Source organism: Amycolatopsis pigmentata (assembly GCF_042684065.1).
Taxonomy (GTDB): Bacteria; Actinomycetota; Actinomycetes; order Mycobacteriales; family Pseudonocardiaceae; genus Amycolatopsis_E; species Amycolatopsis_E pigmentata.
Window position 1 is genome coordinate 171,835 of record NZ_JBHUKR010000007.1, and the last position, 56,532, is coordinate 228,366.

56 protein-coding genes (2 of these 56 cut by a window edge) are annotated in these 56,532 nt (G+C 69.0%); 26 read left to right on the plus strand and 30 right to left on the minus strand.

Annotated features, from left to right (window positions below; all coding sequences use genetic code 11):
- The 3 genes from ACFSXZ_RS13725 to sepH all read left to right on the plus strand — a co-directional run.
- A protein-coding gene (locus ACFSXZ_RS13725) for a serine hydrolase domain-containing protein (RefSeq protein ID WP_378265101.1) crosses the window boundary here: on the plus strand, nt 1–1,280 show its 3' portion. 94 nt of this gene lie to the left of the window's left edge; only the last 1,280 of its 1,374 coding nucleotides appear in the window; the start codon falls outside the window, past its left edge; its stop codon occupies nt 1,278–1,280.
- Between the two features lie 53 nt (nt 1,281–1,333).
- Nucleotides 1,334–2,455: a phosphoserine transaminase gene (gene serC / locus ACFSXZ_RS13730; RefSeq protein WP_378265103.1), complete on the plus strand. Its 1,122-nt coding sequence runs from the start codon at nt 1,334–1,336 to the stop codon at nt 2,453–2,455.
- A 126-nt stretch (nt 2,456–2,581) separates the two neighbouring features.
- A complete protein-coding gene (gene sepH / locus ACFSXZ_RS13735; protein WP_378265105.1) occupies nt 2,582–3,400 on the plus strand; it encodes a septation protein SepH in 819 nt (272 codons plus the stop codon).
- A 188-nt stretch (nt 3,401–3,588) separates the two neighbouring features.
- On the opposite strand, the gene ACFSXZ_RS13740 is transcribed toward sepH, so the two are convergent.
- Nucleotides 3,589–4,206 carry a DUF2537 domain-containing protein gene (locus ACFSXZ_RS13740; RefSeq protein WP_378265107.1) on the minus strand — a complete coding sequence of 206 codons (618 nt, stop codon included), beginning with the start codon at nt 4,204–4,206 and terminating at the stop codon, nt 3,589–3,591.
- A 49-nt stretch (nt 4,207–4,255) separates the two neighbouring features.
- Nucleotides 4,256–5,047 carry a TrmH family RNA methyltransferase gene (locus tag ACFSXZ_RS13745; RefSeq protein ID WP_378265109.1) on the minus strand — a complete coding sequence of 264 codons (792 nt, stop codon included), beginning with the start codon at nt 5,045–5,047 and terminating at the stop codon, nt 4,256–4,258.
- Nucleotides 5,048–5,291: 244 nt separating this feature from the next.
- On the opposite strand from ACFSXZ_RS13745, the gene ACFSXZ_RS13750 reads away from it, so the two are divergent.
- From ACFSXZ_RS13750 to ACFSXZ_RS13760, 3 genes are all read left to right on the plus strand, one after another.
- Nucleotides 5,292–6,788 carry a glutamate--cysteine ligase gene (locus tag ACFSXZ_RS13750; RefSeq protein WP_378266445.1) on the plus strand — a complete coding sequence of 499 codons (1,497 nt, stop codon included), beginning with the start codon at nt 5,292–5,294 and terminating at the stop codon, nt 6,786–6,788.
- A 175-nt stretch (nt 6,789–6,963) separates the two neighbouring features.
- Nucleotides 6,964–7,584 (plus strand): superoxide dismutase, encoded by a 621-nt coding sequence (locus tag ACFSXZ_RS13755; protein ID WP_378265111.1) that lies wholly within the window; start codon nt 6,964–6,966, stop codon nt 7,582–7,584.
- A 223-nt stretch (nt 7,585–7,807) separates the two neighbouring features.
- On the plus strand, nt 7,808–8,785 hold the full coding sequence (locus ACFSXZ_RS13760) for a hypothetical protein (protein ID WP_378265113.1): 978 nt from the start codon (nt 7,808–7,810) through the stop codon (nt 8,783–8,785).
- On the opposite strand, the gene ACFSXZ_RS13765 is transcribed toward ACFSXZ_RS13760, so the two are convergent.
- From ACFSXZ_RS13765 to ACFSXZ_RS13775, 3 genes are all read right to left on the minus strand, one after another.
- Complete coding sequence (locus tag ACFSXZ_RS13765) at nt 8,739–10,082, minus strand: MFS transporter (RefSeq protein ID WP_378266446.1); 1,344 nt, start codon at nt 10,080–10,082, stop codon at nt 8,739–8,741. The genes ACFSXZ_RS13760 and ACFSXZ_RS13765 overlap by 47 nt on opposite strands.
- A 164-nt stretch (nt 10,083–10,246) precedes the next feature.
- Entirely contained in the window at nt 10,247–10,669 is a 423-nt protein-coding gene (locus ACFSXZ_RS13770; RefSeq protein ID WP_378265115.1) for a MarR family winged helix-turn-helix transcriptional regulator, read from the minus strand.
- Between the two features lie 73 nt (nt 10,670–10,742).
- Complete coding sequence (locus ACFSXZ_RS13775) at nt 10,743–12,188, minus strand: NCS2 family permease (protein ID WP_378265117.1); 1,446 nt, start codon at nt 12,186–12,188, stop codon at nt 10,743–10,745.
- Nucleotides 12,189–12,290: 102 nt separating this feature from the next.
- On the opposite strand from ACFSXZ_RS13775, the gene ACFSXZ_RS13780 reads away from it, so the two are divergent.
- Nucleotides 12,291–12,578 (plus strand): DUF2530 domain-containing protein, encoded by a 288-nt coding sequence (locus ACFSXZ_RS13780; protein ID WP_378265119.1) that lies wholly within the window; start codon nt 12,291–12,293, stop codon nt 12,576–12,578.
- An 83-nt stretch (nt 12,579–12,661) separates the two neighbouring features.
- Nucleotides 12,662–12,910: a type II toxin-antitoxin system RelE/ParE family toxin gene (locus ACFSXZ_RS13785; protein ID WP_378265121.1), complete on the plus strand. Its 249-nt coding sequence runs from the start codon at nt 12,662–12,664 to the stop codon at nt 12,908–12,910.
- Between the two features lie 39 nt (nt 12,911–12,949).
- Here the strand turns inward: ACFSXZ_RS13785 and ACFSXZ_RS13790 are convergent, their stop codons facing one another.
- Nucleotides 12,950–15,703, minus strand: a complete 2,754-nt coding sequence (locus ACFSXZ_RS13790; RefSeq protein WP_378265123.1) for a sacsin N-terminal ATP-binding-like domain-containing protein — start codon at nt 15,701–15,703, stop codon at nt 12,950–12,952.
- A 7-nt stretch (nt 15,704–15,710) separates the two neighbouring features.
- Complete coding sequence (locus ACFSXZ_RS13795; RefSeq protein WP_378265125.1) at nt 15,711–16,481, minus strand: DUF3027 domain-containing protein; 771 nt, start codon at nt 16,479–16,481, stop codon at nt 15,711–15,713.
- A 51-nt stretch (nt 16,482–16,532) separates the two neighbouring features.
- On the opposite strand from ACFSXZ_RS13795, the gene ACFSXZ_RS13800 reads away from it, so the two are divergent.
- From ACFSXZ_RS13800 to ACFSXZ_RS13810, 3 genes are all read left to right on the plus strand, one after another.
- Complete coding sequence (locus tag ACFSXZ_RS13800) at nt 16,533–17,318, plus strand: glutaminyl-peptide cyclotransferase (RefSeq protein ID WP_378265127.1); 786 nt, start codon at nt 16,533–16,535, stop codon at nt 17,316–17,318.
- Nucleotides 17,319–17,431: 113 nt separating this feature from the next.
- Nucleotides 17,432–19,132, plus strand: a complete 1,701-nt coding sequence (locus ACFSXZ_RS13805) for an MFS transporter (RefSeq protein ID WP_378265129.1) — start codon at nt 17,432–17,434, stop codon at nt 19,130–19,132.
- Nucleotides 19,133–19,141: 9 nt separating this feature from the next.
- On the plus strand, nt 19,142–19,636 hold the full coding sequence (locus ACFSXZ_RS13810; RefSeq protein WP_378265131.1) for a DUF2771 family protein: 495 nt from the start codon (nt 19,142–19,144) through the stop codon (nt 19,634–19,636).
- A gap of 18 nt (nt 19,637–19,654) precedes the next feature.
- Here ACFSXZ_RS13810 and ACFSXZ_RS13815 read toward each other — a convergent pair whose 3' ends face one another.
- The gene (locus tag ACFSXZ_RS13815; protein WP_378266447.1) at nt 19,655–20,041 is read right to left on the minus strand and encodes a cold-shock protein; all 387 of its coding nucleotides are present in this window, start codon (nt 20,039–20,041) and stop codon (nt 19,655–19,657) included.
- A 131-nt stretch (nt 20,042–20,172) separates the two neighbouring features.
- On the opposite strand from ACFSXZ_RS13815, the gene ACFSXZ_RS13820 reads away from it, so the two are divergent.
- The 8 genes from ACFSXZ_RS13820 (at nt 20,173) to ACFSXZ_RS13855 (ending at nt 26,639) form a co-directional block, all read left to right on the plus strand.
- Entirely contained in the window at nt 20,173–20,394 is a 222-nt protein-coding gene (locus ACFSXZ_RS13820) for a hypothetical protein (RefSeq protein WP_378265133.1), read from the plus strand.
- Nucleotides 20,395–20,679: 285 nt separating this feature from the next.
- Nucleotides 20,680–21,279, plus strand: coding sequence for a TetR/AcrR family transcriptional regulator (locus ACFSXZ_RS13825; RefSeq protein WP_378265135.1), 600 nt, complete (start codon nt 20,680–20,682; stop codon nt 21,277–21,279).
- A 2-nt stretch (nt 21,280–21,281) separates the two neighbouring features.
- Entirely contained in the window at nt 21,282–22,241 is a 960-nt protein-coding gene (locus ACFSXZ_RS13830; RefSeq protein WP_378265137.1) for a R2-like ligand-binding oxidase, read from the plus strand.
- A gap of 60 nt (nt 22,242–22,301) precedes the next feature.
- On the plus strand, nt 22,302–22,691 hold the full coding sequence (locus tag ACFSXZ_RS13835) for an isocitrate lyase/phosphoenolpyruvate mutase family protein (protein ID WP_378265139.1): 390 nt from the start codon (nt 22,302–22,304) through the stop codon (nt 22,689–22,691).
- Nucleotides 22,692–22,772: 81 nt separating this feature from the next.
- Nucleotides 22,773–24,431 carry an AMP-binding protein gene (locus ACFSXZ_RS13840; protein WP_378265141.1) on the plus strand — a complete coding sequence of 553 codons (1,659 nt, stop codon included), beginning with the start codon at nt 22,773–22,775 and terminating at the stop codon, nt 24,429–24,431.
- A gap of 41 nt (nt 24,432–24,472) precedes the next feature.
- The gene (locus ACFSXZ_RS13845) at nt 24,473–25,300 is read left to right on the plus strand and encodes an SDR family NAD(P)-dependent oxidoreductase (protein ID WP_378265143.1); all 828 of its coding nucleotides are present in this window, start codon (nt 24,473–24,475) and stop codon (nt 25,298–25,300) included.
- Between the two features lie 188 nt (nt 25,301–25,488).
- Nucleotides 25,489–26,265 (plus strand): PhzF family phenazine biosynthesis protein, encoded by a 777-nt coding sequence (locus ACFSXZ_RS13850; protein ID WP_378265145.1) that lies wholly within the window; start codon nt 25,489–25,491, stop codon nt 26,263–26,265.
- Entirely contained in the window at nt 26,265–26,639 is a 375-nt protein-coding gene (locus ACFSXZ_RS13855) for a YccF domain-containing protein (protein ID WP_378265146.1), read from the plus strand. The genes ACFSXZ_RS13850 and ACFSXZ_RS13855 overlap by 1 nt, the downstream gene beginning before the upstream one ends.
- On the opposite strand, the gene ACFSXZ_RS13860 is transcribed toward ACFSXZ_RS13855, so the two are convergent.
- From ACFSXZ_RS13860 to ACFSXZ_RS13895, 8 genes are all read right to left on the minus strand, one after another.
- Nucleotides 26,636–27,457 (minus strand): metallophosphoesterase, encoded by an 822-nt coding sequence (locus ACFSXZ_RS13860; protein ID WP_378265148.1) that lies wholly within the window; start codon nt 27,455–27,457, stop codon nt 26,636–26,638. The two genes, ACFSXZ_RS13855 and ACFSXZ_RS13860, sit on opposite strands and share 4 nt — an antisense overlap.
- Before the next feature lie 17 nt (nt 27,458–27,474).
- Nucleotides 27,475–28,260, minus strand: a complete 786-nt coding sequence (locus ACFSXZ_RS13865) for an HAD-IIA family hydrolase (protein WP_378265150.1) — start codon at nt 28,258–28,260, stop codon at nt 27,475–27,477.
- Nucleotides 28,261–28,318: 58 nt separating this feature from the next.
- The gene (locus ACFSXZ_RS13870; protein ID WP_378265152.1) at nt 28,319–29,416 is read right to left on the minus strand and encodes a S1 family peptidase; all 1,098 of its coding nucleotides are present in this window, start codon (nt 29,414–29,416) and stop codon (nt 28,319–28,321) included.
- Nucleotides 29,417–29,549: 133 nt separating this feature from the next.
- Nucleotides 29,550–30,653: a sulfate/molybdate ABC transporter ATP-binding protein gene (locus tag ACFSXZ_RS13875; RefSeq protein ID WP_378265154.1), complete on the minus strand. Its 1,104-nt coding sequence runs from the start codon at nt 30,651–30,653 to the stop codon at nt 29,550–29,552.
- Nucleotides 30,650–31,435, minus strand: coding sequence for an ABC transporter permease (locus ACFSXZ_RS13880; protein WP_378265156.1), 786 nt, complete (start codon nt 31,433–31,435; stop codon nt 30,650–30,652). Before ACFSXZ_RS13880 ends, ACFSXZ_RS13875 begins: the two co-directional genes overlap by 4 nt.
- 10 nt (nt 31,436–31,445) lie before the next feature.
- Nucleotides 31,446–32,216, minus strand: a complete 771-nt coding sequence (gene modA, locus ACFSXZ_RS13885; protein WP_378265158.1) for a molybdate ABC transporter substrate-binding protein — start codon at nt 32,214–32,216, stop codon at nt 31,446–31,448.
- Entirely contained in the window at nt 32,213–32,617 is a 405-nt protein-coding gene (locus ACFSXZ_RS13890) for a TOBE domain-containing protein (protein WP_378265160.1), read from the minus strand. The genes modA and ACFSXZ_RS13890 overlap by 4 nt, the downstream gene beginning before the upstream one ends.
- Nucleotides 32,618–32,650: 33 nt before the next feature.
- Nucleotides 32,651–33,130 (minus strand): MarR family winged helix-turn-helix transcriptional regulator, encoded by a 480-nt coding sequence (locus tag ACFSXZ_RS13895; RefSeq protein WP_378265162.1) that lies wholly within the window; start codon nt 33,128–33,130, stop codon nt 32,651–32,653.
- A gap of 178 nt (nt 33,131–33,308) precedes the next feature.
- Here ACFSXZ_RS13895 and moaA point away from each other — a divergent pair, with 178 nt between their 5' ends.
- From moaA to ACFSXZ_RS13910, 3 genes are all read left to right on the plus strand, one after another.
- On the plus strand, nt 33,309–34,373 hold the full coding sequence (gene moaA / locus ACFSXZ_RS13900) for a GTP 3',8-cyclase MoaA (RefSeq protein ID WP_378265164.1): 1,065 nt from the start codon (nt 33,309–33,311) through the stop codon (nt 34,371–34,373).
- Between the two features lie 61 nt (nt 34,374–34,434).
- The gene (locus ACFSXZ_RS13905; protein WP_378265166.1) at nt 34,435–34,692 is read left to right on the plus strand and encodes a MoaD/ThiS family protein; all 258 of its coding nucleotides are present in this window, start codon (nt 34,435–34,437) and stop codon (nt 34,690–34,692) included.
- Nucleotides 34,693–35,066: 374 nt separating this feature from the next.
- Nucleotides 35,067–35,711 (plus strand): transglycosylase family protein, encoded by a 645-nt coding sequence (locus ACFSXZ_RS13910; protein WP_378265168.1) that lies wholly within the window; start codon nt 35,067–35,069, stop codon nt 35,709–35,711.
- Nucleotides 35,712–35,795: 84 nt separating this feature from the next.
- On the opposite strand, the gene ACFSXZ_RS13915 is transcribed toward ACFSXZ_RS13910, so the two are convergent.
- Genes ACFSXZ_RS13915 through ACFSXZ_RS13930 form a run of 4 tightly spaced genes read right to left on the minus strand, consistent with a single transcriptional unit; the run spans nt 35,796 to nt 38,861 of the window.
- Nucleotides 35,796–36,746 carry a molybdenum cofactor biosynthesis protein MoaE gene (locus tag ACFSXZ_RS13915; RefSeq protein ID WP_378266448.1) on the minus strand — a complete coding sequence of 317 codons (951 nt, stop codon included), beginning with the start codon at nt 36,744–36,746 and terminating at the stop codon, nt 35,796–35,798.
- A 29-nt stretch (nt 36,747–36,775) separates the two neighbouring features.
- A complete protein-coding gene (gene moaC, locus ACFSXZ_RS13920) occupies nt 36,776–37,270 on the minus strand; it encodes a cyclic pyranopterin monophosphate synthase MoaC (protein WP_378265170.1) in 495 nt (164 codons plus the stop codon).
- Nucleotides 37,271–37,279: 9 nt separating this feature from the next.
- Nucleotides 37,280–38,662, minus strand: a complete 1,383-nt coding sequence (locus ACFSXZ_RS13925; protein ID WP_378265172.1) for an NAD-dependent malic enzyme — start codon at nt 38,660–38,662, stop codon at nt 37,280–37,282.
- Between the two features lie 10 nt (nt 38,663–38,672).
- Entirely contained in the window at nt 38,673–38,861 is a 189-nt protein-coding gene (locus ACFSXZ_RS13930) for a hypothetical protein (RefSeq protein WP_378265174.1), read from the minus strand.
- A 99-nt stretch (nt 38,862–38,960) separates the two neighbouring features.
- Here ACFSXZ_RS13930 and ACFSXZ_RS13935 point away from each other — a divergent pair, with 99 nt between their 5' ends.
- Nucleotides 38,961–41,189, plus strand: coding sequence for a helicase-associated domain-containing protein (locus ACFSXZ_RS13935; RefSeq protein WP_378265176.1), 2,229 nt, complete (start codon nt 38,961–38,963; stop codon nt 41,187–41,189).
- Nucleotides 41,190–41,266: 77 nt separating this feature from the next.
- Here ACFSXZ_RS13935 and ACFSXZ_RS13940 read toward each other — a convergent pair whose 3' ends face one another.
- From ACFSXZ_RS13940 to ACFSXZ_RS13965, 6 genes are all read right to left on the minus strand, one after another.
- Entirely contained in the window at nt 41,267–41,938 is a 672-nt protein-coding gene (locus tag ACFSXZ_RS13940; protein WP_378265178.1) for a DUF742 domain-containing protein, read from the minus strand.
- A 6-nt stretch (nt 41,939–41,944) separates the two neighbouring features.
- Nucleotides 41,945–42,367, minus strand: a complete 423-nt coding sequence (locus ACFSXZ_RS13945) for a roadblock/LC7 domain-containing protein (RefSeq protein ID WP_378265180.1) — start codon at nt 42,365–42,367, stop codon at nt 41,945–41,947.
- Between the two features lie 139 nt (nt 42,368–42,506).
- Nucleotides 42,507–43,115, minus strand: a complete 609-nt coding sequence (locus ACFSXZ_RS13950) for a GTP-binding protein (protein WP_378265182.1) — start codon at nt 43,113–43,115, stop codon at nt 42,507–42,509.
- Nucleotides 43,096–43,818 carry a DUF742 domain-containing protein gene (locus ACFSXZ_RS13955; RefSeq protein WP_378265184.1) on the minus strand — a complete coding sequence of 241 codons (723 nt, stop codon included), beginning with the start codon at nt 43,816–43,818 and terminating at the stop codon, nt 43,096–43,098. Before ACFSXZ_RS13955 ends, ACFSXZ_RS13950 begins: the two co-directional genes overlap by 20 nt.
- A 60-nt stretch (nt 43,819–43,878) precedes the next feature.
- The gene (locus ACFSXZ_RS13960; RefSeq protein WP_378265186.1) at nt 43,879–44,331 is read right to left on the minus strand and encodes a roadblock/LC7 domain-containing protein; all 453 of its coding nucleotides are present in this window, start codon (nt 44,329–44,331) and stop codon (nt 43,879–43,881) included.
- The gene (locus ACFSXZ_RS13965; RefSeq protein WP_378265188.1) at nt 44,328–47,216 is read right to left on the minus strand and encodes a sensor histidine kinase; all 2,889 of its coding nucleotides are present in this window, start codon (nt 47,214–47,216) and stop codon (nt 44,328–44,330) included. Before ACFSXZ_RS13965 ends, ACFSXZ_RS13960 begins: the two co-directional genes overlap by 4 nt.
- Nucleotides 47,217–47,526: 310 nt before the next feature.
- Here ACFSXZ_RS13965 and ACFSXZ_RS13970 point away from each other — a divergent pair, with 310 nt between their 5' ends.
- Both ACFSXZ_RS13970 and mdlC read left to right on the plus strand, forming a co-directional pair.
- Complete coding sequence (locus tag ACFSXZ_RS13970) at nt 47,527–48,327, plus strand: ABC transporter ATP-binding protein (protein WP_378266449.1); 801 nt, start codon at nt 47,527–47,529, stop codon at nt 48,325–48,327.
- Between the two features lie 127 nt (nt 48,328–48,454).
- Entirely contained in the window at nt 48,455–50,032 is a 1,578-nt protein-coding gene (gene mdlC, locus ACFSXZ_RS13975; RefSeq protein WP_378265190.1) for a benzoylformate decarboxylase, read from the plus strand.
- Between the two features lie 20 nt (nt 50,033–50,052).
- On the opposite strand, the gene ACFSXZ_RS13980 is transcribed toward mdlC, so the two are convergent.
- The 4 genes from ACFSXZ_RS13980 to ACFSXZ_RS13995 form a co-directional block, all read right to left on the minus strand.
- Complete coding sequence (locus tag ACFSXZ_RS13980) at nt 50,053–50,823, minus strand: ABC transporter permease (RefSeq protein WP_378265192.1); 771 nt, start codon at nt 50,821–50,823, stop codon at nt 50,053–50,055.
- Nucleotides 50,820–51,575, minus strand: coding sequence for an ABC transporter permease (locus ACFSXZ_RS13985; protein ID WP_378265194.1), 756 nt, complete (start codon nt 51,573–51,575; stop codon nt 50,820–50,822). Before ACFSXZ_RS13985 ends, ACFSXZ_RS13980 begins: the two co-directional genes overlap by 4 nt.
- A complete protein-coding gene (locus tag ACFSXZ_RS13990; protein ID WP_378265196.1) occupies nt 51,572–52,597 on the minus strand; it encodes an ABC transporter substrate-binding protein in 1,026 nt (341 codons plus the stop codon). Before ACFSXZ_RS13990 ends, ACFSXZ_RS13985 begins: the two co-directional genes overlap by 4 nt.
- Before the next feature lie 237 nt (nt 52,598–52,834).
- Nucleotides 52,835–55,297 (minus strand): sensor histidine kinase, encoded by a 2,463-nt coding sequence (locus tag ACFSXZ_RS13995; RefSeq protein WP_378266450.1) that lies wholly within the window; start codon nt 55,295–55,297, stop codon nt 52,835–52,837.
- A 299-nt stretch (nt 55,298–55,596) separates the two neighbouring features.
- Here ACFSXZ_RS13995 and ACFSXZ_RS14000 point away from each other — a divergent pair, with 299 nt between their 5' ends.
- Nucleotides 55,597–56,532, plus strand: partial view of an ABC transporter substrate-binding protein gene (locus tag ACFSXZ_RS14000; RefSeq protein ID WP_378265198.1) — the 5' portion only. It continues 30 nt past the right edge of the window; 936 of the gene's 966 nt are visible here — the first part of the coding sequence; its start codon is at nt 55,597–55,599; its stop codon lies off the right edge, out of view.

Below are 56,532 nucleotides of genomic sequence, written 5' to 3' on the forward strand. Positions count from 1 at the left end.
ACGGCGAGATCGTCTTCTCCGGTGCGCGCGGCCGGGTCGGCGACGACGCCCCGACCGTCGACACGCAGTACCGCATCGGTTCCATCACCAAGTCGCTCGTGGCCACGCTGGTCATGCGGTTGCGCGACGAGGGACGGCTGGACCTCGACGACCCGTTGGACAAGCACCTGCCGGGGACCCGGTTCGGCTCGATCACGATCGCGCAACTGCTCTCCCACACCGGTGGGGTGACCGCGGAGTCGCCCGGTTCGTGGTGGGAACGCACCGCGGGCGGCGACTGGCCGGCGCTGGAAGCGAGCCTCACCCCCGAGACGATCAAGCATCGCTCCGGCAGCAGGTTCCACTACTCCAACGTCGGCTACGGGGTGCTCGGCGAACTCGTCGCCCGGCACCGCGGCACCTCCTGGTTCGAAGCACTCCGGCGGGAAGTCCTGGGGCCTCTCGGAATGTCCCGGACCACCCCGCACCCCGAGCCGCCGCACGCTTCCGGCTGGGCCGTCCATCCCTACGCCGACCTGCTGCTGCCCGAACCGTCGCCGGACGCGGGAGCGATGGCGCCTGCCGGGCAGTTGTGGTCCACGGTCACCGACCTCGCCCGCTGGACCGCCTTCACGGGCGGGCAGACCGGTGAAGTGCTGCACGCGGGCACGCTGGCGGAAATGCGCGCGGTCGCGACGGTCGACGACGACGGCACGTGGACCTCCGGTTATGGCCTCGGTTTCCAGCTGTTCCGCCTCAACGGCAGGCGACTGGCCGGGCACAGCGGATCCATGCCGGGCTTCGTGGCGTGCACGCTCGTCGACGAGAACACCGGCACCGGCGCGCTCGCCTTCGCCAACAGCACGTCCGGGCCCTCGATCATCTCGCTGACCATCGACCTGATCGCCATCGCGGACGACCAGGAGCCGAAGCTGCCCGCCGAATGGCAGCCGTCCGACGTCGACCCGAACCTGCTGGAACTGACCGGCCTGTGGCACTGGGGCCCGAAGCCTCACCACATGTATCTGATTCCCGGACCGATGCTGAATCTCGTGCCCGTCGGTGGCGGCCGCGCCTCCCGGTTCCGTCCCTCCGGGGAGAAGGACGAATGGGTCGGCCTCGACGGTTACTACGCCGGCGAAACGCTGCGGGTCTCGCGTTCGTCCGACGGGACTCCCCGTTCCCTCGACCTGGTGACCTTCGTCTTCACCCGCACCCCGTACGACCCGGCCGCGCCCATCCCGGGTGGTGTCGACGAAGCCGGCTGGCAGGGTCGTCGTGACCAACCGTCCAGTAGCTGAGACGCAGGCCACCGGCGTGTAACGGCGGAAGCGAGCCTGCGACACTGGTGCACATGACCGAGCTGACGATCCCCGCTGAACTCAAGCCCTCGGATGGCCGCTTCGGCTGCGGGCCCTCGAAGGTCCGCGCGCAGCAGCTCGCCAACCTGGCCTCCGAAGGCGCGGCCTACCTGGGCACCTCCCACCGCCAGAAGCCGGTGAAATCCCTGGTCGGACGCGTACGGGCGGGCCTGACGGAGCTTTTCGGCCTGCCGGACGGCTACGAGGTCGTGCTCGGCAACGGCGGGACGACGGCCTTCTGGGACGCGGCCGCGTTCGGGCTGGTGCGGGAGCGGTCGCAGCACTTCACCTACGGCGAGTTCTCCTCGAAGTTCGCCTCGGTCACCAAGGGCGCGCCCTTCCTCGCCGACCCGGTCGTGGTCAAGGCCGAACCGGGCAGCGCCCCCGAAATCGCCTACGAGCCCGGCACGGACCTCGTCGGCTGGGCGCACAACGAGACCTCCACCGGCGTCGCGGTGCCGGTGCGGCGCCCGGCGGGCAGCGAAGGCGCGCTGGTCGCGATCGACGCGACCTCGGGCGCGGGCGGGCTCCCGGTCAAGGCGGAGGACTTCGACGTCTACTACTTCGCGCCGCAGAAGAGCTTCGCCTCCGACGGTGGTCTGTGGCTGGCCCTGATGTCCCCGGCCGCGATCGAGCGGGTCGGTGAGATCGGCGCGAGCGACCGCTGGGTTCCCGAGTTCCTGTCGCTGACCACGGCGCTCGACAACTCCCGCAAGGACCAGACGTACAACACCCCGGCCGTCGCGACGTTGTTCCTGCTCGCCGACCAGATCGAATGGATGCTCGGCAACGGCGGGCTGGACTGGACGGTGGAGCGCACGCGTGATTCCTCGACCCGGCTCTACGAATGGGCCGAGGAGACCAGCTACACGGTGCCTTTCGTCAAGGACCCCGCCCTGCGCTCACAGGTCGTCGGCACCGTCGACTTCGTCGACGAGGTGGACGCCTCGGCGGTGGCCAAGGTCCTGCGCGCGAACGAGATCGTGGACGTGGAGCCCTACCGCAAGCTGGGCCGCAACCAGCTCCGCGTCGGCATGTTCCCGGCCATCGAGCCGGGCGACATCACCGCGCTGATCAGCTGCATCGAATGGGTGGTCGAGCGGCTCTCCGACTAGGGGTCGATGGGCTCACCGGATCGAGGTCAAGACGAAACAACCGATCGTGTGTCGGCGCGCCTCCCGCGTCAAGCCGACGCGCCGCTCTACCGTTGGCACTCACCAGGTGAAGTCAGGAGGCGACGGATGCGAGCGCTGAGGGTGGTCGGTCTGCACGAGGACGGGAAGTCCATCGTGTGCGAGGACCCCGAGCGCGGCGAACGTTTCCTCCTTCCGGCGGACGAGAGGCTGCGGGCGGCCGCGAGGGGTGACGTCTCCCGGCTCGGCCAGATCGAGATCCAGATGGAGAGCCAGATGCGACCACGCGAGATCCAGGCCCGCATCCGGGCAGGTGAGTCCGTCGAGCAGGTGGCCTCCGTCGCCGGGATACCGATGCAGCGCGTCGAGCGCTTCGCCTACCCGGTCCTGCTGGAGCGGTCACGGACAGCGGAGCTGGCGCAGCAGGCGCACCCGGTGCGCGAAGACGGCCCCGACGTCCGGACGCTGACCGAGGTCGTCGCCTACGCGTTCGGCGTGCGCGGCCAGGACTACACGCACGCCGAGTGGGACTCCTGGCGCGGCGAGGACGGCAAGTGGGTCGTCGCGCTGCGCTGGCAGGCGGGCCGTTCGGAGAACAGCGCGCACTGGTCGTTCTCACCGGGCGCCCACGGTGGCACCGTGACCGCGCTCAACGAGCGTGCCGAGGAACTCCTCGACCCGCACCGCGCACCGCGCACGCTGAGGGCGGTCGAACCCGAGGCCGTCGAAAAGCCGGCCGCTCCGGCGCCGGCTCCACCCCCGCCCGCACCGGAGCCGGAACCGGAGCCGGTCCGCGAGCCCGCCGCGCCGGAGGTCAAGGTGCCGGAACCCGCGCGGGCCGAGCCCAAGCCCAAGTCGAAGAAGAACCACCCGGTAGTCCCGGCCTGGGAAGACGTCCTCCTCGGCGTCCGCTCCCAACGCGGCTGATCACAGCGCCGGTTTAGTGCTTTTTCTGGAGCAAGGGGCGTTTGCTCGGCCAGAGGCGGCAACGGCGGTCGCTCACGGCGTTGGTCGCCCGCCGGAGGCCGCTGCACGCGGCCGGACACGCTTTTCGTCCGGCCGCCGATTGGGCACGGATCATCCGTAGTAAATGCCCCTTGCTTCCAAAAACACGGTCACAGGGCGATGGCGAGCACGCCGAACCACGCGACGATCATGCCGGCGGCCGCGCCGAGGGCGATCCAGCGGACGATCGGCAGCCGGCGCGCCAGCCACAGTGAGGGCGTAAGACCCACGGTCACCACCGCGGCCGCGACGAGGACCAGCCATCCGCTGACTTCGGCCGCCATCGCGTCGGCGAGCGCGAGCATCGCGGTGATCACGACGGCCGCGATGAACCCGGCCACCAGCAGCCCGGTGCCCCACGGCGTCGGCTCCGCGCCCGGACGCGACACGCCGAACACGCGGTTGGCCAAGGTCGGCGCGTGCTCCGGACGGGGTGGGGGCGGAACCACGATGGTCTCGTCGCTGACCGGGTCGACGTAGAACACCGCGGTACCCATCACGGCCGCCACCCGGGTCGCGAGCTGGTGCCCACGCCGTCTGACGACCAAGGCCGCCTGCCCCGGTTCCCCGCCGTGCCGCGAACGGCGCACCGCGGCGGCGACCCGGGCCCACTCGTGCAGGGCGTCGGCGAGTTCGACGCCGAGCGCCAGGCTGTGCGGGTCGATTTCCCTGTGCGGGGCGCCTCGCCCGCTGAGTACCGCGCGCTCCCCGCGGACCCGCAGCTCCACTACACCCCTCCCCGGCAAGAGACCATCTTCCAACGGGGACATTACTGGCTCACCGCGCTGCCAGTTCGTAGAACGCGATGGCCGCCGCTGTCGCGACGTTCAACGAGTCGACCCCCGGCGCCATGGGGATGCGCGCGGCGAGTTCCGCGGCGGCCAGCGCGCCCGGAGTCAGGCCGTGCCCTTCGGAACCGACCAGCAGCGCGAACTTCCCCGTGCCGAGCGACCGCAGGTCGACGGCGTCCGCGCGCGGAGTCAGCGCCACGGTGCGGAACCCGTGCTCGGCCACCGAGTCCAGACCGGACGGCCACGGATGCAGCGCGGCGAACGGCACGCGCAGCACGTTTCCCATCGACACGCGAACACTGCGCCGGTACAAGGGATCGGCACAGCCCGCGCCGAGCAGCACCCCGCCGACCGACAGCGCTGCCGCGTTGCGGAACAGGGCACCGAGATTTTCGTGATCTCCCACGCCTTCCAGCACGGCGACCGTCCGCGAACGGGCCAGGATCTCACCGGCCGTGGGCATCGACGCGCGGTCGGCGACCGCCAGCACGCCCCGGTTCAGGTGGAATCCCACCACTTCGGCCATCACCTCGGCCGGGACGATGTAGGCGGGCACCTCCGGCAGTTCCGGTTCCAGTTCCCGGATCCGCCGTTCCACGCCGAGTACGGCGCGGACCGGGTAGGCCGAGGAGAACAGCCGCCGCACCACCACCGTGCCTTCGGCGACCACCAGACCACGGCCCCCGGGGCGATCGGGTCTGCGGTCCGCAGTGGACAGATCGCGGAAGTCGTCGAGGCGAGGATCCGCGGGATCTGTGGTGAAGATCAGAGTACCCACAGGTATGAAGTCTGGCCTCGGTGGCAATCCCCCGTTCGTCCCGGGTACCCCTAGCGCGAAGGGAGTCCGAAGGCTTGCCCCCAGCGGGGGTGTGGGGACCGTGCCCCCACCGGAAAAGATGAGTGTCACAAGAAGTCAACAGCAGGTAGCGGACAGCACCAGTTTGGCCGATGTGACGACATCGGCCACTGTGCGACTGTTGTCCGCCGGGCCAGAACCAGTAAAGCTGGAAGCAGGGATGGCAATGGGCAAGGACCTGACGGCGGACAGCTTCGACGCGGCAGAGCGCGCACGGTACCGGGGCAAGGTGGCGCGGTGCCTGGACGCTCTGGGCAGAATGCTCTCGGATGGGCATTTCTCCTTTCCCCGAAGACACATCGGGTTGGAAGTGGAGCTCAACCTGGTCGACACGAAGCTGCGTCCGGCCATGTCGAACGCGCTGGTGCTCGAGGCGCTGGACAACCCTTCGTTCACCACCGAACTTTCCCAGCACAACCTCGAACTCAACGTGCCGCCGCGACCGCTGGCCGGCGACAGCATGCCGGAGCTCGAGCGCGATCTGCGCGGTTATCTGGGCGAGGCCGACGAAAAGGCGAACGACTGCGAGGTCCGGCTGGCGATGATCGGCATCCTGCCGACCCTGTCGACCTCCGATTTCGACCAGAAATGGATTACCAACAACACGCGCTACACGTTGCTCAACGACCAGATTCTCGCCGCGCGCGGAGAACACCCGTCTCTCGCGCTCGACGGCGCGCCCTTGCCGGGGGGTGAACCCGAACAACTGCGCGTGGTCACCGAGTCGATCCTGCCGGAGGCGGCGTGCACGTCGGTGCAGTTACACCTCCAGGTGGCACCGGAGGAGTTCGCCGCGCACTGGAACGCCGCTCAGTGCCTGGCCGGGGTACAGGTGGCGGTCGGCGCGAACTCTCCGTTCCTGCTGGGCAAGGCGCTGTGGCACGAGACCCGCATCCCGCTGTTCCTCCAGGCCACCGACACACGCCCGGAGGAGCTGAAGAACCAGGGAGTGCGGCCACGGGTCTGGTTCGGCGAGCGCTGGATCACCTCGATCTTCGACCTGTTCGAGGAGAACGTCCGGTACTTCCCGGGACTGCTGCCGGAAACCGACGACGAGGATCCGCTGGAGACGCTCGAATCCGGCCGGGCGCCCGGCCTCGGCGAGCTGCGCCTGCACAACGGCACGGTGTGGCGGTGGAACCGCCCGGTCTATGACGTGGTGGACGGCGAACCTCACCTCCGCGTGGAGAATCGGGTGCTGCCCGCCGGGCCGACCGTGCTGGACATCGTGGCCAACGCCGCCCTGTTCTACGGCGCGCAACGGGCGCTCGCCGAGTCGGAACGTCCACTATGGACGAGGATGTCGTTCCACGCCGCGGAGGAGAATCTGTACGCCGGTGCCCGTGACGGTTTCGACGCGCGGCTCTACTGGCCGGGCATCGGGTGGATCGCCCCGGACGAGCTGGTGTTGCGCGTGCTGCTGCCGCTGGCCCGCGAAGGACTGCGCGCGGCCGAGGTCTCCGAGGACGCCATCGAGCGCTACCTCGGGGTGATCGAGGCGCGCTGCGCCACCCGCCGCAACGGTGCGTGGTGGCAGCGGAAGATGGTGTCACTCGCCGAGAGCCGTGGTGCCGACCGTGAGACGGCACTGTCCACGATGCTCACGCGCTACCTCGACCTCGCCCAGGTCGGGGACCCGGTACACACGTGGCCGGTGGAGTGATCAGACTCACCTTACTTGACCTCGACAAAGCTCGAAGTCGTACAACAAATAGAGGAGGTGAGCCCGGCGTGCCGTCGACGAGACGGCACGCCGGGCCCGCGCTCCCCGGTTAGCACCCGGAAACGGTTGCCACTAGTTTTGGAATCACAACGGACGTCGAAAAGAAGGAGGGCTGATGGCCCGCTACGAGCTCCCCGATCTCGATTACGACTACGGCGCGCTTGCCCCGCACATCTCGGGTCAGATCAACGAGCTGCACCACAGCAAGCACCACGCGACCTACGTCAAGGGCGCCAACGACACCCTGGACAAGCTCGCCGACGCGCGCGAAAAGGGTGACTTCGGCTCCATTGTCGGCTTGGAGACGACGCTGGCGTTCAACCTGGCCGGGCACGCCAACCACATCGTGTGGTGGAAGATCCTCTCCCCCGAAGGCGGTGACAAGCCGACCGGCGAGCTGGGTTCGGCCATCGACGAGGCCTTCGGTTCCTGGGACAAGTTCCAGGCCCAGTTCACCGCGGTGGCCACCACCATCCAGGGCAACGGCTGGGCCGCTCTGTCGTGGGACCCGGTGGGCAAGACGCTGATCACCCAGCAGCTGCGCGACCACCACAACAACCTCATCCTGCCGACGGTGCCGATCCTGCTGGTGGACGTGTGGGAGCACGCGTTCTACCTGGACTACAAGAACGTCAAGGCCGACTACGTCAAGGCGCTCTGGAATGTCTACAACTGGGCGGAGGTCAGCAAGCGTTTCGACAACGCTGTCTCCGGCGGTAACGGTCTCCTCCTCTGAGGAAACGACGGAAAAAGGGGTCCTTCCAGGGAGGAAGGGCCCCTTTTTTTCGAGGTGAAACAGTTGTGACGGGAAGGCTCCGGCGCGGACGGAATGTCCGGCGCCGGAGCCTGCCGTTCCCGCACTGACCGCCGCTCCCACCACGCAGCCGCCGTATTAGGCTAGCCTAACTTAATTGCTCGGCGCGGGCAGGCACCTCGTCACGGCCATGTAGCCTCCGGGCGTGAAGACGTCGACAGTGATCGCGATCCTTGTCTCGGTGCTGTTGTCCTTCGCCTCGGTCGCGGCCGCGACCGGCTATCTGTGGTCGAGAGGTGGCCCCGGTGACCGGTCCGCCACCCCGGCGCTGCCCACGGTCTGGCCCACCAAGGAGGGCGTGCCCCTCCGAAGCGTTCCCCTCCCCTCGGGTGAACTGGTGACCGCGCTACCGCCCGACTCCATCGGTCAGGTGCTGTGCCAGGCGCTCCCCCCGGAGCGCTGGAACCAGATCCTCGGTGGTGCCGCACTGCGGGAAGTCAGGGGCCAGAGCTGTCACGTCGTCACCGCCACGCTGGAAATCAGCCTGACCCTCGATCGCACCGTCGGAACACTGAACCCCACCCGCACGGCCGACATCGCGGGACACCCGGGTCAACTCGAATTCCTCGCGCCGAAGGCGAACGCGCGGCTGGGTGTCCGCCTCGTCGGTGCCGCGGCGAACGACGAGATCAGGCCGTACCTGCTCGCGAACCTCACCGCCACGGCGGCGGACCCGCGGAACCCACCGGACACGCTGATCACCACGGTCGCCCGCGAAGTGGTGGCCGCGACCATGGCCCCGGGCCCGCCGTTGCCGCCGGTGGGCCCGGGTGGCGCGATCCCGCCGAGAAAGGCCGACCCGGTTCACGGCCACGGAATCGTCGACTCGCCGTGGCCGATGATCTCGTGGCAGTTGTGCACGTCGCTGTCCCGGGAACTGGGCGGTACCCCGAAACCGGAGTTCGGCGGCCGGTGCACGGTGGGCGGCGTGCGCGCCGCCTACACGGACACGGTCTCACCGCGCGTCTATCCCGGCACGCTCGCCGGGCGGCCGGCGCTGATCACCGACGACCTTGTCGCGATCAAGCTGACCGACGACTCCGCCCAGGAACTCACCTTCTCCGGCGGCGGCTCGCTCAGGACGCTTGCCGAGAAGGTAGCGCCCGCTCTGGTTTCGGGCTGACCACGCGGCGACTGGCGTCACCGGCGCAGGTCGGGGTCGGCGACGGACGGCCGCGCAGGATCCGGAATCCGGTGAACGGACGCGCGCGCCAGGTCATCCCGCCCCTTCGGAGCAGGACGACGGCGCAGACGACCGCGGCGAGCGCGGAGATCACGCCGCCGATGTAGAACGGCGAGCGGCCACCGAAGGTTTCGGCCATCCAGCCGACCATCAGGCCACCGAGCGGGTTCCCGCCGAGCAGCATCAGTACGTAGAGACCCATCACGCGGCCCCGCATCTCCGGGCTGACCGCGGTCTGGACCATTGTGTTGGCCGTGTTCATGAACGTCATGGTCGCGAAACCCAGTGGTATCAACGCGATCCCGAAACTCAGGTACGTCGGCATGAACGCGGCGATGAACTCCAGCGCGCCCAGGCCGAACGTGGCCGTCAGGAGCACGCGCAGCCGGGGCCTGCCTTTCGTGTTGCGCCGGATCGCCATCACGGAACCGGCGAAGGTGCCCACGGCGAGCAAAGTGGACAACAGGCCGTACCCGTCGGCCTGGGTGCCGAACACGTTCCCGGCGACGACGGCGAGGGAAGCGAAGAAGGTGATGCCGAAGGTGCTGACGAAGAACACCACCGCCATCACGGTGACGAGATCCGGCCGCGCGCGCACGTAGGCCAGCCCTTCGCGCAGCGGAGAACCGCCCGCGGAAACCACCTTCGGCCCGCGGAAGAGCTTGTCCGGGTCCATCATCAGCAGCCCGGCGATGACCGCCAACGTGCTCGCCGCGTTCGCCAGGAACATCCAGCCGGTGCCCACCCAGGTGATCGCGAAGCCGGCCAGCGCGGGACCGACGATGCGGGCCATGTTGAACACCGCCCCGTTGAGCGCCACGGAGGGCCCGAGGTGCCTGCGCCCCACCATTTCCTCGACGAACGACTGGCGCGCGGGCACATCCAGCGCGCTCAACGTGCCGAGCACGGCGCACAGCACATAGACCTGCCAGATCGTGACCAGGCCGCTGACGGTCAGCAACCCGAGCACCAGAGCCTGCACCGCCATCCCGCTCTGGATGGCCGTCAGCAGCCGCCGCTTGTCCATCCGGTCGGCGAGCACGCCCGCCCAGAGCGACAGCAACGCCGTCGGCAGGAACTGCAGGGCGACCGCGATGCCGAGCGCGATCGGGCTGTTGCCGGAAAGCTCGAACACCAGCCAGTCCTGGGCGATGCGCTGCATCCAGGTGCCGATGGTGGACACGACCTGGCCGCTGAAGTAGAGCCGGTAGTTGCGCACTCGCAACGACGAGAACATGCCCAGCCGGCGCGCTTCGCCGTGCTCCGTCACCGAGTTGTCGTTGTCTTCCTTCGATCGCGCCGTCGTCACCGTGCGCTCACCGGCGCATTACCGCCGACGGCCCGCTGTTTCGTCTCGTCGTCTCTCATAACCATCTCGCTTTTCGTATGACGTTCACTGCGTTACTCGTTTCCCGCGATTCGTTCGATGATCTCGGCGGCCCGCGAGAGCACCTCCCGTTCGGGCTCGCTCAACTCCGCCAGTCGGTGGTCCAGCCAGGCCTCGCGTGCCGAGATCGTCTCGTCGATCAAAGCCAGCCCCGCCGGGGTGAGCGTCACGATCGACTGCCGCCCGTCACTCGGGTGCGGGCTGCGCTCGACGTACCCCAGTTCTTCGAGCGCCGCGATCACCCTGGTCATCGACGGCGGCTGAACGCCCTCCCGCGCGGCGAGCCGGCCCGGCGTGAGGGCCCCGCATTTGTACAGCGTGGACAACACCGCGAGTTGGGTCAGCGTGACGTCCTGGCCGGTCCGTTGCGCCCGGAGCTTGCGGTTGAGCCGCATGACGGCCAGTCGAAGCCGGCTCGCCAAGGCAGTTTCCCGCATCCCGGACACATACTTAGCATACCTTACGATTATGAGCCCGAGAGGGTGAAATCGCTTACCCCCGCGACCCGCTTCAGTGCCCGCCGATGGCCTGTTGAATCGGTCCCACCGCGAAGTAGGCGACGAACGCCAGCGAGATGGCCCACATCAGCGGGTGGATCCGGCGCGCCCTGCCGGTCGCCACCGCGATGACCGTGTAGCTGATGAACCCGGCGCCGATCCCGTTGGCGATCGAGTAGGTGAACGGCATGATCACGATGGTCAGGAAGGCCGGCAGCGCGATCGAGAAATCGGTGAAGTCGATGTCGCGGGCCTGTCCGATCAACAGCGCACCGACGATCACCAGCGCCGGCGCGGCGGCCTCCACCGGCACCGACTCGTACAGCGGCGTCAGGAACATCGCCGCGATGAACAGCACACCGGTGACGATGTTGGCCAGTCCCGTCCGCGCGCCTTCGGCGATACCGGACGCGGATTCCACGAACACCGTGTTGGAACTGGACGAAGCGAAGCCACCGGCCGCGCCCGCGAGCCCTTCCACGAACAGCGCCCTGCCCACGCGCGGGAGCTGCCCGTCCTCCCCGAGCTGGCCGGCTTCCTTGGCGAGTCCGGTCATCGTGCCCATCGCGTCGAAGAAGTCGGCCAGCACCAGCGTGAACACCAGCAGCACCACGGTGATGATCGGCAGACGTGTCCAGGCCCCGAACGACACCTGCCCGACCAGGGACAGGTCGGGCAGGCCGAAGACCTTGGCGGGCAACGCCGGATACCCGAGGTTCCAGCCCTTCGGGTTGGTGCCGTTGGACGGGCCGGCGTGCACGATCGACTCGACGATGATCGCCAGCACGGTCGTGCCGAGTACCCCGATCAGGATGGCGCCGCGCACCCGCTTGGCGACCAGAATGCCGGTGATCAGCAGCCCGGCCACGAACACCACGGTCGGCCAGGACGCGATCGACCCGCTGATCCCCAGTCCCACCGGCACGGTGGTGTTCGCCGCGTCCGGCAGCCGCCGCACGAAACCGGCGTCGACCAGGCCGATGAAGGCGATGAACAGCCCGATGCCCGCCGCGATCGCGGACTTCAGCGCGGCCGGGACGGCGTTGAACACGGCCGTCCGGAAACCGGTGAGCACGAGCGCCACGATGATCAGGCCCTCGATCAGCACCAGCCCCATCGCCTCGGGCCAGGTCATCTGGGGGGCGATGGTCACCGCGACCAGGCTGTTGATGCCCAGCCCGGTGGCGATCGCGAACGGATATCGCGCGACGAGTCCCATCAGGATGGTCATCACGCCGGCCACCAGCGCGGTGACCGCCGCGACCTCGGGCACCGGCAGGATGCCGCCCAGCACGTCCTTGTGCGCGCCCGGGTCCGTGGCCGAGAAACTGCCGATGATCAGGGGGTTCAGGACGACTATGTAGGCCATCGTGACGAAGGTGACCAGCCCGCCGCGAATCTCGCGACCGGTGCTGGACCCGCGTTCACTGATCTTGAAGATGCGGTCGACCGCCGACATTCCTTACCGCCTTCGCTGCCCGTGCCCGAGGGGATGCTCTTTCGGTGCTGGAAGCCCGGTACCCACACCAGGGCCCGGTGACTCGCGGGTAGCCTTCCTGACGTGGGCGATCGGATCAACACCTCTGGGACCGAGGCAACTCCCCGCCCGGTGCCGGAACTACCGCCCCGGCTCACGGGCCTGTTCCCGCTCGTCGTGGCCGGCACGATCCTCTGGCTGCTCGGATTCGCCGGGCTGGCGATCTATTCGACGGTCACCGGCACCCCGCCCGGCGTCTGGTTGTGGACGACCGTCGCCGGCGCGGGGCTGGGTTTCGTCGGCATGGGCATCATGACCTGGCAGCGATCCGCCGCCCGCCGAGGCTCACGCGGCGCCCAGACCGGCCTCTGAACCCGCCGCGGCAGGCCGCGTCCACCCCGAACACCGTTCAAAACCCTTGCCACGTTAGGCCAGGCTCGACCGGTGGTAGCGAGGTGAGGATCTTGTTCATCTTCGATCCGTGGCGCAATGTGGTGCTCCTCGTCGCGGGCGACAAATCCGGACAGTGGAACTCCTGGTATCGCCGCTCCATACCGGTAGCCGAAGAGAACTTACGCGCAGTACCTGAGCACGGCACGGACATCACCACTGCGACCCTCGCGCGTTACGCGAGCGCACTCGGAGGCCACCTCTACTTGGGCATCAGAGTCGGAGACGAAAGCCGCGAACTCGAGGTCGCATGAGTGGCTGAGCGGCCATAACCCGCCACGGCGGTCGGCACGCTAGGTGAGGGCGGTCTTCGGGTCGGGGTCTTCGAGCAGTGCGGTGATGAGGAAGCGGTCGGGCCACCGATCGCAGGCCCAGGCGAACGCGCGGGCGAGACCGAACGGCGTGTCTTCGGCGTGATGTTCCCCGTGAAACAGGCCACTTTCCACCCACCACGGCGTGGCGTGCTTGACACCGTCCACTTCGACCATCAACTCCTCGTGCACGACGACTCCACCGTCCGGCACCGGAAGGTCGAGAAGTTCGGCTGCGAGAGTGATGGCGGTCAGTTCCGACCACGGAACGTACTCACCGTCGTCCGGAACCCGGGCGGAGACGGCTTCGCTCAGCAACGGCACGTCGAGCAGTTCGGCGAGCCCCTCGGCCCGGCCCGGAAGCGTCGCGACCAGGCGCTCTGCCGGCCAGACGGCCGCCAGCCAGGGCTGATCGAGCACCGCGGCGCGGTCGGCCTCCACCACGGTGCCGTCCATCGCGCGGACGTACTCGGGCGGAGCCAACTCCGCGTGGTCGAGATCGGCGTCCGCGACGGCCGCGTAGGCGCGCGCGGTCAGGCCGGGCGCGACCGAGCGGTTCGCGTCGCCCAGTCGTTCCAGCAGGTCCGCCGCGTCGATCGGGTCGGCGACCCGAAGTCCGGTGCGGACACCGACGGCGGCCAGCACGTCCGGTCGCACCCCGATCTCGGGCACCGGGTCGTACAGACCGGCCAGCGCGCCGGCCTCGGGCAGCCGCCAGTCCTCCGGCGCCCGGCCCGCCAGCACCGCGTTGCGCGCGAGCCATTCCCCGGACGGGCCCGAGAGCGCCGCCCATGTTTCCCGGCGGGCGGCGAGCATTCGCAGCGCCTGAGGCCAGGCTTCGTCGTCCACCAGGTCGAGATCCCGGATCTCGTCACCGGAGCACCCGAACTCGGCCGTCACGCCCACCCGGACCAGCGCCTCGGCCGGCCACTGCTCGGCGAAGCCGGAGTCCAGCACGGAGAGCGGGGCGTCCTCGCCGAGCGCTTCGGGATCGAGGACATCCAGCAGTTCGGAGCCCGGGAGGACGAGTTCGTCCGCGCGGCGCCACCCGTCGGCGGAAGGCAGGGCGAGCGCGCCGAGCCCGCTCGCGCCGGCCTCGGAAGCCAGTCGCAGCACCGCTTCCGCCAGGGGAAGCATGTCCAAACCGGACTGTGCGTCTTCGGCACTGCGCTCCACCGCCTCGCGCAGGGCGGGCGCGTCGAGCAGGTCGGCAGGCTCCGCGGGCATCGCGCCGAGGCGCCTCAGCAACGGATGCGCGGCCTCGGGATGCACCAGCCGCAGGCCGGTGACCTCGGCGCGGGTGAGCAGGTCCAGCAGTTCGTTTCCGGAATCACCGAAGAGCAGGGCGCCCCGCGGCCCCGGCACCGTGCGGCCGTCGGCGAGCGGGACGGGAAGCGCCCCGAGATCGTCGACGGACACGGAATGCGCTTCCAGCAAGGTCTGCAGCACGTCGTAAAGCGAATGCCATACCTGGGGCGACCGTTCGACGCCGGTCAGGAGTTCGACGAGTTCCCCGGCGTCGAGCCGGTCGGCGCCCACGACGGCCAGCGCGGTCGCGGCTTCGGGGCCGCACGGCGTGACCAGGCCCGGCACGATGTCCGCCAGCAGTTCCACCAGCGCGGGCGAATCCACGCTCAGCACCCGCGCACCCGAGCCCGGAACCTCACCGCCCGAAGCGGCGGGCAGCCACGGCTGAGAGGAAAGCTCCCGCAGCACCAGTTCCCGCAGCTGACCGTCCACTTCGGACAACGGGAAGCCGGCCTTCGGCACGAGCCGGAGGCGGTGTTCCGGCCGGACGCGGCGAACGAACCCGGGGTAGCCCCGGGCAGCCTCTTCCAGTGCCTCGCCCGCGCCCGGCAGCAGGCGACGGCGTGTCGGTTCCAGTGCCACCGAGGCGATCAACCGGGCGGGCAACGACAACCGTTCGTCGGTGGGCGTCGGCGCGTGCAGGACGTCGTGTTCCAGCGGCGCCGGACCGTCGCCGACCGGAACCGCCCACACCCAGCCGTCGCCGTCGAAGGTGAGCCAGCGGCGTGTGGAGTCCGGCGCCGACAGCGTCACTTCACCGTCCACTTCGGACCGTGACCAGACGACGCCGTCGACTTCGATCACGGCCAGCCACGGCAGCGCCAGCAGCAGATCCTCGACCTCTCCGGCAAGCCGGTCCAGAAGGTCTTCCGAGTCGATCCCTTCCCGCAGGGGAAGCCGGACCTCGGTGTCGTACTGCTCCGGCGGTTCCTCGTCGACCGGCCAGGGCAGCCGCAGCACCGGAACCTCGCCCTCGCGCCCGCTCGCCTCGCGAGTGCGGCGCTCGGAGAAGGCGACACCGCCGCCGCGTGAGACCACCCGCGGTTCCGTGGTGACCGCGAGCACGGCGGCGAACCCCACCCCGAACCGGCCGACCGCTTCGTCGCCCTTCCGAGAGGCCCGCAAGGAAGAAAGCGCTTCCACGCCGGCGGCATCCAGGGGCGCGCCGGTGTTGGCGAACCGCAGTTCCCCGTCGACGACCGCTACCCGGACCCGCCCCGGCTCGCCCGCCGTCAACGCGGCGTCGGCGGCGTTCTGGGCCAGCTCCACGAAAAGGCGGTCCCGGTAGGCGCCGACCCTCAGGTCACGCTCGGCGTTGGTGTCCTCGGTGAACCGGGTCGGCGAATCGGCCCAGGCTCGCAGCACGGACTCCCGGAGCACAGCCGTGCCGAAGGGATCGTCCGGCGCCGTCACCGGCGAATCGGTCATGGTGCGGTCATTCACCGTCGCCGGCGGTCTCCATGTCCAGCACGGAGTCGTCGTAGACCAGCTCGGCGACGGGCACCGAGGAGGTCACTTCGACCTCCACCTCGGAATGCGCGCCACAGCCGTACTCCACGTTCACCACGTGCCCGTCGGCGGGCGCGATCTCGTTGCCGCAAACCCCGTAGGCGGCCCGCAGTGAACCGGCCAGCGGGAGGTAGAAGCCACAGGTGCCGCAGCTCGCGGGCGCGCTGCGCGCCATGTCGGAGCGTGGCCCGAACTCGCCACCACGCCAGCGGGCGGCCGCCTCCAGCCTGCCGAAGCGGGAGAGCACGTGCACCCGGCCGAGCCCGGCCTCCTGCGCGACCTCCTCCACCGCGGGGTCGTCCGAGTGCAGGTACGCGGGCACCAGCCGTGGGTCGTCACCGTCGGTCGGCAGGAGGTCCCCGACACCGAGGTCTCCCGCGCGGACCCGGCGCTCCCAGGGCACCCATTTCGGCGCCACCAATGCGTCGGGCCCTGGAGTGAGCACCACTTCGCTCACCGTCACCGGCATCGCGGGCCCGGCCGTCGCGATCGTGACCGACCAGTGCCAGCCCTGGTAGCCGGGCACCTTCGCCTCGAAGAGATGACTCGCCGACACCGCGTCCTCGTGCCGGATACCGGCGTGCTCACCGACCTGTTCGGCACCCGCCTCTTCGACCGCGGCCTCTCGGGCGAGTTCGACCGCGTCGACCAGGACCCGCTGAATCGAGCCGTCATCCAAGGTGAGCAGCAGCGTCATACCTCAATTGTGCAGCGCCGAGTTGACCCGGGTCATGTCAGGGTGGACGCCGTGCGCACCGTTGTCCTCTTCATGCCGTTGGTAGTCCTCGCCTGCCTGCTCACCGGCTGCTCGGCGGCTGCCCCCGACGACGTGCCACACCTGCGCGTCCAGGTGCTTTCGACCCTCCCCCACGACACGGCGGCCTTCACCGAAGGGCTCGAATTCTCCGGCGACACGCTGTACGAAGGCACCGGTCTGGAGGGACGTTCCTCGGTGCGTGCGGGGCAGCCCGGACGTCCGGCCCGCGCGGTGGTCCCGCTTCCGCCCGACCTCTTCGGCGAAGGCATCACCGTGCTCGGCCCCGTGTTGTGGCAGTTGACCTGGAAGAACGGGATCGCGATCGAACGGGACAGCACCACGCTGGCGGAACTCCGGCGGGTGCGGTACGAGGGCGAAGGCTGGGGGTTGTGCCACCAGGGGACCGCGCGGGGCACCAGGCTCGTCATGAGCGACGGCTCGGATCGGCTGACCTTCCGCGACCCGGTCACCTTCGCGGCGACGGGTCAGGTGACGGTGCACTCACGGACCCGGACCTACGATCAGCTCAACGAGTTGGAGTGTGTGGGAGATCTCGTCTACGCGAACGTGTGGCAGACCGACGAGATCCTCCGGATCGATCCGGCCGACGGCACCGTGAGCGGGATCGCCGACGCCTCCGGCCTGCTCACCGAGGAGCAGCGAAGTGGCGCCGACGTGCTCAACGGCATCGCGGCGGTGCCCGGGACCGACGACTTTCTCGTCACGGGAAAACTGTGGCCGGTCATGTTCCGGGTGAGGTTCGATCCGCTTGATTAGGGCTGTCGCGCGGAGCGCGCCCGGTGAAGGTGGCTGGGCGGTGGGCGGGCCAATTTCGGGAAAGCGGTCGGTTCAACGGTGCCGGCCACGATCGCAAGAGGCATGATTGAGCCGTGGGGCGCAAACGGAAATGGACACCGGAACCCGGTACCGGTCAACCTTGGCATCCGCACGCACCCGCGGGGCACGGTTCCCCACCTGCCGACGAGGCACCGGCCGGCACGGTCCCCCTCGGGAACCGGGGAGCACGGTCCTACCCGCCCCGGCAAGCGCCGCCCCGGCGGACTGAACCCCTCTACGAGCACTACAACACCGACGGCTATCCGCCCCGGGAGACACCGGGAACGCGCTTCGCCCGGCCCACGGAAGCGCCTGGAGGCCCCACGAGGTACGGGCCGCCGCCGCGCGAGGAAACCCACCGCACCTACAGCGAGGCCGCGGCCGGCACCCTTCCGCGAGTCCCGAAGAAGATCACCGTCACCCGGGTCGCCGCGCTCCGCAGCCGCGAACTCAGCGGGCGGGCGGTCGCCGCGTTCAGGCGGGCCACCCGGGCGGACGGCGCCGACAAGTCCGGGCTCACCTCGCTGACCTACGCGGTGATGCTGAACTACGCCAGCGACGCGGCGATGGCCGTGGCGTTGGCGAACACCCTCTTCTTCGCGGCGACCAGCGGCCAGGGCCGCGGCCGGGTCGCGCTCTACCTGCTCATCACCATCGCGCCGTTCGCCCTGGTCGCCCCGGTGATCGGGCCCGCGCTCGACCGGATCCAGCGTGGCCGCAGGCTCGCGATGTCCGTGTCCTCGCTCGGTCAGGGCCTGATGGCCGTGATCATGGCGATGCACTTCGACGACTGGGGTCTGTACCCGGCCGCGCTGGGCATGATGGTGCTGTCGAAGTCCTTCACCGTGCTCAAGTCCGCGATCACGCCGAGGGTGCTCCCGCGTGACATCACCCTGTCCAAGACGAACGCGCGGCTGACCGTGTTCGGGCTGATCGCGGGCGGCGTCTTCGGCGCGCTCGCCAGCGGGGTCAACTCGTTGGCCGGAGCGCCCGGCGCGCTCTGGTTCACCGCGCTGATCTGCGTCGGAGCGGCCTGGCAGTCGATGCGCATCCCGGCCTGGGTCGAGGTCACCGAAGGCGAGGTACCGACCTCGCTGAAGATGCGCACCGGACAGAAGAAGCAACGGCAGCCGCTGGGAAGCACCGTCGTGGTGGCGTTGTGGGGCAACGGAAGCATCCGCGTGCTCACCGGCTTTCTGATGATGTTCGCGGCGTTCGCGGTGAAGGCGCACGCCGAGCAGACCGGCGAAAGCCCCTTCGTGCAGTTGCTGCTGCTCGGCCTGGTCGGAGTCGCCGCCGGAGCCGGCGGATTCGTCGGCAACGCGCTCGGCTCACGACTGCAGTTCGGGCACCCCAACCAGGTGGTGCTGATCGCCGGTGCGGCGACGCTGGGCGCGACGGTGCTGGCCGCCGTCCTCGCCGGAATCGCCACCGCGGCGATCGTGGGCCTGGTCGGCGCCACCGCGAGCGCGCTGGCGAAGGTGAGCCTGGACGCGGTGATCCAGCAGGAACTGCCGGAGGAGTCGCGGGCGTCGGCGTTCGGTCGCTCGGAGACCGTGCTCCAGCTCGCCTGGTGCTTCGGCGGCGCGGTCGGCCTGCTGCTGCCGCCCGTCTACTGGATCGGGTTCCTGACCGTTTCGCTGCTGCTGGCCGTCGGCCTCACCCAGACCTACCTGCTGCGACGAGGCAGTTCACTGGTGCCGTGGCTCAGGGTGACACAGCCCCCGCGACCGGCGCCTGCCACCGACTCGTAGTGTTTCCTCATGCGGCCCAGGCTTCTTCTTCTCCTCGCTGGTGGCGCACTCGCGCTGACCGGATGCACGGCCGCGGGCCCGCCCGAGGTCACGTTCTATTCCGACGGGCACACGGTCACGGCCAAGCCGCTCGTCGACTGTGACGCGCTGATACGCAACTGCAGCAAGAATGCCGACGCCCAGGCCCACCTCACGGCGCGGCCGGGCATGCCCGTGCAGATCTCGGTGCCCTCGGAAATCGGCGACACGCCCTGGCTGGTCATCACGCAGTACTCCGACGGCGGCGGCGCCCTCAAGGCGAAGCAGCAGTACTTCTCCCGCAACTCCAAGCTCGCCTACACGGCGACTCCCGACACCCCCACCGGACAGGTGGTCGTGGTGGAGGTCCAGCAACTCGGCGCGGCCTTCGCCGCGGACCAGGCGGGTAACCCGGTCCTCGACGAAAACGGCAACCCCCAGCTCGTGGCCCGCGCCTACTGGTCGCTCCAGGTGCAACCCGGCTGACCAGGAACGTGTGGCTCGTTACGGGTCGAGGTCGCGCGCCACGGCCCGCATGACCTCGGCGATCCGCTTGATGTTGCGACGGTCGGGGTAGCGGCCGCGACGCAGGTCGGGCTGGACCTTCATCTCGAGCAGCTTGATCATGTCCTCGATCAGGCCGTGCAGTTCCTCGGCGGGACGGCGGCGGGCCTCCACCACGGACGGCGGAGCGTCGAGCAGCCGGACGGAAAGAGCCTGGGGACCACGCCTGCCGTCGGCGACGCCGAACTCGAGCCGCTGTCCGGCCTTGAGTGCCTCGACCCCCTGGGGTAGCGCGGTCTTCCGGATGTAGACGTCCTCGCCACCGTCCTGGGTGACGAAACCGAACCCCTTGTCCGCGTCGTACCACTTGACCTTGCCGGTCGGCACTGCCCTCACCCGATTCCTTCGCTCTGCTACACGACGAACGCGCCCTGGGCGTACCCAGGACGCGCGTACCGACCAGCTTATCGCTGTATGCGCCTTGGGGAGAAGTACGGACCGGGTTCTAACCTTTTCCCATGGAAACTTCGCCGAAGGCACACCCGCGCAAACCATGGCTCATGCGACTGGGCATAGGCGTGTTCGCCGTCGGCGTACTGGCCGTGATCACCGTGTTCGTCATGTTCGCGGCCGGGCTACGCGACCTGCCCGTCTGGCTGAGCGTGGCGGCCGGAGTCGCCACCCCGCTGGGCATCGCGCTCGGGTTCATCGCGCTGGTCCGGGAACACCGCGGGCACTGAACCCCGCGTTCCCCCGTTGCGTGGACAAATCTCTCGAAGAGATCAAGATCCTTGACATTTTGCGTGTTCGTGTCAAGCTGATCCGGTGACCGCCCTCACATCACGTCGCGGCCGCCAAGATGACCACAAAACGCGCCTGCTCTTTCCGCTGTTCCGCGGGGGGCACAGCCCCCAGGCTCCCTCCGCGGGGCGGCAGGGCGCCCGACCGCTCAGCGCGTCCCGCGTTGACAAGGAGCGCCCTGTCGACACGATCGCGGGCGCGCGCGAACTCGCGGAGAAAATGCAGTGATCGAGATCACCTTCACCGAGAGAACGAAGGCCTCGCTGCGGGAGAGCCTGCTCGACTCGGCGGCGAACCTGCTGGCGGAGCACGGCTTCGGCGGGCTGCGGATGGCCGATGTCGCGGCGGTGGCGGGCGTGAGCAGGCAGACGGTCTACAACGAGTTCGGCAACAAGGCCACGCTCGTCGAAGCCGTCACGCTGAGGACGACTTCGGAGTTCCTGGACGGCATCAACCAGCGACTCGAAGCCGCGGTGGACCTGCTCTCCGGCATCCACGCCGCAGTGGTCTACACCATCGAGCACGCACGGGAGAACCGGCTGGTCGCCTCGGCACTGGGCACCCAGACCGGGGAGGACCTGTTGCCCCTGCTCACCACCCGGGGGGAGCCCGTGCTATCCGCGGCGACCGAAATGGCCGCCATGCACTACCTCCGGCGGGCCCCCGGTCTCACCCCGCACACCGCCGCGCTGCTGGCCGAGACCGTGGTCCGCCTCGCACTGAGCCATCTGGTGCTGCGCACCCATTCCGCGGTGGAGGCGGCTGACATGATCTGTGCCGCGGTAGCACCCTTCCTTGCCCACCATTCGTCCACAATGGAGTAGATATGACCGGAACCCTCAGTGGTCAGCGCACCGGCTTCACCTCGTTACGCAAGGGCGGCCTCAACTGGGACTCCTTCCCGTTGCGGCTGTTCGTGAAGGGAAACCGGAAGTTCTGGAACCCCGCCGACATCGACTTCAGCGGTGACCCGGCCGGCTGGGCGACCCTCGACGACGAGGAAAAGCGCTCGGCGACCTACCTGTGCGCCCAGTTCATCGCCGGCGAGGAAGCCGTCACCCAGGACATCCAGCCGTTCATGAAGGCGATGGCGGCCGAAGGCCGGTTCGGCGACGAGATGTACCTGACGCAGTTCTGTTTCGAGGAGGCCAAGCACACCGAGGTCTTCCGGCGGTGGATGGACGCGGTCGGCCTGACCGAGGACCTGACCTCGTACGTGTCCGAGAACCCGCACTACCGCAAGCTTTTCTACGAAGAGCTGCCCGAGTCGCTCGGTCTGCTGGAACAGGACCCGAGCCCCCTGAACCAGATCCGCGCCAGCGTCACCTACAACCACGTGATCGAGGGCAGCCTCGCGCTGACCGGGTACTACTCCTGGCAGTTGCTCTGCACCGAACGCGACATCCTGCCGGGGATGCAGGAACTGGTGAAGCGGATCGGCGACGACGAGCGCCGTCACATGGCGTGGGGCACGTTCACCTGCCGTCGCCACATCGCCGCGGACGACTCCCTGTGGCCCGCCGTCGAGCAGCGGATGGGCGAACTGATGCCGCACGCGCTCGGCATGATCCAGTGGGTCAACGCCCAGTTCGAGGAGCCGCCGTTCGGCCGCGATCCCGATGAACTGCTGAACTACGCCGCGGACCGGGCACAGCGACGGCTCGGCGCGATCGCGTCGGCCCGAGGCGTCCCGGTGGCACAGATCGATCTCGACTACTCGCCCGAACAGCTTGAGGAAACCTTCGGCGAAGAGGACGCGAAGGCCTTCGCCGAAGCTTCGGGCTGACGGTCGTCCGTGTCGTATTTCCGCGTGCCGACGCGGCCGCGACAGTGGTGAACTTGCGGTATGACGATCCACGACAAGGCGGAGTCGTTCCGCTCGTTGCACACCAACGGCCCGTTGGTCCTGCCGAATGCCTGGGATGTGGCCACCGCACTGCTCGTCGCCGAGGCGGGCGCGTCCGCGGTGGCCACCACCAGCGCCGGGGTCGCCTGGAGCCTCGGTACCGCCGACGGTGGCCATCTCGACCGCGACCTGGCCGTGGACGCGATCGCCCGCATCGCCGCCGCGGTCGAGCAGCCGGTTACCGCTGACATCGAGCACGGTTACGCCGAAACGCCCGATGGTGTGGCGGCCACCGTCCGGCTCGTGCTGGAGGCCGGTGCCGTGGGCATCAACGTCGAGGACTCCGTGGGGCACCTACCACGCCATGGCCGAGTCGATCGACTTCGCTGAACTCAACTCGCTCTATGCCCCCAAGCGGACCGCTTCGCCATAAACTGACGACGTCAGCGTTGACGACCTCCGGGAGATCCCATGCCATCGCGACCCGCTGTTGGAAGCTACGCCTCCGGGACCTCCGGAGTTCCGTTGCTGGGGGACACGATCGGCGACAACTTCGATCGCACGGTGGCGGCCTTCGGCGACCGTGACGCACTGGTCGACCGGCCGAGCGGCCGGCGATGGAGCTACCGCGAACTCGGCGCGGAGGTCGACGCGCTCGCGTCGGGACTGCTCGAACTCGGCATCGGCAAAGGCGACCGGGTCGGGATCTGGGCGCCGAACGTCCCCGAGTGGACAGTCACGCAGTACGCCACCGCCAAGATCGGCGCGATCCTGGTCACCATCAATCCGGCCTACCGCTCCCACGAACTCGAATACGTGCTGGGCCAGGCCGGCATCCGCATGCTGGTGGCCGCGGAGAAGTTCAAGACCTCCGACTACGCCGCGATGATCGCCGACGCACGGCCGCGCTGCCCCGGTCTGGAACATGTGGTCCTGATCGGTGGCGAGGAGTGGAACTCCTTGCTGGCGAACGGAAAGACCGCCGACCCCGCACGACTCGCCGAAATCGCGGCCACGCTGAGCGCGGACGAGCCGATCAACATCCAGTACACCTCGGGCACCACCGGTTTCCCGAAGGGCGCGACCCTGTCGCACCACAACATTCTCAACAACGGCTTCTTCGTCGGCGAACTGTGCGACTACACCGAGCAGGACAGGATCTGCATTCCGGTGCCCTTCTACCATTGTTTCGGAATGGTGATGGGTAATCTGGCGGCCACCACGCACGGTGCGGCCATGGTGATTCCCGCTCCGTCGTTCGAACCGAAGGCGACCCTGGACGCCGTCCAGGCCGAGCGGTGCACGTCGTTGTACGGGGTCCCGACGATGTTCATCGCCGAACTGGCCGAACCGGGTTTCGCCTCCTACGACCTGTCCGCGCTGCGCACCGGGATCATGGCCGGGTCGCCCTGCCCGGTCGAGGTGATGAAGCAGGTCATCGAGCGCATGGGCATGACCGGCGTCTCGATCTGCTACGGCATGACCGAGACTTCCCCGGTGTCCACCCAGACCAGGGCGGACGACTCGATCGAGCGCCGCGTGTCCACCGTCGGCCGGGTCGGACCGCACCTGGAGGTCAAGGTGGTCGATCCGGACACCGGGCAGACCGTCCCGCGCGGAACGCCGGGCGAGCTGTGTACCCGCGGTTATTCGGTGATGCTCGGCTATTGGGAGCAACCGGAGAAGACCGCCGAAGTGATCGACGCCGCGCGATGGATGCACACCGGCGACCTGGCGGTGATGGACGACGCCGGCTACGTCAACATCACCGGCCGGATCAAGGACATGGTGATCCGCGGTGGCGAGAACGTCTATCCGCGGGAGATCGAGGAATTCCTCTACACCCATCCGGACATTCTCGACGCGCAGGTCATCGGCGTGCCCGATGTCAAATACGGGGAAGAGCTCATGGCGTGGGTCCGCATGCGGGACGGCGCCGCGCCGCTGACCGCGGAGAGCCTCCGCGAGTTCTGCTCCGGCCGGCTCGCGCACTACAAGATTCCGCGCTACGTCCACATAGTCGACGAGTTCCCGATGACCGTCACCGGCAAGGTCCGCAAGGTGGAAATGCGGGAACGGTCGATCTCGCTGCTCGGCCTCGAAGACGCCGCCGGAGTCCGTCACGCTTAGCGCCCCTTCGGCAGGGGAGAATCCGGCTACGATCGGCGACCATGGCGAAAACCATCGTGATCACGGGCTCCTCCGACGGAATCGGAGCGGCGGCAGCTCGCCAGCTCCATCGGAAAGGTCATCAAGTCGTCATCGTCGGCCGGTCCGCCGAGAAGACCAACGCCGTCGCGAGTGAACTCGGCCTCGACTGTTTCGTCGCCGACTTCGCTCGCCTGGACGACGTGCGGGGACTCGCGGCCGAGTTGAAGGCCGCGTACCCCCGCATAGATGTGCTCGCCAACAACGCCGGTGGCGTCTTCGGTGACCGGGCCAAGACCGTCGACGGCTTCGAGAAGACGTTCCAGGTCAACCATCTGGCACCGTTTCTGCTCACTCGGCTGCTCATGGACAGGCTTGTCGCCGCTGGAGCGTCGGTGATCCAGACGTCGAGCGGCACCGCCCGGTTCGGTGGCAAGGCGGTCCTCGACGACCTCGAACACGATCGCGACTTCACCCCACAGCTGGCCTACGGGACCACCAAGCTCTACAACATCCTGTTCACCAAGGAACTACACCGCCGCTATCACGACCAAGGCGTCTCGGCAGCCGCCTTCCACCCCGGTCTCGTCGCGACGAGTTTCGGTACCGGATCCCAGAGTTGGTGGCGACACCTGTACCGGCTGGGCAGCGGCCTCATGAGTGCTCCGGAAAAGGGCGCCGCACAGCTGGTCTGGCTGGCTCAAGGTCACCCGGGCCAGGACTGGCAGTCCGGTACCTATTACGAAAAAGGCAAGCCGGCCAAGAAGCACAACCCCCAAGCTCTCGACGCCGCCCTGGCCACCGAACTCTGGAATCGATCCGAGGCGTTGCTCGACCGCGAAGCGCACTGACCCACCCGTCTCCCACCACCACCCTCAACGGACACGCTCCGCGCGACAGCCACACCCAGCGTCTCCCACCACCACCCTCAACGGACACGCTCCGCGCGACAGCCACACCCAGCGTCTCCCACCACCACCCTCAACGGACACGCTCCGCGTGACAGTTGGCGGGCCGGGGATCGGCCTACAGTGGAGATATGCGGCTCTTCATCGTCGACGCCTTCACCGACACCGCGTTCGCGGGCAACCAGGCCGGCGTCGTGCTGCTGGACGCGCCTGGCGATCCGGTGTGGATGCAGTCGGTGGCAACCGAACTCGGGTACTCCGAGACGGCGTTCGTCGAGCGGGGCGATGGCCCGAAAAACCTGCGGTGGTTCACCCCCGCCATCGAGGTGGACCTGTGCGGGCACGCGACGCTCGCCACCGGCCACGTCCTCGGTGGCGCACAGGTGTTCCACACGCGCGGCGGTGAGCTGCGGACCTGGACCGAAGACGGCGGCTGGGTGCGGATGGACTTCCCGGCCGACCCGCCCGCTCCACCCGGTGAAGACGTCACGCCGGACGTGGTGGCCGCGGCCCTTCCCGGCGTGACCGTCGAAGCCGTCCTGCGCGGCCGGTACGACGTGCTGGTGGTGGCCGCCGACGCGGCGGAGGTGCGCGCGGTCCGGCCCGATCTCGACGCGGTCGCCGGGATCGACGCCAGGGCCTTGATCGTCTCGGCCGCGGGCGACAAGCCCGGCATCGACTTCGTCAGCCGTGTGTTCGCTCCCTCCGCGGGAATCGCGGAGGATCCGGTGACCGGCTCGGCGCACTGTCTGCTTTCGCCCTACTGGTCGGCTCGGTTCGGGTGCGAAGAGCTGGCCGGTGAACAGGCTTCGGCGCGGAGCGGTATCGTTCGCGTCCGGTTGAACGGCGATCGGGTCACCCTCGCCGGCCAAGCGGTGACCGTGGTCGAGGGGGAGTTGCTCGTCTGATGCGAATTCTGCTGAACATCATCTGGCTGGTGCTGTCCGGTTTGTGGATGGCGATCGCCTACTGCGTGGCGGGGCTGATCTGCTGCGTGCTGATCGTGACGATCCCGTTCGGCATCGCGTCGTTCCGGATCGCGAACTATGCCCTGTGGCCGTTCGGCCGCACGGTGGTGGACCGCCGCGACGCCGGGGCCGGCTCGGCGGTCGGCAACGTCATCTGGATCATCGTCGCCGGCTGGTGGCTCGCGCTCGGGCACGTGGTCACCGGGATCGCGCAGTGCGTGACGATCATCGGCATCCCGCTGGGCATCGCCAACTTCAAGCTGGTCCCGATCTCGCTGCTTCCGCTGGGCCGCGAGATCGTGGACGTGCCCTAGGAGTCCGACGGCTTCTTCGGCTCCCAGGGCAGCTCGACCACCAGGCACGGCCCGCCCACGAACAGCCCGGCGTCGATGCCCAGCACCATGCCGTCCGCGTAGAGCACCGGTTCCTCGACCTCACGCGGGTGGATGCCCAGCTGATCGGCGATCACGCTGTGCCCGTGCACGATCCGCTCGCCGCCGAGGCGGAGCAGCAGCTCGGCCGCCGCGCCCGGGCCTTCGGGCCCGCGGAAGGCGTAGCGGGTGGTCATCCTGCGCCACACGTCCCACCACTGGCCGAGATCGTCACCGGCCAGGATCTCCGCGACGACCTCGTTGATCTCCTCCGGATCGTCGCCCCACTCGAGGTATTCGAACGTGTCCGAGTGCAGGAGCAGATGGTCCGCGGCGTGTGAGACCAGCGGGCGGGTGCTCAGCCACTCGATGTGCTCGTCGGTCAGCTCGTCCTGGTCCTCCGGGCGGCCACCGTTGATCAGCCAGCTCCGGGCGAAACTGCGCGGCCCGAAGCCGTCGGTCTCGTCGGGGACCACGGTGTCGCCGAAGTGATGCATGCCGAGCAGCAGGATTTCGTGGTTGCCGAGCAGGGTGTCCACCGCGCCGCCTGCCTCGGCGGCCTGGCCCTGTAACCGCATCACCAGGTTGATCACACCGATGCCGTCCGGGCCACGGTCCACGAAGTCGCCGAGGAACCACAACCGCGCCTGGCCGCCGGACCAGTTGCCGTCCTCGTCGACGAGCTTGCTCACGCGCAGGGCGTCGGCCAGCTCTTCCCGATGCCCGTGCACGTCACCTACGACATACGTCGGGACATCCACCTCATGACCATAAGCCCTTACTCCCAGGCGAACGGGTCGTGGGTACGGCCTATCAGGTCGGCGATGGAATCGATTACCAGCGTGGGCCGGAACGGGTGGTGCTCCGCGGACTCCTTGGTCGAGATGCCGGTGAGCACCAGGATGCTCTTGAGCCCGGCCTCGATGCCCGCGTGCACGTCGGTGTCCATCCGGTCGCCGATCATGAGGGTCTGCTCGGAATGCGCGCCGAGCGCGTTGAGCGCCGACCGCATCATCAGCGGATTCGGCTTGCCGACGAAGTACGGCTTGCGCCCGGTCGCGCGCTCGATCAGGGCCGCGATCGAACCGGTCGCGGGCAGCAGGCCCTCCAGGCTCGGGCCGGTCGCGTCCGGGTTGGTGGCGATGAACTTGGCCCCGGCGGCGATCAACCGGATCGCCTTGGTGATCGCGGTGAAACTGTAGGTCCGGGTTTCCCCGAGGACCACGTAGTCGGGCTCGGTGTCGGTGAGCACGTAGCCGATCTCGTGCAGGGCGGTGGTCAGGCCCGCTTCGCCGATCACGAACGCCGAGCCGTTGGGCCGCTGGCTGTCCAGGAACCGCGCGGTGGCCAGTGCCGAGGTCCAGATCCGGTCCTCGGGCACGTCCAGGCCGGTCCGTAGCAGGCGGGCACGCAGGTCACGAGGGGTGTAGATGGAATTGTTGGTCAGCACCAGGAACTTCGTGTCGTGGGCGCGCAGTTCCGCCAGGAACTCGTCAGCTCCGGGCACCAGGTGCTCCTCGCGCACCAGCACCCCGTCCATATCGGTCAGATACGTCCACGTCATGTCCGCGAGCCTAAGGCGTCTCCCGTGCCCACCCCAACCCGATGATCCACGGGGATCGCTACGCCGGGTCCGTGTGCATCACCACGGTGCCGCCCGGCGAGGTCGCGGTGATCGAGCACAACAGCTTTTCGGCCGCCAGTTCGGCGGTCACCGGCAAGTCCGGGTTCGTGGCGCCGTCGATCGGGAAGAAGACCTGCGTGTCGTCCGACGAGGAGGTTTCGTGGTCCCACTGGTACCGCACCGAGTCCGGCGCCCCGGCGGCCCATCCGGGCGCCTGGCAGGTCGCCGTGGACCCGGCGGTGTGCGAACCGGTGATCCGTGGCTCACCGAGCGGCATCGGGGCGAGCACGGGGTCCGGCCGCGTGATCCAGTCATGGAACACCGCGGCGTCGGCGAAACCGTCCGCATAGCCGTCCTGGCCGCACTGCTTGCCGATGACCTCACCGGCGAAACTCACGATACCGGCCACTTCACGGCCCAGGGCGGTGTCATGGACGAGCGGGCCGCCGCTGTCCCCCGAGCAAACCGTCGCCTGTGCCTGGGCGCAGAGCACCGAAGGCCCGTCGAGGATCCCCCCGAGCCGGGTGTCACAGCTGTTGTCGTCGATCACTTCGAGGTCACCGCGCTGCAACACGTCACCGACGGCGGACAGCGGATCCGGTGTCGCGCGCGGTTTCGTCAAGCCGTGGCCGTAGACCGCGACCGGTTCGCCCGCCCTGGGCGCCTGGTGCGCGACCGGCAGGAACGGCGTGTCCCACTGCGGCTCGGCGAGTCGGACGATCGCCACGTCGTTGGCGGCCGCGGCGGACTGGAGATCGCCGGGATCGGTCGGCGAAGAGATGAGCCGGTAGTCCGGACGCACGGCGAAGCCCTTGATCGGGACGATCTTGCCGGGATGCGTGGACAACGTGGACGCCCCGAGATGGACCTCGAGGTGGTTCGGGTCGGCCCGGTCGAGACAGTGCCCCGCGGTGGCCACGCGATCCGGCGCCACGAGTACACCGCCGCACCGAGCCCGCTGGGTCAGCGGGGCAGGCCCGGTGGCGGCGAGGGTCACCATCCACGGCGCCTCCGCCGGATCGGGCACGGGCGTCCCGCCGGACACCGCCGCGGCGGGCACGGTCCCGGCCGCCACCACCGCCACTGCCGCGAGCACCGCAAAGCTCCTTCTCAGCATGGGTTTCCGCCCTTCCGGCACATGACTCCGGATTTGATCTCCGTCGCGCCGAGGCTATCCACGCCCAGGCCGCGCGGGCATCAGCCCGAGGGAGGACGCACCGTCCGGTCCCCTAAGGGTTCAGCCCGGATCCAATCGGGGCCGCGTGGGCGGGGTGGATGGTGACCGTGGTCGCCTTGATCGACAGACTCACCGTGGCGCCCGGTTCGAGCCGGAGGTCGGCGACCGCGGCCGGGGTCAGATCCGCCGACAGACCCGCCGCCCAGCCCTGTCCTGTCGTCCTCAGCCTGATCACCGCGCCTTGCGGCTCCAGGCCCGCGACCACCACCGTGGCGGTGTTGCGCGGACTTCCGGCATGGTCCTCCTCGGCCGGGTAGACCGAGACCGCGCTCGGTGCGAAGACGGCGACAGCGGGCTTGCCGGGTTCGGTGTCCGGCGCCGGGATCCCCGCCACGACGGTGCCGTCCTCGGTCCGCAGCCCGTCGGTGGTCGCGGTGCCTGCCACCAGGTTGAGCCCGGCGATGCGCGCGGTGAAGGCGGTGCGCGGCGCGGCCAGCACGGTACGGACCGGTCCCCGCTCCACGGCGCGGCCGTCGGCCAGTACGAGTACCTGGTCGGCCAGCGTGAGCGCGTCCAGGGGATCGTGCGTCACCAGGACCGTGGTCCTGGTCCCCGCCTGGTCGAGCATGCGTCGCAAGACGCCGCGGACGGCCGGTGTCGCGTCCACGTCGAGGGCCGCCAGCGGCTCGTCGAGCAGGAGCAGATCGGGATCGCCGGCCAGTGCCCGGGCAAGTCCGACCCGCTGTGCCTGCCCACCGGAAAGCTGGGCGGGCTTGCGCTCGGCGAATTCGGCCACGCCGACCTGTTCGAGCCAGTGTTCGGCGATCTCGCGCGCCCGGGCCCGCCCGGCGCCCTTCGATCTCGGCGAAAAGGCCACGTTGTCCAGCACGGACAGATGCGGGAACAACAGAGGATCCTGTGACAGCAGCCCGACCGCGCGAGCATGCGGCGGAAGCCCGTGCAGGGCGCGGCCGTCCAGCGTGATGGTGGCGAGGTCCGGGCTCAGCAGCCCGGACAGGCAACCGAGCAGGCTGGACTTGCCCGAGCCGTTGGGGCCGAGTACCGCCAGAACGGTCCCCGCTTCGACGTCGAACGCGACCCGGAGGTCGAAGGAGCCGCGCGAGAGTTCGATCTCCGCGTGCAGGCCCTCGCTCACCGGAGCCCCTCGGCCGTGACGTCGAGCGCCCGGGGCCTGGCCACCACGATCACCAGCACGGCGACCACGATCAGCAGCAGCGCCACCGCGACCGCACTGTCCACATCGGACTCCGCTTGCGTGTAGACCTCGAGCGGGAGGGTCCTGGTCACCCCCGCCAGGCTGCCCGCGAAGGTGATCGTGGCCCCGAACTCCCCCAGCGCGCGGGCGAAACTGAGCACCGCGCCCGAGCCGAGCGCGGGCAGCAGCAGCGGCACGGTGACCCGCCGGAACACCGTCCACGGCCGCGCGCCCAGCGTCGCAGCGACCCGCTCGTAGGCGTCACCGCCGCCGCGCAGGGCTCCCTCCAGGCTCACCACGAGGAACGGCATCGCGACGAACGTCTGCGCGATCACCACCGCCGTCGTCGTGAACGGCACCTGGACACCCGCCAGCGTCTCGATGAAATAACCCAGGAAACCCTTACGGCCCAACAGATACAGTAGTGCGAGCCCGCCCACGACCGGTGGCAGCACGAGTGGCAGCAGCACCACCGCGCGCAGGAACCTGATGCCCGGGATGGCCGCGCGGGCGAGCACTATCGCCAACGGCACCCCCAGCAGGACACAGGCGACTGTGGACAGCGCGGCGGTCTCCAACGAGAGCCGCAGGGCCCGCATCGCGGTCTCCGACACGATCAGCCCGGGCACCCGCCGCAGATCCGTCCGCGTCAGCAGGCCCACCACGGGCAGGACGACCAACGCCAGCGCCAGTGCCGAGGGCACCCACAGCACCCACGGCACCCGGCCACGGTCACGGCGCGCCAAAGCCTGCCTTCGCCAACTCCTGCCGACCCTGCTCGCTCAGCACGAACTGCTCGAACTGCCGGGCCAGATCGGCTTGCGGCGCCCCCTTGACCACCGCGATCGGGTAGTTGTTGACCGCCTGGGCCGCCTCCGGGAAGTCGACCTGGGCGACCTTGCCCCCGGCGCTCGCGGCGTCGGTGACGTAGACGAGACCGGCGTCGGCGTCCCCGGACTCGACCTTGGTGAGCACCTGCTTGACGTCCTGCTCCTCGCTCGCCGGTTTGACCGTGACGTGAGTGTTCTGCTCGACCTTCTGGGTGGCCGCTCCACACGGCACCTGCGGCGCGCAGACCACGACGGTCAGCCCGCCGCGGGCGAGGTCACCGAAGCCCTTGATGCCCTTGGGGTTGCCCGGAGCCACCGCGATGGTGAGCCGGTTGGTGGCGAACACCGAGGGACTGCCGTCGATGACGCCGGCCTTGACCGCCTTGTCCATGGTGGGCTGGTCCGCGGAGGCGAACACGTCGGCCTTGGCGCCGTTGCTCAACTGCTGCACGAGTGCCGAGGAGCCGGCGAAGTTGTAGGCCACGGTGACCCCGTGATGCTGGGCTTCGAACTCGCTCTTCAGCTTTCCGAACGACTCGGTGAGCGAGGCCGCGGCGAAGACGGTGAGCGTGGCCTGCCCGGACGATGCCGGCGCACCCTGCGACGAGCACCCCGTCGCGATGGTGGCGGTCACGGCCGCCATGGCGACGAATGCGGCGGACAACCGTTTCATTTGTCTCCTTCCGGAGTCTCGACGACCACCGTCGTCGCCTTCACCACCGCGACGGCGAGGACGCCGGGTCGCAGCCCGAGCTCGCGCACCGCCTCGGTACTCATCAGTGACACCACGCGATGCGCCCCGCACTGCAACTCCACCTGGGCCATCACCTTGTCCGTGGTCACCTCGGTGACCAGGCCGACGAACCGGTTCCGGGCCGACCTGCCGACCCCGGAGGGGTCTTCGGGCCCGGCGGCCTGGTCACGGGCGAAGGCGGCGAGTTCGGCGCCGTCGACGACCTTGCGGCCGGCGGCGTCGGTCCCGGCGGTGAGCTGTCCGGCACGCACCCAGCGGCGCACGGTGTCGTCACTGACGCCGAGCAGGCCGGCGGCCTCGGACAACCGAAATTGCGGCATGACCGCGACATTATCCCCGCAGGTACGGAAAATCTATGGGACTTCGCCGAGAAGATCCGCGCGCATGGCTTCGATCAGGTCTCGCTGGTATCGCTCGATCACCTCGCGCTGTTCCGGGGTGAACCGGCGCAGCACGTTTTCGGTGGCGTCCATCGCCGAGACGAACAGCGGGGCGTACCGCTCCTCGTCGAGGGGCAGGATTTCGATGAGCACCTTGCGACGGTCCTCGGTGTCGCGGACCCGGCGAACGAAGCCGGCCCGCTCGAGCCGGTCGATCACTCCCGTGACCGCCCCCGTCGACAGGCCGGTGAGCTGCGCGATCCTTCCCGCGGTCAGCGGACCTCCGGCCCGCGAAGCGAGGTCGAGTGCCTTGTGGTCGGTGCCGGACAGGCCCATCTGCTCGGCGATGCGGGCATGCCGCAGCACGGCGAGCGTGCTCATCTCGCGCCCGAGTTCACCGAAGCGCGCGAGCTCGTCGGGAGCGACCGGGTACGTCGGCTCCTCGTCCGGCATCCGGATTCCCTTCGCGGCCAAAAGATGGAGTGTCCAAAGTATTCTAGTGATCGTGCCGGCGCCGTGACGGGAGCTAGGCTGTACTTACAGGCGCCCGCTCGCTCCCCCGTGCGGAACACCTCGTGCGGCATACCTCGGTGGAACGACGGACTTCGCGAAACGGCCTAGGCTAGGACCAATGAGTGCGGTGAATCTCGGACTTCCCAGCGTGAAGCCTGCGCATGAACTTCCCAGCACCCCGAGGCCGGACAACCCCGCCCTCATCGACACCTTCGGGCGCGTGGCCACGGACCTGCGTGTGTCCCTGACGGACCGGTGCAATCTGCGCTGTACCTACTGCATGCCCGCCGAAGGCCTGCCCTGGCTGCCCGGCGAGGACGTGCTCACCAACGCCGAACTGCTCCGTCTCATGCGGATCGCCGTAGAACGCCTCGGCATCACCGACATCCGCCTCACCGGAGGCGAGCCGTTGCTGCGCCCCGGACTGGAGGACCTGGTCGGCGAGATCGCGGGGCTGCGACCACGGCCACGACTTTCCATGACCACCAACGGAATCGGTCTCGCCAAACGCGCCACCGCCTTGCGTGAGGCCGGTCTGGACCGAATCAACGTGTCGTTGGACACCATCGACCCCGAAACCTTCGTCCGGATCGCGCGCCGCGACCGGCTTTCGCACGTGCTGGCCGGGCTGGCCGCGGCGCGCGACGCCGGGCTGGAGCCGGTCAAGGTCAACGCGGTACTGATGCGGGGAATCAACGAGCACGAGGCGGCGAGCCTGCTGCGGTTCTGCCTGGACCACGGCTACCACCTTCGCTTCATCGAACAGATGCCGCTGGACGCCCAGCACGGCTGGAACCGCGCGGACATGGTGACCGCGGAGGAGATCCTTTCCCTGCTGCGCGCCGAGTTCACGCTCACCCCGAGCCGCCAGGCGCGCAGAGGCGCGCCCGCCGAGCGCTGGCTGGTCGACGGCGGACCGGGCGACGTGGGCGTGATCGCGTCGGTGACCAGGCCGTTCTGCTCCGCCTGCGAACGGACGCGGCTGACCGCGGACGGCGCGGTGCGGTCCTGCCTGTTCAGCAACGACGAGACCGATCTGCGCGGCCTGCTGCGTGGCGGGGCCGACGACGAGGAAGTGGCCCGGACCTGGCGGATGATCATGTGGGGCAAGCTGGCCGGGCACGAAATCAACGACGCCGGCTTCGCGCAGCCGATCCGGCCCATGAGCGCGATCGGGGGCTGAACCTCGGTGACCCTGCTCCCGGCCGCCAAGATGACCACTGTGATGTCGCGGAGGTAGCACCGTGAATACCACTGTCCTGGTGCGGTACTTCGCGTCCGCGCGTGCCGCTTCCGGCGTGGACCAGGAAGTGCTCCAGTTGCCCGCCGGGGTTTCCGTGCACGAGGCGCTGGCCCATCTGAAGGAGCGCCACCCCGACGGCCTCCCGCGCGTCCTGGAAGCGGCCAGTTTCCTGCTCGACGGGATCGCCGTCCGCGACCCTTCGCAGCCCGTCCCGGACGGCGCCGAACTGGATGTGCTGCCCCCGTTCGCGGGCGGTTGAGCGTGCCCGGGTCGGGTGTCGCACCAATGGACCATCCGGGACAAATTGACGTGATCCAGAACTCACGAAGCGTGAAATATCTCGGCTCGGATACGGACCGATAACGGCCATTTGACCTGCGGAAACATCGTGATCGGCAAAGGTTCTGCTACGTTACCGTGATGTAGGTCACACATCGAATAATTTCCGATCACGCTGTTCGTTACGTACCGTCGCTTCTCGGCTGGCCCCGACCAGTCACGGCAAGACCGGGATTCCGACGCGCCAAACCTGTCCAGCGGAGTCCCGCAACCGTCACCCCGAGCGAAAGACGGCTTCCGGACAGGACGATGGGGACCCGACCTCACGGCGGCGCAGGAGGCCGAGAAGTTGGAATGTCCTACCGAGGCAAGCACCGCAAGATGTCCCCCGCCGTTCGCAACATCGCCCGCGTCGCCGTCGCGGGGATCGCGGTCGGCGCTCCGCTGGCGATCGCTGCGACCCCCGCGCAGGCCTCCAGCGTGAACTGGGACGCCATCGCGCAGTGTGAGAGCGGTGGCAACTGGAGTGCGAACACCGGCAACAGCTTCTACGGTGGTCTGCAGTTCACGCAGCCGACGTGGAAGGCCTACGGCGGTACCGGCAGTCCACAGAACGCGTCCCGTGACCAGCAGATCCAGGTTGCCGAGCGCGTTCTCCAGGGTCAGGGCATCGGCGCCTGGCCGGTGTGCGGCGCACGCGGTGGCTCGACCCAGAGCTACAGCGGCACGCACACCCAGGGATCGACCCCGAAGAAGTCGGTCACCAGGTCGGCTCCGCAGCAGGCCACCGCGCCCGCTCCGAAGGCGACCAGTGTGCCGGACGCTGGGCCGATGTCGAACCCGAACGGTGACTACACCGTGGTCGCGGGCGACACACTGTCCAAGATCGCGGAGCAGACCGGCAACAAGGGCGGCTGGCAGCAGCTCCAGCAACTGAACGCCAAGTACATCCCGAACGCCGACCTCATCCTGGTCGGCCAGAAGATCGCAACCAAGTGACCTGCTGAAGGTCACCGGGGCGACCCCACCGCTATCCCCCGGGCGGTGGGGTCGCCTCACCCCAAGAACCACAACCGAAAACGACTAGGGCGAGTTGACCCATTCGTCGGTGCCATCGGCGAAGTGCTGGTGTTTCCAGACCGGCAGCCGGGCCTTCACCTCGTCGACCAGTTCGGCGCAGGCCGCGAACGCCTCGGCCCGGTGCTCGGCCGCCACCGCGCACGCCAGCGCCACGTCGCCGATCTGAAGTCCGCCGAGCCGGTGGCTGACCGCCACCGCCCGCACGCCTTCACGGCGGCCCGCGATCTCGGCGACCACCCGGGCCAGAACGTCCGAAGCGCTCGGGTGCCCTTCATAGACCAGGTGCAGCACGCCCTTGCCGCCGTCGTGATCTCGCACCACGCCGCCGAAGGTCACCACCGCGCCCGCCGCCGCGTCGGCGACGAGATCCGCGTGGGCCTGAACGGACAGCGGCTGCTCGGTCACCTGCGCCAGCGCTATCCGCACCCCGGTCACCTGATTCCCGCCGAGCGTGGGGCCGGGATCGGTCTCCGCGGGGCGAGGGTGATCGCCTCCGGCCAACTGATCCACCGCGTGCTCCAGCACGCCGTCCAGCACACCCAGGCCGTCGCGAACGCCGCCTCGGGACCCGGGCAGGTTGACGACGAGCGTCCGGCCCGCCACCCCGGCCAGCCCGCGTGAGAGCACCGCCGTGGGCACCTCGGGCAGACCGGCCGTGCGGATCGCCTCCGCGAGCCCCGGCAAGGGGTAGTCGAGCACGGCCGCGGTTTCGTCCGGCGTGCGGTCCGTGGGCGAGATGCCGGTCCCGCCGGTGGTGATGACCACGTCGACCTCGTCGTTCAGGCAGCCGCGCAGGGCCTGCCCGACCGGCTCGCCGTCCGGCACCACCAGCGGCTCGGGCACGTCGAAGCCTCGCTCCGCCAGCCATCCGACGATGATCGGGCCGGTGTGGTCGGCATAGACGCCGGCGGCCGCGCGATTGGACGCGACGACCACCCGCGCGGTGCGTTTCATGCCCACTGTCCTGTTCATGGCTCCCGGTCCTACTTCGTCGTGTCTGTCCTATCGGACGGCCGTACCCAGGTCCCGGTCTTTCCGCCGTCCTTGCGCTCCAAACGGACGTCGTCGAGGGTGGCGGCGGGATCGACGGCCTTGATCATGTCGTGCAGGGTGAGCCCCGCGACCGCGACCGCGGTCAGGGCTTCCATCTCCACCCCGGTGCGGTCGGTGGTGCGGGCCGTCGCCTGGATCCGTACCTCCGCCGCGCCCAACCCGAACTCCACCCGCACGCCGGACAGCGCGATCTGATGGCACAACGGAATCAGCTCGGGGACCCGCTTGGCGCCCATGATCCCGGCGATGCGGGCGGTGGCCAGCGCGTCGCCCTTGGGCAGCCCGCTCGACGAGATCAGCCCGACCACCTCGGCGGTGGTCCGCACGACACCGGTGGCGACCGCCGTCCTGGCGCTCGCCTGCTTGCCGGAAACGTCGACCATGCGGGCGGCACCCGAATCGTCGACGTGGCTCAAGTTGCTCACTCCGTGAGCCTAACCGCGCCGGGCCGCCGCCTTCACCGCCTCGGCCACGGCAGGCGCGACCGCCGAGTCGAACACGCTGGGCACGATGAACGACGCGTTGAGCCGGTCGTCGACCACGTCGGCGATGGCGTTCGCGGCGGCGATGAGCATCTTGTCGTCGATGTCGTGCGCCTGCGCGTCGAGCAGCCCGCGGAAGACACCGGGGAAAGCGAGCACGTTGTTGATCTGGTTCGGGTAGTCGCTGCGGCCGGTCGCCACCACCGCGGCGTGCTTCTGGGCCTCCAGCGGGTCGATCTCCGGGTCCGGGTTGGCCAGCGCGAAGACCACCGGGTCCTTGGCCATCGTGGCCACCTGCTCGGCCCCGAACAGGTTCGGCGCGGAGACCCCGATGAAGACGTCGGCACCGGCCAGTGCCTCGTGCAGGGTGCCGGACACGTTGTCCCGGTTGGTGTTCTCCGCCAGCCACCGCAGGTTGTCGTCGAGATCCGATCGTCCATTGTGGACGATTCCGTGGATGTCGGCGGCGATCACGTCCGCGGGTTTGCGGTGCAGCAGCAACCGGATGATCGCCGAGCCGGCCGCGCCCGCCCCGCTGACCACGATCTTGCAGTTCTCGATGTCCTTGCCGACCACGCGCAGCGCGTTGCGCAACGCGGCCAGCACCACGATCGCGGTGCCGTGCTGGTCGTCGTGGAAGACCGGGATGTCGAGCTGCTCACGCAACCGGGCCTCGATCTCGAAACACCGGGGCGCGGCGATGTCCTCGAGGTTGATCCCGGCATAGACCGGCGCGAGCGCCTTGACGATGCCGATGATCTCGTCGGTGTCCTGGGTGTCCAGGCAGACCGGCCAGGCGTCGACGTCGGCGAACTTCTTGAACAGCGCGGCCTTGCCCTCCATGACCGGGAGGGCGGCGGCGGGACCGATGTTCCCCAGCCCCAGCACCGCGGACCCGTCGGTGACCACGGCGACGGTGTTGCGCTTGATGGTCAGCCTGCGGGCGTCCGCGGGATTGGCGGCGATGGCGCGGCACACGCGGGCCACGCCGGGCGTGTAGGCGCGGGAGAGATCGTCACGGTTACGCAACTGGACCTTCGGCGCCACGGAGAGCTTGCCACCCAGATGCATGAGGAAGGTGCGGTCGGAGACCTTCCGCACCGTGACGCCGGGCATGGCGTCGAGTTCCTTGGTGACATCCTCGACGTGGTCCGCGTTGAGGACGTTGGCCGTGATGTCGACGACGATCGCGTCGGCATGCGACTCCACCACGTCGAACGCGGTCAGCACGCCGCCGACCCGGCCGACCGCGGTGGTGAGGTCCCCCGCCGCGCTGGCCGAGGGCGGCGCCTCGACGCGGACGGTGATCGAATAGCCAGGGCCGGGAACCGGCACTTCGAACTCCCTACTTGTTGATCTCGGTCTCGGGATGCACGTAGGGCACTGATTCGAGGGGGAAGACCACGTCCCCGAACGGCGAGAGCGCACCCTGCCGGTCGGCCGCGAGCTCGCTGACCGGATGCTCCCCCTCACCCACTCGGGGCCAGGTCGGGTCGATGCGCGCCTTCTTCTTGCCGTTGTCGCCCTTGGCCACAGCGTCCTCCTTGCCTCTCGCGAGCACTGCCTGACGTGGCTCTCAGTCTGCCGCAACGCCCTGAGAAGACGGTGTCCAGGGAGGTTATTCTCTGCTGTGATGCCCGCAACCTCTCTGGCCGAGTGGCTGCGGTCGGTCTCCGACGACGAACTGGCCGCGTTGCTGACTGCCCGGCGAGACCTGGCCACTCCGCCCCCCGCCGACAGCACCGTGCTCGCCACCCGCGCGGGAAGCGCCGGTTCGGTGGCCCGCGCTCTCGAAGACTTCGACACCTTCACGCTGGCCGTCCTGGACGCGCTGCTCCTCGCCGACGCGGACACCGAAGTGGTATCGCGCGAGATCATCACCCGGCTGCTGGGCGCCGATCCCGGCCCGGCACTGGACCGGCTCCGCGAACGCGTTGTCGCGTGGGGGACCGACGACGCGATCCGCGTCGTGCCGGCCGCGCGAGATGTCGTCGGTCCCTTCCCGGCCGGCCTGGGTGCCTCGGTACCCGAACTGGCCGACGCCGACCTGGACTCCATCGGCTCGGACGAGCACGCCGTACTCGCCGCCCTGGCGGCCGGGCCGCCGGTCGGGCGGACCCGGGATGCCGGCCGGGACGTGCCGCTGGACGAGGCGGCCACCCCGATCCAGCGACTGCTGGCGCGCGGGCTGTTACTGCGCCGTGACGACTCGACCGTCGAGTTGCCGCGGGAGATAGGGATCGCGCTGCGCGGCGGACGGTCCTGCTCGCCAGGAGCGCTGGCCGAGCCCGAACTGCCGGTCAACCCCCACAGCCAGGCCACGGTGGACGAGACCGCCGCGGGTGAGGCGCTGGAGTTCCTCCGCCTGACCGAATCACTGCTCGGACAGTGGTCGGCACAACCGCCACCGGTGCTGAAATCCGGCGGTCTCGGCGTGCGGGAGTTGCGCAAACTGGCCCGCGAACTGGAAGTCGACGACGCGCGCGCCACCCTGCTGGCCGAACTCGTCACGGGCGCCGGTCTCGTCGCGGACAGCCAGACCACGACACCCGAGTGGGTCCCGACCACGCTGACCGACTCCTGGCTGGCCTCTCCGCCCGCGCAACGATGGCTCACCCTGGCCCAGGCGTGGCTCGATCTGCCGCGCCTGCCTGGTCTCGCCGGGCAACGGGACGCGAAGGACAAGCCCCTGGTTCCCCTGACCGACGAGCTGCGACGGCCGGGAGCACCGGCGGCAAGGCGTCGCGCGCTGGAAGCGCTTGCCGGCCTCGCGCCCGGCGCGGGCGTGAAAGGTGCCGAGGACCTGGTGACGGTGCTGGCCTGGCGAGCGCCTCGCCGGGGCGGGCGGCTGCGCGACGAAACCGTCCGCTGGACGCTGGCGGAAGCGGCCGCCCTCGGAGTCACGGCGCTCGGCGCGGTCACCACGGCGACCAGGGCGTTGCTGGCAGGCGACCGCGCCGCCACGCTCACCGCGATGACGGACGCCATGCCGGAACCCATCGACCACGTGCTGGTCCAGGCGGACCTCACGGTGGTCGCACCAGGACCGCTGGAGCCCGAACTGGCGGGGCAGATCAAGACGGTGGCCGACGTGGAATCGTCCGGGCACGCCACGGTGTACCGGGTCACCGAGACGTCCGTCCGCCGAGCCCTCGACGCGGGCCGCACCGCGGACGAACTGCACGAACTGTTCCGCACCCGCTCGGCGACGCCGGTGCCGCAGTCGTTGAGCTACCTGATCGACGACGTCGCCCGGCGGCACGGCCGGCTGCGCGGCGGGGTGGCCGGCTCCTTTCTGCGCTGCGACGACGAAGTGCTGCTCGCCGAAGTCCTGGGCAATCCGGTAGCGGCCGACTGCGAGCTGCGCCGCATCGCGCCGACCGTGCTGATCAGCCCGCTTCCCCTGGCCGAGGTGCTGGACGTGCTGCGGACAGCCGGTTTCGCCCCCGCCGCCGAAGGGCCGGACGGGCGGGTGCTGGACCTGCGTCCCGCGGGCCGCCGGATCCCGCCGCGAACCGGCGGCAACCGCCGCCCACCGCCCGCGCCCACGGCCGGACCGGACCAGATAGCCGCCGTGATCACGCGCCTGCGGTCCGGGGACAGCGTGGCCACCCGTCGCAAGGGCACCGAGGTGCGGCTGCCCGGCGGCGGCGGTGGTTCGGACACCGCCGCGACGCTGGCTCTGCTCGCCCGGGCCAGCCGAGAGCAGCGCGAGGTGTGGATCGGGTTCGTCGACTCGCACGGCACGGCGAGCCAGCGCATCCTCACCCCGGCACGCGTCGGTGGCGGGATCCTGTTGAGCACCGACGACGAGAGCTACCCCCTCCACCGCATCACCTCCGCCGCTCTCGTCGAGGACTAGCGTTTTGAGGGAATGAATGTTTACTACGGACTATCCGTAGTAAACATTCATTGCTCCAAAACCGACGGAGCGCGGGATCAGATGGTGCGGAGGCCCTTGAGGACGCGGGCCATGAACTCGCGGGAGGAGCGGTCGCCGAAGGTGAGGCCGGGCTGGTGGATCATCACCAGGCCCAGGTTGTCCATGTCGCTGACCAGTACCTTCACCACGTTCAGCGGCAGCACCAGATACGCCGCGATCTCGGCGATCGACCGGGTCGCCACACAGCACAGGTCGCAGATCCGCCTGTGCTGCACGGAAATCGCACCCTCGTACCGCCTGCCCTGGTCACTGATCGAAACCAGCGCCTCCAGCGCGAGCTCGTAGTCCGGACGGGTACGGCCACGGGTCCGCGCGTAAGGCCGCATCAGCATGCGATGGCGACCGGTGCCCGTGTTCGCCGCGGCGGGAGGCGCCGCGTGCGCTCCGGCGGCCGGAGGCACCGCGTTCGCCGGAACGGCGGGAGGGGGACCGGGCCGGGCCTCCGGCGGAGGCGCCGGGCGCATCTGCGGTCGAGGCGGCGGTGGCGGTGGCATCCTCCCCGGACCGGGTCTGCCCATCCCGGGCACTCGCACCGGCAGCATCACCGCCGACTTGTTCACCACGAACTTCGACGGGGAATCGATGGTCTCCCGGTCCAGACCCTGATGCAGGGCCTCCCACGGGTCGAAGGCGTCTTCGTCGGAGGAGTTCGGGGGAAATTCGCGCATGGCCGGCTACCCGCGCACCCCGCCCTGGAGCTGGCCGCGCAGCTCGGGCGTCAACTGCTGGCCGAACCGCTCGACCAGCAAGGTCATCTCGTAAGCCACGATGCCGATGTCGGACGTGGGCGACGCGAGCACGGACAGGCAGGACCCGTCGCTGATCGACATCAGGAACAGGTAGCCGCGCTCCATCTCGACCACCGTCTGGTTGACCGCGCCCGCTTCGAAACAGCGGGCCGCGCCGAAGGTCAGGCTGAGCAGACCGGAAGCGACGGCGGAAAGCTGGTCGGCACGGTCCTTCGGCAGCCCCTCGGAACTGGCGAGCAACAACCCGTCGGCGGACACCACGATGGCATGTGCCGCGCCCGGTACCCTGCGGACGAAGTCGGTGAGCAGCCAGCCGAAGCTGCCCGACGGGTAAGCCGGCGGCGTCACTTTCCCCTCCTCACGGCGTCTCGTGGTCGCGGTCGCTGCCAGCGTATTCCCCACAGCGGACTTGTCGACCCGCTGTGAGAAGTGATCCGTTCCTTTCACCCCAACGGCCGTACGGTCTCCGTACAGCTTCCCGCCGCGATCAGCCAGGCTGCAGCGCGGTGTCCCGCGAGATGGCGTGCTCCACCACGGAAATCAGCACCTGCTTGGCCGATTCGCGCTCACGCGCGTCACACGCGATGATCGGCACCGCGTCCGAGATCGTCAGGGCGTCCCGGACATCGTCGATCTGGTGGTGCAGCAACCGGTCGAAGCAGTTGATCGCCACGATGTAGGGCAGGCCCCGGTTCTCGAAGAAGTCGATCGACGGGAAGGCATCGGACAGCCGTCGCGTGTCGACCAGCACCACGGCGCCGATCGCGCCGAGCGCGAGGTCGTCCCACATGAACCAGAACCGGTGCTGGCCCGGGGTACCGAAGACGTAGAGCACCAGGTCCGAGTCCAGCGAGATCCGGCCGAAGTCCATGGCCACCGTGGTGGTCACCTTGTTCGGGGTGGCGGAGATGTCGTCGACCGAGAGACTCGCCTCGGTCATCTGCGCCTCCGTGGTGAGCGGGTCGATTTCGGACACCGCACCAACAAGCGTCGTCTTTCCGGCGCCGAAGCCGCCGGCCACCACGATCTTGGCCGACTGGGTCGGCCCGTTGGCCGCCGACGTGTTCGCGTCGGAGTCAAATTCTCCGAAGCCCACTGAGCACCCTCTCCATGAATTCGATACTGGGTCGGTCACCGGCCGCGGGGGTCGCGGAGTGGATCAGCACGAGACCCAGACCGGCGACATCACCGATCAGCACCCGCACCACTCCCAGCGGTAACCGAAGATACGCGGCCACTTCGGCCACGGAACGGGTATCCAGGCACAGGCTGCAGATCGACCTGTGCTCGGCGACCCGGACCCGGCCCAAGGCACGACCACGCTCGCTGGTCGAAACCAGTGCCTCGATGGCGAGGTCCTGGCTGGGCCTGGTACGTCCACCCGTACGGAAATACGGACGGACCAGTCCTGACGTCTCCGCGGGTCCCGGCGGTGGCACAGGAGGCGGCACCGACGGCAGACTGGGATGACTCGGATAGCTCGGGTAGCTCCGCTCGCCGGCCGATTCGGACGAAACCCGGGGCACCGCCCGGAAAGCCGGATCGGTACCGCCCGCGGTGTCACCGAAAAGTTCGGCCGCCGGACCGGAAAACAGCCGTTCGCCGCCCAAACCGCTGGAGCCGGTGGAGCCGTACCCGGGTTCACCGGAACCCGGACGGTCCCTCGGCGAAGCCTGCTCGGCAGGGTTCCGCGCTCGGCGCGACCACCAACCCTGATCGCGCCCGCCGACGAAGGGCATCCGCTCCTCGTTGGCCAGCGCGCCACGGCGCCCGTCGTCGCCGGGGGGATTCACCCCCATCCGTTCTCCGCCCATGTTTCCCAGCCCCGTGTTCACTTCGGTGTCCCCGTGACCGGCGCGCTAGCCGCGCGCCGCCCCCTGCAACTGCGCCCGCAGCTCGGGTGTCATCGTCTGACCGACCCGGTCCACCAGCAGCGTCATTTCGTAGACGACGAGACCGATGTCGCTGTCCGGCGATCCGAGGACCGCCAGGCAGGAGCCATCGGAAACCGACATCAGGAACAGGAAGCCGTTGGCCATCTCGACGACGGTCTGCGCGACCGGGCCGCCCTCGAACACCTTCGCCGCGCCGCGCGCCAGGCTGGTCAGCCCGGAAGCCACCGCCGCGAGCTGATCGGCTCTGTCCTTGGGCAGCCCGCGCGAGGAGGCCAGGAGCAGCCCGTCCGCGGAGACCACCACGGCATGCGCGGCGCCGGGCACCCGGTGCACGAAGTCCGTGATCAGCCAAGCGAAACCGTTCTGCGCGGGAGTCGGCTTGCCGCCGCCCTGTTTCTGAGAACCCGCCCGTGTCACTCGTCACTCCTTACTGCTCTCCCGGACGAGGGGAAGTTCTGCCCACCGGCCGAGAAGCTGTTTTCCCCAGTGCCGTCACGTAAGGCGTGCCGGCCGGAGGTGTAACCACGCTGGAAACTCACCATACGGTCACGCGCTGCGGTCGCCGAACGCGCGATGGCGCTCTGTCCGGGCTTGCCGGCGGTCTTGTCGACGAACGAACCGGGCTCGGGCACCGAGACCGAGCCCGGCACGAGATAGGCGTTCGGGACTCGCTTGGGCAACCCCGCCGGCGTGACTTCCTCGCTCTTCTTGTCCAGCAACGCCCGCGCTGCCTGCCAGCCCTCGTCCGCGACGCTGTGCCAGGACAATTCCTCGGCTGCTTCGGTGACCGCCTCCTCCACGGCCGGCTCCGCTGGCTCCGCTTGCGGCTCCGCTTGTTCCGGTTCCTGTTCCGGCGTTTCCTCGGCAACGGGTTCGGACGACGGGCTGGGGGCCTGCCGCGACTCTCCCAGCAGGTCCGGCTCGCCTTCGGCGTTGAACCAGCGCGACACGACCGACTGGTAGATCGGCAGACGCTTGGTCGGGATGTCGTCCTCGTCGATCGGAAGAGACTCCGACGCCGGTCGCTCCAGGTTTTCCGGCGGCCGCACCGGGACGTACTCCGGTTCCCGCTTCGGCAGTTCCGGCGGGTTGAACTGCGCCGGCGGCTGCGCGAAGCCGTTGTCCCGGAAGGTTTCCTGGCGTTCCAGGCGCGGGGTCTGGCGCGGGGCAGTCCGGCCCTGGCTCAAGAACGCCGCGTTGGACGATCCGGCGACCAGGTCGTCCAGGCTGATCGGCCGGTCCAGCGGCTGCAGCCCGCCGGCGGCGGTCTGCTCGGCATCCGACGGAGGACGCGGGCGCTGGGCGGGCACCTCGGGCGGCGCCTCTTCCACGGGGGGCTCCGCGGACGGCCACGAGATTTCGTTGAGTGCCTGGGGCGCGGGCAGAGGGACGTCCGAGGCGACCGCGCCGAGCAGTTCGGCGGGCACCACGATCCGCGCGATCACACCGCCCTCGATGTCCTCGTTCTCCCGCAGCCGCACATCGATGCCGTGCCGCTGGGCCAGTCGCGCGACCACGTACAGACCCATTCGGCGGGTCACCGAAACGTCCAGGTCCGGCGGGTCGGCGAGGCGCTTGTTGGCCTCGGAGATCTGCTCCTCGGACATGCCGACGCCGCGGTCGGTGATCTGGATGGCCAGCGCCTTGCGTCTGGTGACCACCGCACGCACGCTCACCTTCGTCTCCGGCTCGGAGAAGTAGGTCGCGTTGTCCAGCAGTTCGGCCAGCAGGTGCACGAGGTCGTGCACGGTCAGCCCGCGCACCGCCACATCGGGGATGGCCCCGACGTCGACCCGCGCGTACTGCTCGATCTCGGACACGGCCGCGCCGATCACGTCGGCGGCGGAAACCGGCTTCGGCACCGACTTGGCCAGGCCCGCGCCGGAAAGCACGAGGAGACTTTCACCGTTGCGGCGCAGACGCGTCGCCAGGTGGTCCAGCTCGAACAGGCTCGCGAGATGGTCGGGATCCTGCTCGTCGGCCTCCAGGCGGTCGATGACCCCGAGCTGGCGCTCGACCAGCCGCTGCGACCGCCGGGACAGGTTGACGAAGATGCCGTTGACGTTCTCCCGCAGCAACGCCTGTTCGGCGGCCATCTTGATGGCCTGCTCGTGCACCGCGTCGAAGGACCGGGCCACCTCGCCGATCTCTTCGCGGGTGGTGACCGGCACCGGCGTGACCACGTTCTTCGACGCCGCGACCGGGTCCGGGTCCTCGAGGATCTTGTTCACGGCCTCCGGCAGGCGCGTGTAAGCGATTTCAAGCGCGCTGTTCTGGAGTGTCCGCAGCGGCTTGAGCATCAGGCGGGCGACGAAGACGCTGAGGATCATCGCGAGGAGCAGGGCCGCGAGCACGATCGCGGAGTCTCGCCAGGCGGCGCTGGTGGCCGCGTCGGCGAGCTCGACCGACCGGGCATGCAGATCGTTGATCAGCGCGGTCTCGACGGCGTGCAGCTTGTTGACGGTTTGACCGCTGGCCGCGGCCAAATCGAGCGCGTTGATGTCCGGCGCGTGGTTGTTCGCGGCGCGGGCGAGCGCGGTCGCGGCAAACCGGGCACGGCCGTCGACGTCGGGCCCGCTCACCGTGTCGGTGAACGCCTGGACCTGCGCCGGGGTCGCGTTGGCACGGAACAGGTCCAACGCCGCCTGCGCACTGAACTGGGCCGCCCGGATCTGGTCGAGCAGGATCGAGGTGAACCCGTTGCGCATCGCGGCGACCACCAGCGCGGTGTCCTCGCGAGAGGTGAATTCCTTGGACTCACTGACCGCCTGGAGCGTGGTGCCCTCCCGGACCACGTCCCGGTCGGACACCGCGGAGGTGACTTCGCGGCCGAGTTGAACCAGCGAGTCGATGACCGACGTATACGCGTTCAGCGCGTCGAACTCGGAGTACGGCGACGCCTTCACGGCCGCGCGCAACGGCGTCAGCGCCTCCAGCCGCTCCAAGCCCTGGTCGTACCGCTGCTTGCTGGCCGGGTCGGTGACATCGAGCTTCGCCTCGTTGTCGCGCAGCGCGGCGACGGCGTCGTCGACCGTCGCGATCTGCTCGTTGAGTGCGGTCTGGACCCTGCTCTCGTTCGGCACGATGATCTTGGTGACGGACAACGCCCGCTCACTCTGGAGCTGGTGCACGACCTCGTTCACCTTGCCGGCGAAGTCCACCTGCGCCGTGGTGCGATCGAAGGCCTTCGCCTCGCTCAGCTTGTCCTGGGCGCTCAATCCGCCCAAGACGAGCGCGGTCAGGGTGGGGATGGCGAGCACGACCGCGAGCTTGGAACGCAACCGCCAGTTGCGTAAATTCATCCTGGAGCCCGAGGAAGGAGTGCCCGCTACCCCTGGGGTTTGATCTTTGGGCACCGGAGTACCACCCTCGCTCCCGCCAGCATTCGGTTTACCTGGTTTGCAGGTGCAGAGGGTAGCGAACAGGCCGTGAAGATGTAACCCTTCCTGGGGATACGGGCAGATGACTACCACTGCCTGACATCCCAGCCGGTCTTAACGCTATCGCTGCGACCCGCCTTAAATACTCTCAGTACGCCCCACGGCCACCGAGATCAGGTTGGGTGACCTGCGTCACTTTTGTCGAGTCTACGAGGAGACGACCTTGCCGACCATGCTCGAAGTCCAGCATCTCGACCACCGCTTCGGCGGCCACCAAGCCGTCCGCGATGTGTCTTTCACCGTCGATGCCGGGCAGCTGGTGTGCATAGTCGGGCCGTCGGGTTGCGGAAAGTCGACCCTGCTGCGTTGTGTGGCCGGGCTGATCCGTCCCAGTTCGGGAACCGTGCAATTGCACGGCGACCCGGTGACCGGCGTGCCCGAAGACCTTGCCGTGGTGTTCCAGGACTACAGCCGGTCCTTGTTCCCCTGGCTCTCCGTAGCGAGCAACGTCGAGTTCCCGCTGCGGTCGCGGCTACGCCGTCGCGAACGGCGCGCGCGTGCCCTGGAAGCGCTCGAAGCGGTCGGACTGGGCGATGCCGCGCGTAAGTTTCCTTGGCAACTGTCCGGCGGAATGCAGCAACGGGTTTCCATCGCCAGGGCGCTGGCCCGCAGGCCCGCACTGCTCCTGATGGACGAGCCGTTCGCCTCGGTCGACGCGCAGACCCGGTTCGAGTTGGAGGATCTGCTGCGCCGGGTGCAACGGGAGCAGGGCAGCACTGTATTGCTGGTCACGCACGACATCGATGAAAGCGTTTACTTGTCCGACCGGGTGCTCGTCCTGTCCTCGTCGCCGGCGTCCATCGTCGCCGACCTGCCGGTGGACCTTCCGGCCGAACGCGACCAGATCACCACTCGCGAGTCGGCCCGATTCGTCGCGCTGCGCGGCAACGTCGCGCGTCTGCTGCGGAGCCCGGCACCCGAGGCAGCCGCCGATGTCGCGGAGTGGGAGCTGGCCGAGCGCTCCGCAACATGATCGATACCGAGCATCCCGCAATATCCGCTTGTCCAGCGACGATATAAGCGGCAAGCACTTCAGCAGTTCGGTAGTAATCGTTCATTCCTTCCGTTCAGGAACCCGTGAGAGGCGGAGACGGCACGCGGTGACGAAGGAGACGACGGTCCGGGACGCGGTACGGACCCTGATGCGTGAGTGGAAACTCACCACGGTGTTCGGCAACCCCGGCAGCACCGAGGTGGGCTTCCTGACGAACTGGCCGGACGACTTCCGGTACGTACTCGGGCTGCAGGAGTCGGTAGTGGTGGCGATGGCCGATGCCTTCGCCCAGGGCACCGGGAACGCGACCGTGGTGAACCTGCATTCGGCCGGTGGTACCGGGCACGGGATGGGCAGTCTGGTCACCGCGTACCACAACCGCGCGCCCCTGATCGTGATCGCGGGCCAGCAGTCGCGGTCGCTGCTGGCCGAAGACCCGTTCCTCGGCGCACTCGATCCGGCGGCGTTCCCGCGTCCCTACGTCAAGTGGAGCAGCCAGCCCGCGCGGGCGGAGAACGTGCCCGCGGCGTTCGCGCGTGCCTACCATCTGGCCACGCAGCCGCCCCGCGGCCCGGTGTTCCTGTCCATTCCCGCCGACGACTGGAACCGCCCCGCGCCGGTTCCTCAGGCCGGGCCGCCGATCGCCCCGTACGCACCCGACCCGGAGGCCCTGGCGACGGTCGCGGCGACGCTGGATGCCAGCGAGAACCCCGCCTTCGTGGTCGGTGCCGCCGTCGACGCCGACCACGCGGTGCCCGCCGTCGTCGAACTCGCCAAGAAGACCCGCGCTTCGGTCTGGACCGCGCCGTTCGCGGCACGTGGCACCTTCCCCGAGACCGATCCGCTGTTCGCCGGTTTCCTGCCGCCGAACCGCGCCGGGGTCGCGGAGGCGCTGGCCGACCACGACTTCGTCCTGGTGCTGGGTGCTCCGGCGTTCACCTACCACGTCGTTTCCGGAGAGGACGTGCCCGCGCTGCCCGCGCTCTCGGTGATCAGCGACGACCCGCAGGTGCTCGCCAGGGCGCCCTACGCGACGGCAGTCCTGGCCACGCCAGGGAAGGCCGCCGAGGGGCTGGCCACCCTCGTCCACAACACCGAGCGCGCCGTCCCGGCACCACGACGACCCACGCCACCGGCCGCGGAACCCGTGCCCGGCCGGCTGATGTCCGCCGCGTTCGTCTACCGGACGCTCGGTGAATTCCTGCCGGAAAACGCTCTCCTCGTCGAGGAGGCGCCCACCCACCGGCGTGACCTGCAGGCACAGTTGCCGATCAGCCCGCCACGCGGCTTTCTCACGATGTCCAGCGGTGTGCTCGGATACGGGCTGCCTGCCGCAGTCGGCGCGGCGCTCGCCGAGCCCGCGCGGCCGGTCGTCGCGGTGGTCGGAGACGGGGCGAGCATGTACAGCATCCAGGCGCTGTGGACCGCCGCGCGTGAGCAGACCGCGATCGTGTTCATCGTCCTGGACAACGGCGGGTACGCGGCCGTGCGCAACCACGTCGCCCGCGCCGGAGCCGACAAGGTACCCGGCATCGAACTGGGTGGCCTGGACTTCACCGCGCTGGCGCATGGCATGGGCTGCCACGGGCACCGGGTGGAAACTCCGGACGAGCTGAGGAGCAACCTGGTTTCGGCCCTCACCTCACCGGTGCCGACCGTGCTGCACGTTCTGGTCGCGGCCTGAACGAGTGGTGGAGACCGGCGTTACTCACCAAGGCCTGCCCGGAAACCGGGATGCCAGTCCAGCGCTCGCCGTTCGGCCTGGGCGAGTACGAAGTTCAGCAGGTAACCGAGCACGCTCACCAGCACGATCCAAGCCCACATCTCGGGCAGCAGGAACGAACCCTGCGCGTTGATCAGCCGGAATCCGATGCCGCTGGTGCTGCCCACCAGCTCCGCAAAGACCATCAGGATGATCGAGACCGACAACGCCAACCGCATCCCGGCGAACACCTTCGGCGCAGCCGTGGGCAGGATGACGCCGAGAACCCAGCGCCTGCCACGGATCCCGAACGCTTGCGAGGTCTCGACCTTCACGTCGTCGATCGACCGTGCGCCATCGATGGTGTTGAGCAGGATTGGCCAAAGGGCGCCCCACAGCACCATGACGACTTCCATGCGCGACCCGAGCCCGAACACCACCAGGAAAATCGGCGTGAGCAGTGTCGCGGGAACGGATCGGAAGAAAAACAACATCGGGGAGAAGTAGGCGGTGACGACCGGCGAGCGGCCCAGCGCCAGTCCGGCAGGCACTCCCGCGAGCACCGCGATCGCCCAGCCGAGAAGCAACCGTCCGAGGCTCGGCAGCACATCGGAGGTGAACGCGCCGTCGCCGAACCACGCATGCCCCGCGGTGCCCAGAATCTTTAGCGGAGAAGGAAAGTACGGGTCGTCGGCGATCGTCGTGGCCAGTTGCCAGAGCAACACGAACACGACGAGCACCAGCCAGCGACGGGCGAAAGACCGCCAGTTCATATCGCACCTCCCGTCGCCGCCCAGCCCATCCATCGCCGTTGTGCGGCCAGCAATCCCGTGTTCACCAGATAGCCGGCCAAGCCGACGAAGACGACGCTGGCGAGCACGAGGTCCATGCGCAGCGAAGTCGTCCCCCAGTGAGAAACGAAGTGACCGATGCCGACGCTCGATGTGTAGTACTCGGTGCTCACCAGCACGATCAGGGCCACCGCCGCGGACAGCCGGATGCCGGTCAGCGCGAACGGTGCCACCGCGGGCAATATCACCCCGGACGCCAGCCTCATCGGTCCGACCCGGAACGCCCGGGCGGTCTCCAGCAGTTGCCGGTCGATCTCCCCGACCGCGTACATGGTGTTGAACAGGATCGGCCACACCGAGGCGAACACCGCCAGCGCGATCTTGGTCTGCGCACCGCCACCGAGAACCAGGGTCACCAACGGAATCAGCGCCACGGTGGGCAACGGCCGGAGGAATTCGACGACCGGGCCGATACTCAGCCGCAGTGGTCTAAACCTCCCGAGCACCATGCCGAGCGGGATGGCGATCGCCGAAGCCAGCGCGAGTGCGATGGGCCACGACACGATGGTCGAAGCCGCCTCGGTGATGAACTCCCGATCGGTGAACAGAGCCATGAACCGCACCAGTACCACCGACGCGGGCGGCAGCACGCCGGCCTTCACCACGCCGGATCGGCCGGCCACTTCCCATAGCGCGAGGAAGCCGGCCAACCCGGCGACACTCCTGCCGATCATACCTTCGGCGTAGGAACGATGTACTTCGTGGCGTCGAGGGGCACGGATAAGCCCCCGTAATTCTGCATCAACGTGATGATCCGCTGCATCTGCGTGGGGTTGAGCGAAGTGGGGAAGGTGTCGAGGTTGAGCAGCGCCGCGGTGGCCTTGTCGACACCGGCCATCTCAGGCAATACGTCCGAGAGCTTGGCTCGGTCCGCACTGTCGGCCTGGGCGGGAATCATCGCCCGCTGGAACGCGGCCACCGTCTTCGGGTGCTCGTCGATGAACTTGGACATCGCGATGTAACCAGTAATCGGCATGTTCGCGGTGGACCCGCTGACGATCTTCAGAACCGGCTGGAGACCCTGCTTCTGCTCACCGAGCGTGAGATAGGGCTCGACCTCGGTCCCGGCGTCGATCTGGCCGCTGGCGATGGCGGCCGGCATGTTCGGGAACGTCACCGGCACGTAGTGCACGCTGTTCGGGTCGACGTCGTTGTCCTTCAACGTCGCCCGGAGCATCAACTCGACGGTCGAGCCCGCCTGGTGGATGGCGACCCTCTTGCCGACGAGGTCACGCGGGGTGAGAATCCCGGCCTCCGGCTTGGCCATCAGCGCCTCGGAGGTCTCGTTGGCGGTGTTGGAGTCGACGACGATCTTGGCGTCGAGCGTCTTCTGGGCCACGCCCTGGAAGAAAGACACGTAGTTGGTGACGGCGAAGTCGATTTCACCGCTCTGTAACAAGGTGACCGGCTGCTGGCTGGCGGCATACGACTTGAGCGTGACCTCCAGTCCCTGCTTGGCGAAATAGCCTGCCTTCTCCGCGAGCCGGGCCGGCGTGCTGCCGATGCTCTGCAGGACGCCGATTGTGATCTTGCTCTTTTCCAGCCCTGCGGCCGAAGTGCCTCCGGAGGAGGTACTCCCGCTCGAACCGTTCAGCACGCTGCATCCGGCCGAGGCGGCAAGCGGGCCGGCCACCGCCGTCCCCAGTGCCAGCCGGACGAAGGCACGGCGTGTGGTGGCCGTGACGTTCATGCTCATAGAAAACGCTCTCCTAGCGGCGTTCCAACAATCCTCGCTGGAGGTTGACTACCGTAGGTAGTAACCGTCAACCGTCCCCGAGTGGATGGGTGAAAGACTCACCATGATCGGACGGGCGAAACATATCAGCGCTGAGACGAAAAACAAGGTCCGAATGCACTACTTTCCGCGCACCGGGAAGCAGGTCGGGAGACGCGTTTCACACCCGCTTGACCAGGCGAGACGCCGGGCGCCTACCTACTTTCCCGTACGTGCGTCGCGCGCCCGGGAAACGCCGTCCTGCAAACGGCTCATGCGCCCACGCACCGCATCCGGCTCCAACCGCAATGTGGGCGGATCGACCGCGGCGTGTTTGGGTCCGCGCGTTCCGTTAGGCCCTTCGGCGGATTCGGCGTCCTCCTGCGGCCACTCGGGCTCGACCGCGTCCTCCGCTTGCGGTTCGTCTCCCGCCTGCGACTGCGCCCCGGGGTGGAACCACTGGGTCAGCACTTCCTGGTAGGCCGGCAGGCGTTCGGTCGGCTCGTCGTCCTCCAACGGATGCCGCCGTACGTCGTCGTCGGTGTCCGGCCATTCCGGCGTCGGTGCCTCGTGTTCGACCACCGGCGCCCGCCGCGTCGACTCCGGGATCGCCGGCAACGCGAGGGTTTCCTCGGGTCTTGGCTCGGGCTCGGGAAGTTCGGGCTCCGGGGCGGGTTCGGCGGGCGGCGGCGGGGCCGGCGCCTCGGGCAGCGGGACGAGCAGATCGGCGGGCACCACGACGGTCGCCTCCAGCCCGCCGGTCGGCGCCGCGCTCAGGGTGACCTCTATATCGTTACGCCGCGCCAAAGTGGCCACCACGAACAACCCCATTCGCCGGGACGCCTCCACGTCCACCGCGGGCGGGTCCGCCAGCCGGGCGTTGGCACGCGTGATCTCCGGGTCGGGCATACCGGCGCCGGAGTCGGTGATGTGCACTTCCCACGCGCCGTCCGCCGCGATCGAACTGACCACCGTCACCGTGGTCGACGGCGGCGAATACAGGGTCGCGTTCTCCAGCAGTTCGGAGATCACATGCACCAGGTCACCGCAGGCTTCACCGCGTACCGCCAGTTCCGGCGCCGGGGAAAGCTCGATGCGCTGGTAGTGCTCGACCTCCGACAGCGCCGCGCCGATGATCTCCTCCGCGGCCGCCGGGTCGGCGGGCGCCTGTGCCGGTTCCTGTCCGGCCAGCACCAACAGGTTCTCGCTGTTGCGCCGCATCCGGGTGGCCAGGTGGTCGAGTTCGAATAGTCCGCCGAGCGTTTCCGGGTCCTGCTCGCCGGCCTCCATCCGGTCCAGCACCGCGAGCTGCCGCTCGACGAGGTCCTGGCTGCGGCGGGACAGGTTGACGAACATCGCGTGGACGTTCTCCCGCAACAGGGCCTGATCGCCGGCGAGTCGCACGGCTTCGCTGTGCACGACGTCGAACGCGCGCGCGACCTGCCCGAGTTCCTCGCGCGTGAACACCGGGACCGGGGCGACCGGCCGTCGCGCCGCGGCCTCCGGATTCGGGTCGGCGAGGATGCCTTCGACCGCGGCGGGCAGACGATGCTCGGCGACCTCCAGGGCGCTCCGGCGCAGCAGCCGCATGGGCCGCAGCAGCGACCGCGCGATGATCACCGCCAGCACCGCGCACAGCAGCAGCACCCCGAACACGATCCCGGTGTCGGTGATCGCCGCGCGGCGGGCGTCCGTGGCCAGCGCGTCGCATCGCTGCTGGGACTCCGCCTGCAGTGCCTGCTGGACGCGGAAGGCGAGGTTGATGGTGTAGGTGGCGGCGGTGTCCCACTGCTGGGCGTCGAGACCACTCAGGCTCTGCCCGTTCTGCGCCCGGGTGATCGCCGACTCGAAGATCGTGTTGCCCTGGTCGACGAGCAGCCCGATCACGGTGTCGTCGTACATGCGCTGCTCGGCGGGCCCGGCGAACTTCCGGTAGTCGCCGCGGGCCGCGGTCAGCTCGGCGTCGGCACCGAGCAGCGAGCGCAGCACGTCGCCGCCGAGCTGATGCTGTTCGAGCGCCTGCGCGAGCAGGGCGCGCTTGATCGACATCTGGTCCTTGACCCGAGCCAGCGCGTTCGCCGCGAGCCGGAGGCGGGCCAGTTCGGTGTCGGGGATTTCCGCGACGGCCTGGTCGGAGAGATCGAGCACGCCGGAGATCAGCTCGCTGTAGGAACGGAGCACGGCGCCCGCGGGCAGGTTCGAATGCTCGCCCGAGTACCGAAGACCGGTGAGGACGTTCATCCTGGCCATCGTGTCCTGCAGGCCGGCCGCGCCGCCCGGGGACAGGCGGGCACGATCGGCGTCGAGTTCCTTGCCGAACTCGCCGATCGCCGCGTCGACCCGGGAGCGCTGGTCCCGCAGCTCACCGAGGTCGCCCTGCCGGTTGTGGGCGACGAACCGTACCGTGAGGTCGCGTTCGCGCTGGAGTTCGTGGACAACCGTGTTGACCTTGTCGTCGACCCGTCCGTGCGCGGCGAGTTCGGCCAGTCCCTCCGCCTGCCCCAGGTCCTGCCGCACCCTCAGGCCGATCAACGCGAGCACGGTGATCGTGGGAATGAGCAGGACGACGATCAGCTTGGTGCGCAGACGCCAGTTCTTCAGGCGCCAGCGACCGCCCAGCCGGGCATCGGGTCGGCGGTCCACGGCATCAGCGCCACCGGGTTGCTCGCGCTGACGGGCCAACTCGTCGTCCTTCTCTTCTGCTCTGCGGCGGTACGCGCGGCCGCCTGGTTCTCCGCGCAGGACTGCTCGGGGCCACGTCACGTGGTGCCCGGCATCTCCCCGCCCTTCCGTGTCGCCCCCGCTCGCCGGATACGCATCGTCACCGGCAGGGACCCGTTAACCTACTAGAGAAGGAGCTGAATCGTGGCATGGGCCACCGAGTCATCTACTCCAGGTGCGGTCCCTCAGCGATGGTATGGGCAACGGGATTCTAAGCTCCACCCAAGTTGGGTAATTCGGTTCATCGGCGGGGGGCGGCAATGCGACGGGTCGCGATCACACTGGTCGCGGCCCTGTGTTTGATTACCGCTTGCAACAATTTCCTGGCGAAGCCACGATCGAGTGAACAGATCATTCCCGAACGAACCACACTCCGCGTCGGAGTGGGCAATCCGATCGACACCGCGCCACTTCGGCTCGCGGTGGAGGACGGTTCGTTCACCCGTGCAGGCCTCCACGTCGACCTCGTCGAGGAACCGACCCCGGCGGCCGGCCTCGACGGACTCGCCCGGGGAAACCTCGATGTGGCCTTCGCCACAGATGTGGCGATGTTCAAGGCGGCCGCGTCCGGCACCGCGCTCCGGCTCCAGGCCGAGGCCTACACGTCGACGCCGTTCACGATGTCCCTGATGACACTGCCCAGTTCGACCTACACCAACCTGGCCGACAAGAAGACGCCGAAAATCGCCGTGGACGAACTCGACGACCTGGGCGCACTCGCGGTGCGGTCGATGTTCACCACGGCGGGCGGCGATCCAGCCAAGATCAAATTTGTCCGGTATCCGTACGCTTCGATGCCCACGGCCCTGCGCGACAAATCCGTCGACGCCGCGCTGATGATCGAATCATTCATCACCCAGGCACAGCAGAACCTGGGCGCCCGCGTGCTGGCCGATTCGTCACGCGGCGCGACCATGAACCTGCCGATGACCGCCTACGCGGCCACCGGAATCTTCGCCGAGGCCAACCCGCGCACACTGGCACTCTTCCGCTCGGTACTGGCCCGCGCGCAGCAGCGGGCCGCCGATCCGACGGTGATCCGGCAGGCGTTGCCCCGCCTGGCCGGAATCGACGAGGCGACCGCCGACCTCGTGGCCCTGGGCCAGTACCCGATCTCGCTCAACGGAGTCCGGCTGCAACGCGTCGCCGACCTCATGCGGACGTCCGGGATGCTGTCCTCCCGGCTCGACGTGGTG

What these genes read in the sequence shown, in the direction of transcription:
- serC (WP_378265103.1), top strand. Translation starts at nt 1,334, where the DNA reads ATGACCGAGCTGACGATCCCCGCTGAACTCAAGCCCTCGGATGGCCGC.
- sepH (WP_378265105.1), top strand. Translation starts at nt 2,582, where the DNA reads ATGCGAGCGCTGAGGGTGGTCGGTCTGCACGAGGACGGGAAGTCCATC.
- ACFSXZ_RS13750 (WP_378266445.1), top strand. Translation starts at nt 5,292, where the DNA reads ATGGGCAAGGACCTGACGGCGGACAGCTTCGACGCGGCAGAGCGCGCA.
- ACFSXZ_RS13755 (WP_378265111.1), top strand. Translation starts at nt 6,964, where the DNA reads ATGGCCCGCTACGAGCTCCCCGATCTCGATTACGACTACGGCGCGCTT.
- ACFSXZ_RS13765 (WP_378266446.1), bottom strand. Translation starts at nt 10,082, where the DNA reads ATGTTCTCGTCGTTGCGAGTGCGCAACTACCGGCTCTACTTCAGCGGC.
- ACFSXZ_RS13770 (WP_378265115.1), bottom strand. Translation starts at nt 10,669, where the DNA reads ATGCGGGAAACTGCCTTGGCGAGCCGGCTTCGACTGGCCGTCATGCGG.
- ACFSXZ_RS13775 (WP_378265117.1), bottom strand. Translation starts at nt 12,188, where the DNA reads ATGTCGGCGGTCGACCGCATCTTCAAGATCAGTGAACGCGGGTCCAGC.
- ACFSXZ_RS13790 (WP_378265123.1), bottom strand. Translation starts at nt 15,703, where the DNA reads ATGACCGATTCGCCGGTGACGGCGCCGGACGATCCCTTCGGCACGGCT.
- ACFSXZ_RS13795 (WP_378265125.1), bottom strand. Translation starts at nt 16,481, where the DNA reads ATGACGCTGCTGCTCACCTTGGATGACGGCTCGATTCAGCGGGTCCTG.
- ACFSXZ_RS13810 (WP_378265131.1), top strand. Translation starts at nt 19,142, where the DNA reads ATGCGGCCCAGGCTTCTTCTTCTCCTCGCTGGTGGCGCACTCGCGCTG.
- ACFSXZ_RS13820 (WP_378265133.1), top strand. Translation starts at nt 20,173, where the DNA reads ATGGAAACTTCGCCGAAGGCACACCCGCGCAAACCATGGCTCATGCGA.
- ACFSXZ_RS13830 (WP_378265137.1), top strand. Translation starts at nt 21,282, where the DNA reads ATGACCGGAACCCTCAGTGGTCAGCGCACCGGCTTCACCTCGTTACGC.
- ACFSXZ_RS13835 (WP_378265139.1), top strand. Translation starts at nt 22,302, where the DNA reads ATGACGATCCACGACAAGGCGGAGTCGTTCCGCTCGTTGCACACCAAC.
- ACFSXZ_RS13840 (WP_378265141.1), top strand. Translation starts at nt 22,773, where the DNA reads ATGCCATCGCGACCCGCTGTTGGAAGCTACGCCTCCGGGACCTCCGGA.
- ACFSXZ_RS13845 (WP_378265143.1), top strand. Translation starts at nt 24,473, where the DNA reads ATGGCGAAAACCATCGTGATCACGGGCTCCTCCGACGGAATCGGAGCG.
- ACFSXZ_RS13850 (WP_378265145.1), top strand. Translation starts at nt 25,489, where the DNA reads ATGCGGCTCTTCATCGTCGACGCCTTCACCGACACCGCGTTCGCGGGC.
- ACFSXZ_RS13855 (WP_378265146.1), top strand. Translation starts at nt 26,265, where the DNA reads ATGCGAATTCTGCTGAACATCATCTGGCTGGTGCTGTCCGGTTTGTGG.
- ACFSXZ_RS13865 (WP_378265150.1), bottom strand. Translation starts at nt 28,260, where the DNA reads ATGACGTGGACGTATCTGACCGATATGGACGGGGTGCTGGTGCGCGAG.
- modA (WP_378265158.1), bottom strand. Translation starts at nt 32,216, where the DNA reads ATGAAACGGTTGTCCGCCGCATTCGTCGCCATGGCGGCCGTGACCGCC.
- ACFSXZ_RS13890 (WP_378265160.1), bottom strand. Translation starts at nt 32,617, where the DNA reads ATGCCGCAATTTCGGTTGTCCGAGGCCGCCGGCCTGCTCGGCGTCAGT.
- ACFSXZ_RS13895 (WP_378265162.1), bottom strand. Translation starts at nt 33,130, where the DNA reads ATGCCGGACGAGGAGCCGACGTACCCGGTCGCTCCCGACGAGCTCGCG.
- moaA (WP_378265164.1), top strand. Translation starts at nt 33,309, where the DNA reads ATGAGTGCGGTGAATCTCGGACTTCCCAGCGTGAAGCCTGCGCATGAA.
- ACFSXZ_RS13910 (WP_378265168.1), top strand. Translation starts at nt 35,067, where the DNA reads ATGTCCTACCGAGGCAAGCACCGCAAGATGTCCCCCGCCGTTCGCAAC.
- ACFSXZ_RS13915 (WP_378266448.1), bottom strand. Translation starts at nt 36,746, where the DNA reads ATGAAACGCACCGCGCGGGTGGTCGTCGCGTCCAATCGCGCGGCCGCC.
- ACFSXZ_RS13935 (WP_378265176.1), top strand. Translation starts at nt 38,961, where the DNA reads ATGCCCGCAACCTCTCTGGCCGAGTGGCTGCGGTCGGTCTCCGACGAC.
- ACFSXZ_RS13940 (WP_378265178.1), bottom strand. Translation starts at nt 41,938, where the DNA reads ATGCGCGAATTTCCCCCGAACTCCTCCGACGAAGACGCCTTCGACCCG.
- ACFSXZ_RS13955 (WP_378265184.1), bottom strand. Translation starts at nt 43,818, where the DNA reads ATGGGGGTGAATCCCCCCGGCGACGACGGGCGCCGTGGCGCGCTGGCC.
- ACFSXZ_RS13965 (WP_378265188.1), bottom strand. Translation starts at nt 47,216, where the DNA reads ATGAATTTACGCAACTGGCGGTTGCGTTCCAAGCTCGCGGTCGTGCTC.
- ACFSXZ_RS13970 (WP_378266449.1), top strand. Translation starts at nt 47,527, where the DNA reads ATGCTCGAAGTCCAGCATCTCGACCACCGCTTCGGCGGCCACCAAGCC.
- ACFSXZ_RS13980 (WP_378265192.1), bottom strand. Translation starts at nt 50,823, where the DNA reads ATGAACTGGCGGTCTTTCGCCCGTCGCTGGCTGGTGCTCGTCGTGTTC.
- ACFSXZ_RS13985 (WP_378265194.1), bottom strand. Translation starts at nt 51,575, where the DNA reads ATGATCGGCAGGAGTGTCGCCGGGTTGGCCGGCTTCCTCGCGCTATGG.
- ACFSXZ_RS13990 (WP_378265196.1), bottom strand. Translation starts at nt 52,597, where the DNA reads ATGAGCATGAACGTCACGGCCACCACACGCCGTGCCTTCGTCCGGCTG.